This window comes from Hydrogenophaga sp. RWCD_12 (assembly GCF_046604225.1).
Lineage (GTDB): Bacteria > Pseudomonadota > Gammaproteobacteria > Burkholderiales > Burkholderiaceae_C > Hydrogenophaga.
On record NZ_JBKIXC010000006.1, the window covers coordinates 1 to 55,941 of the forward strand.

General features: G+C 65.9%; 49 protein-coding genes and 1 pseudogene (1 of these 50 only partly in view). 31 read left to right on the top strand and 19 right to left on the bottom strand.

Annotated elements, in window-relative coordinates; all coding sequences use genetic code 11:
* Nucleotides 1–66: 66 nt before the first annotated feature.
* The 7 genes from ACLIJ1_RS21210 to ACLIJ1_RS21240 all read left to right on the top strand — a co-directional run bounded on the left by ACLIJ1_RS21210 (nucleotide 67) and on the right by ACLIJ1_RS21240 (nucleotide 9,419).
* Nucleotides 67–525 (top strand): cache domain-containing protein, encoded by a 459-nt coding sequence (locus tag ACLIJ1_RS21210; protein WP_411367555.1) that lies wholly within the window; start codon nucleotides 67–69, stop codon nucleotides 523–525.
* A gap of 57 nt (nucleotides 526–582) precedes the next feature.
* The gene (locus ACLIJ1_RS21215; RefSeq protein ID WP_411367556.1) at nucleotides 583–2,334 is read left to right on the top strand and encodes a methyl-accepting chemotaxis protein; all 1,752 of its coding nucleotides are present in this window, start codon (nucleotides 583–585) and stop codon (nucleotides 2,332–2,334) included.
* Nucleotides 2,335–2,356: 22 nt separating this feature from the next.
* Nucleotides 2,357–3,784, top strand: a complete 1,428-nt coding sequence (locus ACLIJ1_RS21220) for a methyl-accepting chemotaxis protein (protein WP_411367557.1) — start codon at nucleotides 2,357–2,359, stop codon at nucleotides 3,782–3,784.
* A 42-nt stretch (nucleotides 3,785–3,826) separates the two neighbouring features.
* Nucleotides 3,827–5,395 carry a methyl-accepting chemotaxis protein gene (locus ACLIJ1_RS21225; protein ID WP_411367558.1) on the top strand — a complete coding sequence of 523 codons (1,569 nt, stop codon included), beginning with the start codon at nucleotides 3,827–3,829 and terminating at the stop codon, nucleotides 5,393–5,395.
* Nucleotides 5,396–5,408: 13 nt separating this feature from the next.
* Entirely contained in the window at nucleotides 5,409–6,971 is a 1,563-nt protein-coding gene (locus ACLIJ1_RS21230; RefSeq protein ID WP_411367559.1) for a methyl-accepting chemotaxis protein, read from the top strand.
* Between the two features lie 89 nt (nucleotides 6,972–7,060).
* Nucleotides 7,061–8,563, top strand: coding sequence for a M20/M25/M40 family metallo-hydrolase (locus tag ACLIJ1_RS21235; RefSeq protein ID WP_411367560.1), 1,503 nt, complete (start codon nucleotides 7,061–7,063; stop codon nucleotides 8,561–8,563).
* 4 nt (nucleotides 8,564–8,567) lie between these two features.
* Nucleotides 8,568–9,419, top strand: a complete 852-nt coding sequence (locus tag ACLIJ1_RS21240) for a lysophospholipase (RefSeq protein WP_411367561.1) — start codon at nucleotides 8,568–8,570, stop codon at nucleotides 9,417–9,419.
* 13 nt (nucleotides 9,420–9,432) lie between these two features.
* Here the strand turns inward: ACLIJ1_RS21240 and ACLIJ1_RS21245 are convergent, their stop codons facing one another.
* The gene (locus ACLIJ1_RS21245) at nucleotides 9,433–9,948 is read right to left on the bottom strand and encodes a YidB family protein (protein WP_411367562.1); all 516 of its coding nucleotides are present in this window, start codon (nucleotides 9,946–9,948) and stop codon (nucleotides 9,433–9,435) included.
* Between the two features lie 47 nt (nucleotides 9,949–9,995).
* Nucleotides 9,996–11,171 (bottom strand): MFS transporter, encoded by a 1,176-nt coding sequence (locus ACLIJ1_RS21250; RefSeq protein WP_411367563.1) that lies wholly within the window; start codon nucleotides 11,169–11,171, stop codon nucleotides 9,996–9,998.
* A gap of 145 nt (nucleotides 11,172–11,316) precedes the next feature.
* On the opposite strand from ACLIJ1_RS21250, the gene ACLIJ1_RS21255 reads away from it, so the two are divergent.
* Both ACLIJ1_RS21255 and ACLIJ1_RS21260 read left to right on the top strand, forming a co-directional pair.
* The gene (locus tag ACLIJ1_RS21255; protein WP_411367564.1) at nucleotides 11,317–11,832 is read left to right on the top strand and encodes a DUF4410 domain-containing protein; all 516 of its coding nucleotides are present in this window, start codon (nucleotides 11,317–11,319) and stop codon (nucleotides 11,830–11,832) included.
* Between the two features lie 24 nt (nucleotides 11,833–11,856).
* The gene (locus tag ACLIJ1_RS21260; protein WP_411367565.1) at nucleotides 11,857–12,771 is read left to right on the top strand and encodes an alpha/beta hydrolase family esterase; all 915 of its coding nucleotides are present in this window, start codon (nucleotides 11,857–11,859) and stop codon (nucleotides 12,769–12,771) included.
* Between the two features lie 9 nt (nucleotides 12,772–12,780).
* Here the strand turns inward: ACLIJ1_RS21260 and ACLIJ1_RS21265 are convergent, their stop codons facing one another.
* Together ACLIJ1_RS21265 and ACLIJ1_RS21270 are read right to left on the bottom strand one after the other, a co-directional pair.
* The gene (locus ACLIJ1_RS21265) at nucleotides 12,781–13,503 is read right to left on the bottom strand and encodes a 16S rRNA (uracil(1498)-N(3))-methyltransferase (protein ID WP_411367566.1); all 723 of its coding nucleotides are present in this window, start codon (nucleotides 13,501–13,503) and stop codon (nucleotides 12,781–12,783) included.
* A gap of 14 nt (nucleotides 13,504–13,517) precedes the next feature.
* On the bottom strand, nucleotides 13,518–14,609 hold the full coding sequence (locus ACLIJ1_RS21270; protein ID WP_411367567.1) for an aminoglycoside phosphotransferase family protein: 1,092 nt from the start codon (nucleotides 14,607–14,609) through the stop codon (nucleotides 13,518–13,520).
* Nucleotides 14,610–14,799: 190 nt separating this feature from the next.
* Between ACLIJ1_RS21270 and ACLIJ1_RS21275 the strand changes: the two genes are divergently transcribed.
* From ACLIJ1_RS21275 to rsmA, 3 genes are read left to right on the top strand one after another with little or no spacing between them, the layout of a single operon-like run.
* The gene (locus ACLIJ1_RS21275) at nucleotides 14,800–17,247 is read left to right on the top strand and encodes an LPS-assembly protein LptD (RefSeq protein ID WP_411367568.1); all 2,448 of its coding nucleotides are present in this window, start codon (nucleotides 14,800–14,802) and stop codon (nucleotides 17,245–17,247) included.
* Nucleotides 17,240–18,622, top strand: coding sequence for a peptidylprolyl isomerase (locus tag ACLIJ1_RS21280; protein WP_411367569.1), 1,383 nt, complete (start codon nucleotides 17,240–17,242; stop codon nucleotides 18,620–18,622). The genes ACLIJ1_RS21275 and ACLIJ1_RS21280 overlap by 8 nt, the downstream gene beginning before the upstream one ends.
* A 22-nt stretch (nucleotides 18,623–18,644) precedes the next feature.
* Nucleotides 18,645–19,406, top strand: a complete 762-nt coding sequence (gene rsmA / locus ACLIJ1_RS21285) for a 16S rRNA (adenine(1518)-N(6)/adenine(1519)-N(6))-dimethyltransferase RsmA (RefSeq protein WP_411367570.1) — start codon at nucleotides 18,645–18,647, stop codon at nucleotides 19,404–19,406.
* 211 nt (nucleotides 19,407–19,617) lie between these two features.
* On the opposite strand, the pseudogene ACLIJ1_RS21290 reads toward rsmA, so the two are convergent.
* The 4 genes and pseudogenes from ACLIJ1_RS21290 to ACLIJ1_RS21305 form a co-directional block, all read right to left on the bottom strand.
* Nucleotides 19,618–20,013: pseudogene (locus tag ACLIJ1_RS21290) on the bottom strand (barstar family protein); the annotation flags it as partial.
* 59 nt (nucleotides 20,014–20,072) lie between these two features.
* On the bottom strand, nucleotides 20,073–20,507 hold the full coding sequence (locus ACLIJ1_RS21295; RefSeq protein ID WP_411367571.1) for a ribonuclease domain-containing protein: 435 nt from the start codon (nucleotides 20,505–20,507) through the stop codon (nucleotides 20,073–20,075).
* A gap of 193 nt (nucleotides 20,508–20,700) precedes the next feature.
* Nucleotides 20,701–23,016 carry an NADP-dependent malic enzyme gene (locus ACLIJ1_RS21300; protein ID WP_411367572.1) on the bottom strand — a complete coding sequence of 772 codons (2,316 nt, stop codon included), beginning with the start codon at nucleotides 23,014–23,016 and terminating at the stop codon, nucleotides 20,701–20,703.
* Between the two features lie 213 nt (nucleotides 23,017–23,229).
* The gene (locus tag ACLIJ1_RS21305; protein WP_411367573.1) at nucleotides 23,230–24,192 is read right to left on the bottom strand and encodes a 1-phosphofructokinase family hexose kinase; all 963 of its coding nucleotides are present in this window, start codon (nucleotides 24,190–24,192) and stop codon (nucleotides 23,230–23,232) included.
* Between the two features lie 110 nt (nucleotides 24,193–24,302).
* Between ACLIJ1_RS21305 and ACLIJ1_RS21310 the strand changes: the two genes are divergently transcribed.
* Nucleotides 24,303–25,712, top strand: a complete 1,410-nt coding sequence (locus ACLIJ1_RS21310) for a UDP-N-acetylglucosamine-peptide N-acetylglucosaminyltransferase (protein WP_411367574.1) — start codon at nucleotides 24,303–24,305, stop codon at nucleotides 25,710–25,712.
* Between the two features lie 46 nt (nucleotides 25,713–25,758).
* Here the strand turns inward: ACLIJ1_RS21310 and ACLIJ1_RS21315 are convergent, their stop codons facing one another.
* Together ACLIJ1_RS21315 and ACLIJ1_RS21320 are read right to left on the bottom strand one after the other, a co-directional pair.
* Complete coding sequence (locus ACLIJ1_RS21315; protein WP_411367575.1) at nucleotides 25,759–27,156, bottom strand: aminopeptidase P N-terminal domain-containing protein; 1,398 nt, start codon at nucleotides 27,154–27,156, stop codon at nucleotides 25,759–25,761.
* A gap of 58 nt (nucleotides 27,157–27,214) precedes the next feature.
* Nucleotides 27,215–28,156, bottom strand: a complete 942-nt coding sequence (locus ACLIJ1_RS21320) for a hypothetical protein (RefSeq protein WP_411367576.1) — start codon at nucleotides 28,154–28,156, stop codon at nucleotides 27,215–27,217.
* A 264-nt stretch (nucleotides 28,157–28,420) separates the two neighbouring features.
* Here ACLIJ1_RS21320 and ACLIJ1_RS21325 point away from each other — a divergent pair, with 264 nt between their 5' ends.
* Nucleotides 28,421–28,633, top strand: a complete 213-nt coding sequence (locus ACLIJ1_RS21325; protein WP_411367577.1) for a hypothetical protein — start codon at nucleotides 28,421–28,423, stop codon at nucleotides 28,631–28,633.
* Between the two features lie 75 nt (nucleotides 28,634–28,708).
* Here the strand turns inward: ACLIJ1_RS21325 and ACLIJ1_RS21330 are convergent, their stop codons facing one another.
* The gene (locus ACLIJ1_RS21330) at nucleotides 28,709–29,410 is read right to left on the bottom strand and encodes an NDP-sugar synthase (RefSeq protein WP_411367900.1); all 702 of its coding nucleotides are present in this window, start codon (nucleotides 29,408–29,410) and stop codon (nucleotides 28,709–28,711) included.
* Nucleotides 29,411–29,592: 182 nt separating this feature from the next.
* Here ACLIJ1_RS21330 and tkt point away from each other — a divergent pair, with 182 nt between their 5' ends.
* Both tkt and gap read left to right on the top strand, forming a co-directional pair.
* Complete coding sequence (gene tkt / locus ACLIJ1_RS21335; RefSeq protein WP_411367578.1) at nucleotides 29,593–31,668, top strand: transketolase; 2,076 nt, start codon at nucleotides 29,593–29,595, stop codon at nucleotides 31,666–31,668.
* 43 nt (nucleotides 31,669–31,711) lie between these two features.
* Nucleotides 31,712–32,710 (top strand): type I glyceraldehyde-3-phosphate dehydrogenase, encoded by a 999-nt coding sequence (gene gap / locus ACLIJ1_RS21340; RefSeq protein ID WP_411367579.1) that lies wholly within the window; start codon nucleotides 31,712–31,714, stop codon nucleotides 32,708–32,710.
* Between the two features lie 164 nt (nucleotides 32,711–32,874).
* Here gap and ACLIJ1_RS21345 read toward each other — a convergent pair whose 3' ends face one another.
* From ACLIJ1_RS21345 to ACLIJ1_RS21355, 3 genes are read right to left on the bottom strand one after another with little or no spacing between them, the layout of a single operon-like run.
* The gene (locus ACLIJ1_RS21345) at nucleotides 32,875–33,567 is read right to left on the bottom strand and encodes an SPOR domain-containing protein (protein ID WP_411367580.1); all 693 of its coding nucleotides are present in this window, start codon (nucleotides 33,565–33,567) and stop codon (nucleotides 32,875–32,877) included.
* Nucleotides 33,561–34,358, bottom strand: a complete 798-nt coding sequence (locus tag ACLIJ1_RS21350) for a biotin--[acetyl-CoA-carboxylase] ligase (protein ID WP_411367581.1) — start codon at nucleotides 34,356–34,358, stop codon at nucleotides 33,561–33,563. Before ACLIJ1_RS21350 ends, ACLIJ1_RS21345 begins: the two co-directional genes overlap by 7 nt.
* A complete protein-coding gene (locus ACLIJ1_RS21355; RefSeq protein WP_411367582.1) occupies nucleotides 34,355–34,852 on the bottom strand; it encodes an SET domain-containing protein in 498 nt (165 codons plus the stop codon). The genes ACLIJ1_RS21350 and ACLIJ1_RS21355 overlap by 4 nt, the downstream gene beginning before the upstream one ends.
* A 101-nt stretch (nucleotides 34,853–34,953) precedes the next feature.
* On the opposite strand from ACLIJ1_RS21355, the gene ACLIJ1_RS21360 reads away from it, so the two are divergent.
* Complete coding sequence (locus ACLIJ1_RS21360; RefSeq protein WP_411367583.1) at nucleotides 34,954–37,893, top strand: DNA topoisomerase III; 2,940 nt, start codon at nucleotides 34,954–34,956, stop codon at nucleotides 37,891–37,893.
* A gap of 31 nt (nucleotides 37,894–37,924) precedes the next feature.
* Complete coding sequence (locus ACLIJ1_RS21365) at nucleotides 37,925–38,575, top strand: glutathione S-transferase family protein (RefSeq protein ID WP_411367584.1); 651 nt, start codon at nucleotides 37,925–37,927, stop codon at nucleotides 38,573–38,575.
* A gap of 121 nt (nucleotides 38,576–38,696) precedes the next feature.
* Here the strand turns inward: ACLIJ1_RS21365 and ACLIJ1_RS21370 are convergent, their stop codons facing one another.
* The 3 genes from ACLIJ1_RS21370 to ACLIJ1_RS21380 are packed head-to-tail and all read right to left on the bottom strand — an operon-like array spanning nucleotide 38,697 to nucleotide 41,386.
* Entirely contained in the window at nucleotides 38,697–40,166 is a 1,470-nt protein-coding gene (locus ACLIJ1_RS21370) for a sensor histidine kinase N-terminal domain-containing protein (RefSeq protein WP_411367585.1), read from the bottom strand.
* A gap of 18 nt (nucleotides 40,167–40,184) precedes the next feature.
* A complete protein-coding gene (locus tag ACLIJ1_RS21375) occupies nucleotides 40,185–40,853 on the bottom strand; it encodes a response regulator (protein ID WP_411367586.1) in 669 nt (222 codons plus the stop codon).
* A gap of 44 nt (nucleotides 40,854–40,897) precedes the next feature.
* Nucleotides 40,898–41,386 (bottom strand): MarR family transcriptional regulator, encoded by a 489-nt coding sequence (locus ACLIJ1_RS21380; protein WP_411367587.1) that lies wholly within the window; start codon nucleotides 41,384–41,386, stop codon nucleotides 40,898–40,900.
* 140 nt (nucleotides 41,387–41,526) lie between these two features.
* On the opposite strand from ACLIJ1_RS21380, the gene recA reads away from it, so the two are divergent.
* On the top strand, nucleotides 41,527–42,624 hold the full coding sequence (gene recA, locus ACLIJ1_RS21385) for a recombinase RecA (RefSeq protein WP_411367588.1): 1,098 nt from the start codon (nucleotides 41,527–41,529) through the stop codon (nucleotides 42,622–42,624).
* An 8-nt stretch (nucleotides 42,625–42,632) separates the two neighbouring features.
* Nucleotides 42,633–43,082, top strand: coding sequence for a recombination regulator RecX (gene recX, locus ACLIJ1_RS21390; RefSeq protein WP_411367589.1), 450 nt, complete (start codon nucleotides 42,633–42,635; stop codon nucleotides 43,080–43,082).
* Nucleotides 43,083–43,092: 10 nt separating this feature from the next.
* Here recX and argC read toward each other — a convergent pair whose 3' ends face one another.
* Nucleotides 43,093–44,016, bottom strand: a complete 924-nt coding sequence (gene argC / locus ACLIJ1_RS21395) for an N-acetyl-gamma-glutamyl-phosphate reductase (protein WP_411367590.1) — start codon at nucleotides 44,014–44,016, stop codon at nucleotides 43,093–43,095.
* 186 nt (nucleotides 44,017–44,202) lie between these two features.
* Between argC and sucC the strand changes: the two genes are divergently transcribed.
* The 10 genes from sucC to ACLIJ1_RS21445 all read left to right on the top strand — a co-directional run bounded on the left by sucC (nucleotide 44,203) and on the right by ACLIJ1_RS21445 (nucleotide 54,187).
* Nucleotides 44,203–45,363: an ADP-forming succinate--CoA ligase subunit beta gene (sucC, locus tag ACLIJ1_RS21400; RefSeq protein ID WP_411367591.1), complete on the top strand. Its 1,161-nt coding sequence runs from the start codon at nucleotides 44,203–44,205 to the stop codon at nucleotides 45,361–45,363.
* Between the two features lie 16 nt (nucleotides 45,364–45,379).
* A complete protein-coding gene (gene sucD, locus ACLIJ1_RS21405; RefSeq protein ID WP_411367592.1) occupies nucleotides 45,380–46,273 on the top strand; it encodes a succinate--CoA ligase subunit alpha in 894 nt (297 codons plus the stop codon).
* Nucleotides 46,274–46,464: 191 nt separating this feature from the next.
* On the top strand, nucleotides 46,465–47,253 hold the full coding sequence (locus tag ACLIJ1_RS21410; RefSeq protein WP_411367593.1) for a Stp1/IreP family PP2C-type Ser/Thr phosphatase: 789 nt from the start codon (nucleotides 46,465–46,467) through the stop codon (nucleotides 47,251–47,253).
* Between the two features lie 39 nt (nucleotides 47,254–47,292).
* A complete protein-coding gene (locus ACLIJ1_RS21415) occupies nucleotides 47,293–47,913 on the top strand; it encodes an FHA domain-containing protein (protein WP_411367594.1) in 621 nt (206 codons plus the stop codon).
* A 55-nt stretch (nucleotides 47,914–47,968) separates the two neighbouring features.
* Nucleotides 47,969–50,200: a CHASE2 domain-containing protein gene (locus ACLIJ1_RS21420; protein ID WP_411367595.1), complete on the top strand. Its 2,232-nt coding sequence runs from the start codon at nucleotides 47,969–47,971 to the stop codon at nucleotides 50,198–50,200.
* A gap of 40 nt (nucleotides 50,201–50,240) precedes the next feature.
* Nucleotides 50,241–51,044: a 3',5'-cyclic-nucleotide phosphodiesterase gene (locus ACLIJ1_RS21425; protein WP_411367901.1), complete on the top strand. Its 804-nt coding sequence runs from the start codon at nucleotides 50,241–50,243 to the stop codon at nucleotides 51,042–51,044.
* A 185-nt stretch (nucleotides 51,045–51,229) separates the two neighbouring features.
* The gene (locus tag ACLIJ1_RS21430) at nucleotides 51,230–51,832 is read left to right on the top strand and encodes a pilin (protein WP_411367596.1); all 603 of its coding nucleotides are present in this window, start codon (nucleotides 51,230–51,232) and stop codon (nucleotides 51,830–51,832) included.
* Between the two features lie 276 nt (nucleotides 51,833–52,108).
* Nucleotides 52,109–52,711 carry a pilin gene (locus ACLIJ1_RS21435; protein ID WP_411367597.1) on the top strand — a complete coding sequence of 201 codons (603 nt, stop codon included), beginning with the start codon at nucleotides 52,109–52,111 and terminating at the stop codon, nucleotides 52,709–52,711.
* 90 nt (nucleotides 52,712–52,801) lie between these two features.
* Entirely contained in the window at nucleotides 52,802–53,569 is a 768-nt protein-coding gene (tfpZ, locus tag ACLIJ1_RS21440) for a TfpX/TfpZ family type IV pilin accessory protein (RefSeq protein ID WP_411367598.1), read from the top strand.
* A gap of 51 nt (nucleotides 53,570–53,620) precedes the next feature.
* Nucleotides 53,621–54,187, top strand: coding sequence for a pilin (locus ACLIJ1_RS21445; RefSeq protein WP_411367902.1), 567 nt, complete (start codon nucleotides 53,621–53,623; stop codon nucleotides 54,185–54,187).
* A 13-nt stretch (nucleotides 54,188–54,200) separates the two neighbouring features.
* Here ACLIJ1_RS21445 and moaC read toward each other — a convergent pair whose 3' ends face one another.
* Nucleotides 54,201–54,704 carry a cyclic pyranopterin monophosphate synthase MoaC gene (gene moaC, locus ACLIJ1_RS21450; RefSeq protein WP_411367599.1) on the bottom strand — a complete coding sequence of 168 codons (504 nt, stop codon included), beginning with the start codon at nucleotides 54,702–54,704 and terminating at the stop codon, nucleotides 54,201–54,203.
* Between the two features lie 61 nt (nucleotides 54,705–54,765).
* Here moaC and ACLIJ1_RS21455 point away from each other — a divergent pair, with 61 nt between their 5' ends.
* Nucleotides 54,766–55,941 carry the 5' portion of a M48 family metalloprotease gene (locus ACLIJ1_RS21455; protein ID WP_411367600.1) on the top strand. Its footprint extends 387 nt past the window's final position, so 1,176 of the gene's 1,563 nt are visible here — the first part of the coding sequence; its start codon is at nucleotides 54,766–54,768; the stop codon falls past the right edge of the window.

Consider the following 55,941-nt stretch of genomic DNA (forward strand, 5'->3'; position numbering starts at 1 on the left):
CCAGAGCCTGCAGTGACCCTGCACTCCCTTTTCCCTCAACCCCCTCTTTGTCCACGGAGACATCCCATGAAACCGACCCGCCAACTGATCTCTTTCTGCGCCGCTGCTGCCATGCTGGGCGCTTCGTTCAATGCCCTGGCCGACGCCAAACCAGACGACGCGACCGCAATGGTGAAAAAGGGTGTGGCCTTCATCAAGGCCAACGGCAAGGACAAGGGCTACGCCGAAATCAGCAGCAAGACCAGCCAGTTCAAGAAGGAAGACCTCTACCTGGTGGTCTACGGCCTGGATGGCACGGTGCACGCCCACGGCGCCAATGAAAAGATGATCGGCAAGAACCTGATCGACCTCAAGGACATCGACGGCAAGCCCTTCGTCAAGGAGCGCGTGGAGATGGCCAAGACCAAGGCCAGCTTCTGGCAGGACTACAAGTTCACCAACCCCGAGAGCAAGAAGGTCGAACCCAAGTCGATGTACTGCGAAAAGCTGGACGAGACCGTGGTCTGCGGCGGCATCTACAAGTAACCGGCGATCGCCCCCTCACCGCCCTGTCCGTATTTCTCTCTGTCGTTGGGATTCCCCATGAAACTGGGTCACAAGCTCCTTCTCGCCCCCGTGATCACCGCTCTGGCCGTGCTGGCCGTGGGTCAGGTGGATTCCTTCGTGCTGAGCCGCGCCAGCCAGTCGGCCAGCGACGCGTTTCGCGAACACATGGGAGAAGTGGGGACGCTCAATGCGCTTCAGGGAGATGTCAACGGCGTGCACGTGGACGTGTACCGCATGATGACCATCATCGGTTCCCTCGACGAGGCGGCCATCCAGGGGCGGCGCAAGGACCTGCAGTCCCGGATCGCCACCATGAAGGGCACGCTGGACAAACAGATCAACAAGGAGCCGGAAGGCACGGACATCCGCAAGGCCCTGACGGATTCGCGTGCCCAGCTCGACCAGTACGTCAAGAGTGCCGACTCCGCCGTCGACCTGGCCTCCGTCGATCCCAACACCGGGGTTGCCGCGATGCAAGGTGCGGACGAGGCCTACAAGCGGCTGACCGAGACGATGAACAAGACCAGCGCCGCGCTGATCGTGCACGCTTCCGCGGATGCGGAGGAACAAGGCGCCGCTGCGCAGCGCAACCACTGGCTGTTCAGCCTGCTGTCTGTGCTGTCCGCGGCCGTGGTGGTGGGGCTGGCCTGGCTGGTGCTGCGCAAGGTCGCAGCGTCGCTGGACCAGGCGGCGAAGGTGGCGCGCAGCGTGGCCGCCGGCGACCTCACGCAGCGGGTCGACACCGACCGCAACGACGAACTGGGCGAACTGCTCAAGGCGCTCGCCGCCATGAAAGACTCGCTGCTCAAGACCGTGGCGCAGGTGCGCAGCGCCAGCGACAACATCGGCACCGCCAGCGCCCAGATCGCCTCGGGCAACCAGGACCTCTCCGCCCGCACCGAGCAGACGGCGAGCAGCCTGCAGCAGACGGCCGCGAGCATGGAAGAGCTGACCAGCACCGTGCGCCAGAGCGCCGACGCCGCGCGCCAGGCCAATCAGCTGGCCGCCAGCGCCTCGGAAATTGCGGTGCGCGGTGGCCAGGTCGTGAACCAGGTCGTCCACACGATGGAAGAGATCAACCACTCCTCCAAGAAGATCAGCGACATCATCGGCACCATCGATGGCATCGCTTTCCAGACCAACATCCTGGCGCTGAACGCCGCGGTGGAAGCCGCACGCGCCGGTGAGCAGGGCCGAGGTTTTGCCGTGGTGGCCGCCGAAGTGCGCAACCTGGCCCAGCGCAGCGCCGAAGCCGCGCGCGAGATCAAGGGCCTGATCGGCAGCAGTGTCGACAAGGTCGAGGAAGGCACCCGCCTGGTCGGGGATGCCGGTCAGACCATGGGCGAGATCGTGGCCAGCGTGCAGCGGGTCACCGACATCATTGGTGAGATCACCGCGGCCGCCGGCGAACAGAGCGACGGCATCGGCCAGGTCAACGTGGCCGTGACGCAGCTGGACCAGATGACGCAGCAGAACGCCGCGCTGGTCGAAGAAAGCGCGGCCGCGGCCGAGAGCCTGAAAGACCAGGCCACGCGCCTGTCGCAGGTGGTCCAGGTGTTCCGCATCGACGGCACGACTCCGGTCGTCCAGTTGAAGCCCGAACCCGCCCCGGTGCGTGCTGCCCCGGCCAAGGTGGCCAGCGCTCCCCTGGCGGCGCCGCGCCCAGCTCCGTCCAAGCCGGTGGCCAGCGCACCCCGTGCGCTGCCGGCTGCGCCGGCACCCACCCCCAAACCCCAGGCCGTGGCCGTGGCCAGCGGCACCGCCGAAGGCGACTGGGAAAGCTTCTGAACACCGTCTGCCGGAGCCCCGCATGAACACATTGAATTCCCGACAACCGGCCGCCGGCACCAGCTCGTCCGCCCTGCTGGGCGACCAGGTGATGCTCGCCGCCGTCCTGCTGAGCGCCGTGGCCGCCGTGGCGATCGGCTTTGTCTACTACGAGCCGGTGCTGGCGATGGTCGGTGCGGCCGTGGCGGCCGGGCTTGGCGTGGGCGTGTACCTGACCCTGCGCGGCACGCTGGCCTCGCGCATGCTGCTGGCGATGACCCAGGTCGCGCTGGTGGCGCTGCACATCCAGCTGGCCCACGGCGAGGTGGAGTTCCACTTCGGGGTCTTCGTGACACTCGCGCTGCTGATGGTCTATCTCGACTGGCGCCCGATCGTGTTCGCCGCCGCGCTGTTCGCGGTGCACCACGTGCTGTTCGACCGCCTGCAGGCCGCCGGTTTCGGCTTCTACTGCACGACCGAGGCCAACTTTGCGCGCATCGTGCTGCACGCCACGTACGTGGTGATCCAGACCGGCCTTGAAGTGGTGCTGGCCGTCAGTCTGGGCCGCACGGCCCGCGAAGGCGTGGAGCTCTCGCGCCTGGTCGCTGCGGTGGACCAGCCCGACGGCATCGCGCTGGACACCAGCGCCCTGGCCGTGAAGACGCCGCGCGCCCTGGCGCTGCAATCGACCCTGCAGCGCATGCAGGTGGTGGTCGCTTCGGTGCAAGGCTCAGCGGTGCAGGTCGAGGCCGCCAGCCGCGAAATTGCCTCGGGCAACCATGACCTGTCCGGCCGCACCGAGCAGGCCGCCAGCAGCCTGCAGGAAACCGCGGCCAGCATGGAAGAGATCAACAGCACCATCCGCCAGAGCGCCGACGCCGCGCGCCAGGCCAGCCAGATGGCGCAGGCCAACGCCGAGGTCGCCGCCCGCGGTGGCGAGGTGGTCGGGCAGGTGGTGGCGACGATGCAGGAGATTCACCACAGCAGCCAGAAGATCAACGACATCATTGGCGTGATCGACGGCATCGCCTTCCAGACCAACATCCTCGCACTGAACGCGGCTGTGGAAGCCGCACGGGCCGGTGAACAGGGCCGCGGTTTTGCGGTGGTGGCCGCCGAAGTGCGCAACCTGGCCCAGCGCAGCGCCGAAGCCGCGCGCGAGATCAAGGGCCTGATCGGCAGCAGTGTCGACAAGGTCGAGGCGGGCACCCGCCTGGTCGGCGAAGCCGGCAGCACCATCGGCGAAGTGGTGGCCAATGCCCAGCGCGTGGCCGACATCATTGCCGAGATCACCGCCGCCACCAGCGAGCAGTCCGGTGGCGTCGGTCAGGTGCACACCGCGATCAACCAGCTGGACCAGATGACGCAGCAGAACGCCGCGCTGGTCGAACAGAGCAGTGCTGCCGCGCAGTCGCTGCAGGACCAGGCGCTGCGTCTTTCCCAGGCCGTGCAGGTGTTCCGGGCCTCCTGATCGCTTCATTCCTCGGCGATCCAACTTTCATCGGACTTCATCATGTGGATCGGATCCTTGATGCGTCGGTTCTCCATCCGCTTCCGGATGATCAGTGCCATCGCCGTCGTGCTCAGTCTGCTGTTCATGGTCGGCGGTGCCGGCTTCTGGGGCATGCAGCAACTGCAGCGACTCAACCACGAGCTGTCTGATCACGCGTTCCACGAGACCGTGACGCTCTCGAAGCTGCGGCAGGCCATGGCCGACCTCAGCCGCCATGAAAAGGACATGGTGATCCAGTACGAGTCACCCGAGCAGCTCTCGCTGGCCAGCATGTACTGGGAAAAGACCCGCACCGAAATCACCCGCCTGTCGACCGAATTGCAGCAGGGCGACGACGACGAGGACAACGCCGTGCTGCGTGGCATGGAAGCCAAGCTCAAGGAGTATTCGGCGGCGGTCGAGCCGGTGGTGGAAAACATCAAGAAGGGCAGCTACGACAGCGCCACGGTGGCCAACCGCATGCTCGAACGCGCCCATGAGCGCTACGGTTCCATGCAGGCCGACCTCAAGAAAGTCGAAGAAATCATTGCGGGTGAAGCCGCGTCGGTGATCACCGAAGAGGGTGAAACCAGCCGGCAGACCATGTTGTGGTTCGGTCTGGCGGTGGCCCTGTCGGTGCTGATCGTGATCCCCACCACGCTGGCGAACATGCAGAGCATCTGCAAGCCGCTGGACCAGGCCCAGCAGGTCGCGATGGCGATCGCACAGGGGGACCTGACCCGCAACATTCCGGTTCAGGGCCAGGACGAGCTGACCCGTCTGATGCATGCGCTCGGAGGCATGCAGGATGCGCTCGCCCGCATCGTCAGCGAGGTGCGCCATTCCACCGACCGCATCAGCCTGTCCAGTGCAGAGATCGCCTCGGGCAACCAGGACCTCTCGCTGCGCACCGAACAGACCGCCGGCAACCTGCAGCAGACCGCCAGCAGCATCGAGCAGATCAACAGCACGGTGCAGCAGAGCGCCGAGTCGGCCCGCCAGGCCAGTGCGATGGCGCAGGCCAACGCAGCGGTCGCCGCGCGCGGCGGCCAGGTGGTCAGCGAGGTCGTCGCGACGATGGAAGAGATCAACCACCGCAGCCAGAAGATCAGCGACATCATCGGCGTGATCGACGGCATTGCGTTCCAGACCAACATCCTGGCGCTCAACGCTGCCGTGGAAGCCGCGCGCGCTGGCGAGCAGGGCCGCGGCTTTGCCGTGGTGGCCGGCGAAGTGCGCAGCCTGGCGCAGCGCAGTGCCGAGGCGGCCAAGGAAATCAAGGGCCTGATCGGCGCCAGCGTCGAAAAGGTCGAAGCCGGCACCCGCCAGGTGGCCGAGGCCGGCTCCACCATCGGCGAGATCGTGGCGAATGCCCAGAAGATCTCGGCGCTGATCAACGACATCACCTCGGCCGCCAACGAGCAGAGCCAGGGCATCGGACAGGTCAATGGCGCCGTGGGCCAGCTCGACCAGATGACGCAGCAGAACGCGGCCCTGGTGGAAGAAAGCGCGGCGGCGGCGCAGAGCCTGAAGGACCAGGCCGAGAAGCTGGCCGGTGTGGTCGCTACGTTCCGGCTCAGCGTCGGCTGACCAGGAAACAAGCATGGCGACCCATCTGAGCTTTCGCGGACGCATCGTCCTTCTGGTGATCACCGCGGTGCTGGGGATCGCGATCATGGGCACGCTGTCGGTGGTGCAGGCCCGGCGGCTGCTCACCGAGGCGCGCGAGGGGCAGCTGGTCACGGCCGTGGAATCGGCCTACGGCATCGTGGAGGGCTTTCGCGCCCAGGCGGCCGCGGGCAAGCTCAGCACCGAAGCAGCCCAGCAGGCCGCGAAGGCCGCGGTGGCCCATGCGCGCTACGGCAAGACCGGCAAGGAATATCTCTACATCTGGTCCACCGACGGCGTCGGTGTGATGCACCCGATCAAGCCCGAGTGGGACGGCAAGAACATGGTCGGCAAGATCAAGGACGGCCAGGGCGTGGACATCATCGTGTCGCTGCAGGAGGGCCTGCGCCAGAGCCCGGACGGCCGGGCCTTCGTGCAGACCAACTTTCCGCGGCCCGGGGAAACCAAGCCGGTACCCAAGCTGCAGTACATCATCAAGGTCGAGGGCTGGAACTGGATGGTCGGCTCCGGTCTGTACACCGACGACCTGAACGCCATGGTGCTGCGTGCCCTGTGGGTGAACGTGGCGCTGGTGCTGGTGGCCCTGCTGGTGATCGGCGGAATCGGCTGGCGCACGCTGCGCAGCGTGATGCGCCAGATTGGCGGCGAGCCAGCGGTGGCGGTGTCGGCGATGCGCTCGGTGGCGGCCGGTGACCTGACGGTGTCGCTGCCGCGCGTGCCCGAAGGCAGCCTGCTGTCGGCGCTGGCCGAGATGATCGGCTCGCTGCGCAGCACCGTGGGCCAGGTGCGTTCCGCGACCGACAACATCGGCACCGCCAGCTCCGAGATCGCGACCGGCAACCAGGATCTGTCGACCCGCACCGAACACACGGCCAGCAACCTGCAGGAAACCGCAGCCAGCATGGAAGAGCTGACCGGCACCGTGCGCCAGAGCGCGGAGGCCGCCCGCACGGCCACGCAGCTGGCCGAGGCCGCCGCCAGTACCGCCCGTCGCGGAGGCACCGTGGTCGGCGAGGTGGTGCACACCATGCGCGAGATCAACGAGAGCAGCCGCCGCATCAGCGACATCATCGGCACCATCGACGGCATTGCGTTCCAGACCAACATCCTGGCGCTGAACGCCGCGGTGGAAGCCGCGCGTGCCGGTGAGCAGGGCCGCGGCTTTGCGGTGGTGGCCGGCGAGGTGCGCAACCTGGCGCAGCGCAGCGCCGAAGCGGCCAAGGAAATCAAGGGCCTGATCGGCACCAGCGTGGACCGCGTGGACGCCGGCACCCGCCTGGTCAGCGAAGCGGGCCAGACCATGGACGAGATCGTCTCCAGCGTGCAGCGGGTCACCGACGTGATCAGCGAGATCGGCGCGGCCACGGGTGAGCAGAGCCAGGGCATTGCCCAGGTGGGTGCCGCCGTCTCGCAGCTCGACCAGATGACACAGCAGAACGCGGCCCTGGTGGAGCAGAGCGCGGCCGCGGCACAAAGCCTGCGGGACCAGGCCGAAAAGCTGGCCGGCGTGGTGGCGACCTTCCGCCTGTCGGCCTGAGGTTTTCGCGGCGGCGACGGGCCGTCCTGACCACATCGGTCTGCCTATACTGGCTGCCTTTCGCGCTCTTTTGCGCGTCGAGGACCGCCATGAACGCCCGTCTTCCCGCTGCTGCCCTGCCACTGGAACCCCAGGCTCTCCAGTCCCATGTCGATGTCGCCTGGCGCGACCGCATCGTGCCCGAGCTGGTGCGTTACATCGAAGTGCCGGCCAAATCGCCGATGTTCGATCCCGACTGGGCCGCGCACGGTCTGCTGGACCGCGTATTGACCTCTGCCGCCGACTGGGTCCGCGCCCAGCAGGTGCCCGGCCTGCAGCTGGAGATCGTGCGCCTGAACGATGCCCAGGGCCGTCCGCGCACCCCGGTGATGTTCTTCGAGCTGCCCGCGAGCGAAGGCAGGGACGGTTCGCCCGCGCCATCGTCGGGCCAGACCGTGCTGATGTACGGCCACATGGACAAGCAGCCCGAGTTCAGCGGCTGGCGCAGCGACCTCGGCCCCTGGACGCCCAAGATCGACGACGGTAAGCTCTACGGGCGCGGCGGCGCCGACGACGGTTACGCGGTCTACGCCAGCATCGCCGCGATCCAGGCGCTCAAGGCCCAAGGCGTCGCCCATCCGCGCATCGTCGGCCTGATCGAAACCTCGGAAGAAAGCGGTTCGGCCGACCTGCTGCCCTATGTCGACGCGCTGCGCACGCGGCTGGGCGACGTGGGCCTGGTGATCTGCCTGGACAGCGGCGCCGGCAACTACGACCAGCTCTGGCTGACCACCAGCCTGCGCGGCATGGCCAGCGGCGTGCTCAAGGTCGAAATCCTCACCGAAGGCATCCATTCGGGCGACGCCTCCGGGCTGGTGCCGTCGAGCTTTCGCATCATGCGGCAGGTGCTGGACCGGCTTGAAGACAGCGGCACCGGCCGCCTGTTGCCCGCCAGCTTCCATTGCGAAGTACCGGCCGAGCGGCTGGCGCAGGCGCAAGCCACGGCAGGCATCCTCGGCGACGAGCTGTACAAGCGCTTCCCCTGGGCGCACCACGACTGCGGCGGCTCGACCGTGTTCGCGCTGCCGACCACCACCGATCCCGTCGAGGCGCTGCTGGCCCGCACCTGGCGGCCCACGCTGTCGGTCACCGGCGCCGAAGGCTTCCCAGACATCGCCAACGCCGGCAACGTGCTGCGGCCTTACACCGCGTTCAAACTGAGCCTGCGCCTGCCGCCGCTGGTCGAGGCCGCTCCGGCCGTCCAGCAACTCAAGGCCCTGCTCGAAGACAACGCGCCCTACCAGGCCAAGGTCACCTTCGAGGGCCTGAGTTCTGCGACCGGCTGGAATGCACCGGCCACCACGCCGTGGTTCGAGGGCGCCCTGCAGGACGCTTCGCAGGCCCACTTCGGCGCGGCCTGCGCCACCATCGGCCAGGGCGGCACCATCCCGCTGATGAACATGCTCAGCCAGGGCTTCCCGACCGCGCAGATGATGGTCTGCGGCGTGCTTGGCCCGCGCAGCAATGCGCACGGTCCCAACGAATTCCTGCACCTGGACTACGCCCGCCGCCTGACGGCCTCGGTGGCCCAGGTCATCGCCCGCATGCCCTGAGTTCATGTCCGATTCCACGCAAGCTCCCTACACCCTGCGCGACGGACTCAACGTCGCGATCTACGACTGGCCGCTGCCGATGCGCCAGCGGCCGCGCGCCGCGGTGCTGATCGTGCACGGCCTGGGCGAACACGCCTGGCGCTACGACACGGTGGCGCAACGGCTCAACGAGTGGGGGTTTTTTGTGCGGGCCTACGACCAGCGCGGCCACGGCGAATCGGGGGGCGCGCGCGGGGTGCTGCCCGACGAAGACACCCTGCTGGACGATCTGGAGGAGATGGTCGACGACACGCGCCGCCACATCTGTCAGGCCTGGGCCTGCCCGCTGGTCCTGCTGGGACACAGCATGGGTGGTCTGGTGGCCGCGACCTTCGTGCAGCGCCATGTCGCACCAGTCGATGCGCTGGTGCTTTCTTCGCCGGCGCTCGACACGGGCATGACGGCGTTCCAGAAGCGCCTGACGCGCCTGCTCTACCGCTGGGCGCCCGATCTGACGGTGTCCAACGGGCTGGACGCCAATGGCATTTCACACGACCCGGCGCAGGTGGCCGCCTACCGCAGCGACAAGCTGGTGCACGACCGCATCTCGGCGCGGCTGGCGCAGTTCATCGACAGCAACGGCCCCCGCGTGGTGGCCGCCGCGCCGACCTGGGCGGTACCGACCCTGCTGATGTACGCAGGCGCCGACCGGCTGGTGCGGCCCGAAGGCAGTCGGGCCTTTGCTGCGGTGGCGCCTTCGGCCCTGGTGCACAGCCGCTGTTTCGACGGCCTGTTCCACGAAATCTTCAACGAAACCGACCCGTCGCCGGTCTACGCCGAGCTGCGCGCCTGGCTCGACGACCGGGCGCCTGCCTGACGCCCGGGCTGGTTCAGCGTTTGCCCAGCATGCCGCCGAGCATGCCCACGATGTCACCGGCGTCCAGGCCCGGCTGGCCGCCGCCCTGACCGCCACCGAGCAAGGCACCGAGTGCGCCCATGCCGTTGTCGGCCGGCAGCTGGCCCTGCGGCGTGAGCTGGTCGATCAGGCCGGGCAACAGATCGGCCATGGTGCCGGCGGCCTGCTGGTGGTTGCCGCCGAGCTGGCCGGCGATCATGCCCATCAGGTCCGGGCCGAGCGCGCTGCCCAGCGCATCAGCCGACACCGGGTGGTTGGCACCGGTACCGACCCACGACGCCGCGGCATCACCGAGACCGCCCTGCTGCAGCTTGCCCAGGATGCCGGAGAGGCCACCGCCCTGGTTCATCAGCATGCCGACGATGCTCATCAGGATCTGCGGGTCGATGCCGCCCAGTCCGCCCTGTCCGCCTTGGGCCTGTGCCTGGTTCGACTGACCCCCGAACGCCGCGTTCGCGGCCGCGCCCACCAGTGAATCCAACAGTCCCATGTGCCTACTCCTTGAAATGCATGTGTCCGGCGCCGACCGGCGCCGGTTCAGGCGGGATTGTGGGTGCGGCGACGCACCGCGGCAAGCCACAGCAGGGCCAGGCCGGTGAGGGCAACGGGCACCAAAGAGCCCACATTGAGCATGGCCCAGCCCTGGGTTGTCACGAGGGCGCCGGAGGCAAACGAGGTGACCGCCATGGTGGCAAAGACGCAGAAATTGATGGCGGCCTGCGCCCGGTCTTTTTCCTCAGGCCTGTAGGCTTGCAGCGACAGTGTGGTGCTGCCGGTGAACAGGAAATTCCAGCCGACCCCCAGCAGGAACAGCGCGATCAGGAACTGGTGCAGGTCCACGCCGGTCAGCGCGATCGCGATGCAGGCGGCGTTCAGCACGACGCCCACGCCCATGATCGGCAGCACGCCGAAGCGCTTGATCAGGTGGCCGGTGAAGAAGCCGGGCGCGAACATGCCGATCACGTGCCACTCCAGCACGAGTGCCGCGTCGTCGAAGCCGAAGCCGCAGACCTGCATCGCCAGCGGCGTCGCCGCCATCAGCAGGTTCATCACGCCATAGCCCAGCGCGGCACCTGCGGTGGCGACGATGAAGGCCGGCTGCTTCATGATCTGCGCCAGCGGCCGGCCTTGGTCGGCGTTGGCCTTTTTCGGTGGCAGGGGCGGAAACTGCATGAACGCGATCACCGCCAGCGACAGCAGGGCCACCACGGCCAGCGCAAGGTAGGCGCCTGCGAACGGCACCTCGGTCAGGTTGCGCGTGCGCGCCGCCAGGTTGGGCCCCAGCACAGCGCCCGCCAGACCACCCGCCAGCACCAGCGACACCGCCTTTTCGCGGAACTCCGGCGCGGCCAGTTCGGCGGCGGCAAAGCGGTAGAGCTGGCCGTTGGCGCTGTAGTAGCCGGCGATCACGGTCGCGCTCACCAGCAGCCAGAAGTTCTTGTCGAACGCGGCCCAGGCGCACAGCAGGGCCGAGCCCAGCGCCACCAGCAGGCCGATCTGGAACGAGCCTTTGCGGCCGAAGGCGCTCTGCGTGCGGGCAACGAGCGGCGTGGAGAGCGCGCCGCCGACCACATAGCCCATCACTGGCAGCGTGGCCATCCAGCCCAGCGGAGCCAGCGACAGACCGACCAGACCGTTGATGGCGATCAGGACCACGTTGTTGGTCAGGAAGAGGCCTTGCGCGGCGGCCAGCAGCCAGAGGTTCTTGTTCATGGGATGCCTTTTATACAGGGGCCGGTATCTGGGAAACCTGCCTGTACGATGTCGCCGCCCCGATCGGAGGGCTTTGTACAACCCAGGAGGAAATGTGATTGCAGCTTGTTCGCGCCTCACCGGCGCTTTGATTCTGTTGGCGTTCATGGCCGTTGGCACGTCGTTTTCCGCGATGGCGGCCGACGCCAAGAAGGAAGAGGCGCCCCGCAAGTACACCCAGGCCTTTGTGACCGACATTGCCGTCAAGCTGCTGGACAGCGCACCCGACGACAAACGTCTCGAAGACAAGAAGACCATGGAAATGAAGCTGCCGCTGTCGGTGCGCAAGAAATTGCAGGATGAAGGCCTGACGGTGGCCGACGCCGATCCGGGCAAACAGGCGGGCGGTGTGAGGCTGAAGATCGCGATGGACTACGACCCGGGCAACCGCGCGCTGCGCTGGGTGGGTGGCATGTTCGGCGCCGGCAAGGGCACCGTCTACGTCAAGGTCGAGGCTGTGGACGCGGTCTCCGGGGAGCCGGTGGCGACCGAGGAATACAGCGACTCCAAGCGCATGGGCGGCGGGGGCGGTGACTTCTACGGTTTCGCAGTGGATGCGGTCGACGAGGCGCTGGAGAAACTGGCCGAAAAGCTCGCGGCGATCCCGAAGCCGGCCAGCTGAGGCCAAGGCGCCGGGGAGACACCGATGCCCAAACGCTGTCTTGCTGCCTGGTTTCTGGTGCTGCTGGGGTGGCTGGCCCTGCCGGTGTCGGCGCAGCCTCTCGCACCAGGCAGCCACGAACTCTCCCTGGTGCACGCCGGGCAGGAGCGCGGTTTCGTCGTGCATGTGCCGGCCTCGTACCGGGCCGGAACGCCAGTGCCGCTGGTGCTCGCACTGCACGGCGGTGGCGGCAGCATGCACAACATGTCGCGCGACGGGCTCTACGGCCTGGTGTCGCAATCCGAGCAGAGCGGCTGGATCGTGGTCTTTCCCAATGGCGACAGCCGATGGCCCGGCGGGCGGCTGGCGACCTGGAACGCGGGCCTGTGTTGCGGCCTGGCGCGCGACCGCCGCAGCGACGACGTGGGCTTCCTGCGCGCCGTGGTGGCACAGGTGCAGCGGCGCTTAGACATCGACGCCCAGCGTGTGTTCGCGACCGGCATGTCCAACGGCGGCATGATGAGCTACCGCCTCGCCTGCGAGGCCTCCGACGTGTTCCGCGCGATCGCTGCGGTCGCGGGCACCGACGGCGCGGAACCCTGCCAGCCGGGACGTCCGGTGCCGGTGTTCCACATCCACGCGAAAGACGATGACCGGGTGCTGTTCTCGGGCGGCTCCGGCAGCGCCTCGGAAACCCACGCCGATTTCGTGTCGGTGGGGGCGACGCTGGACAAATGGGCGCGGCTGGACCGCTGCACTGGTCCAGCCAAGACCGTGCTCGAACGACCGGGCGTGCGTTGCGAGGTCCGCACCGGGTGCCAGGACGGCGTGGAGGTCCGGGTCTGCGTCACCGACACCGGCGGGCATTCCTGGCCGGGCGGGCGCAAGGCCCTGGGCGGCAAGGGCTCGACCGCGCTGGACGCGACGGCGGAGATCTGGGCGTTTTTCGGCCGGCAGTGACCGACAGGCTCAGGCCAGCGCCTGCACCAGGGCGGCCAGCGCGGCGGTCTCTGCACGCAGCACGCGCGGGCCGAGGGTCACCGGCAGGAAACCGGCGGACCGGGCGGCGGCGTCTTCCTGCGGCGAAAGGCCTCCCTCCGGGCCGCTGAGGAACAGCACGGGCCTGTCGGCCGGTGCCTCACGCAGCACCTCACCCAGCGGGCGCGAGCCTTCGGCCAGCGAGAGCACGCATCGCAGCGCGGCACCGTCAGCAGCTTCACGCAGCCACGAGGCCAGGTCGCCCACCGGCAGGACCGCCGGCACCCGGTTGCCGCCGCACTGCTCGCAGGCCGCGACCGCGACCGATTGCCAGTGGTCCCGCTTCTTCTGCGCGCGCTCGCCATTCAGGCGCAACACGCTGTGGGCGGTGTGCAGCGGCTGCAGGCTGGCCACGCCCAGTTCGGCGGCCTTCTCCACCAGCCAGTCCATGCGCTCGTTGGCCGGCATGCCGACGGCCAGATGCACTGGCCGTTGCGGCTCGCGTTCGACCGCTTCAAAGGCGTCCACCCGCACCGCCACGTCGCTGCGGCCCATGCGCAGCACGGTGGCCTGCCACTGCCCGCCGTCGCCGTTGAACAGCGTGATCGCATCGCCCGGCTGGTGGCGCAGCACCTGCACATGGCGCGCGGCGGCGGACGGCAACTCCAGCTCGGCACCGGCGGCCAGGGGAACAGGGCAGTGAAAGCGGGGCATCGGCGGCGCGACCGTCAGACGCGGCCGAAGGCGTAACCCGAGGCCGCCTCGAGGCCTTCGATCTTGTCGATGACCTGCAGCAGCGGGCCCAGTTCGCGGTAGCGGTGGGCGGTGTTGCGGATGTAGTGGATGAATCGCGGTGCGTCGGCCAGGTACCTGGGCTTGCCATCGCGCAGGGTCAGTCGCGCGAAGATGCCGGCGACCTTGAGGTGACGCTGCAGGCCCATCCATTCGACGGCGCGATAGAAGGCGCCGAAGTCGCTGTGCCAGTCCTCGAAGTCCATCAGGCCGGCCTTGCGCGCCTTTTCCCAGTAACGGACGGTGATGTCGATGACGAAGTCTTCGTCCCAGGTCAGGAAGGCGTCGCGCATCAGGCTGGCGATGTCGTAGGTGATCGGGCCGTGCACCGCGTCCTGGAAGTCCAGAACGCCCAGTTGCTGGGCTGGCGTGGCGCCGGGCCGGGACGGGATCATCAGGTTGCGCGGCATGAAGTCGCGGTGCACATGCACCGTGGGCGCGGCCAGGCAGCGTTTCACGATGCTGTCAAACGCCTTGCCCAGCGTCTCGGCGTCCTTGCCCTGCAGCGTCGTCTGCCGGTGTTGCGCGAGGTACCAGTCGGGGAACAGCTGCAGCTCGCGGCGCAACAGGGCGTCGTCGTAGGGCGGCAGTTCGCCCGCTTTCGAGGCCAGCTGCCAGGCCAGCAGAGTGTCGACCGCCTGCAGGTAACGCGCATGGTTGGCCTGCGGGTTCTCGGGGTCGATCTGCTCCATCATGGTCTGCGTGCCCAGGTCGGGCAGCAGCATGAAGCCCTGGGGTTCGTCCCAGGCCAGGATGTCGGGCACCAGCAGGCCGGCGTCCTTCATCAGGCCGGCGACATGCACGAAGGGGCGGCAGTTTTCCTTGTCCGGCGGCGCGTCCATCACGATGCGGCTGTCGCCGCCCTCCGTGTCGACCCGCAGATAGCGGCGAAAGCTCGCATCGGCCGAGGCCGGGCGCAGGGTGTCCGTGCGCAGACCGTGCGTGGCGGACAGGCCCTGCAGCCATTGGTGGAACGCGGTTTCTCGCGCGGGATCGGCCCAGGAGACGGAAGGGGTGGTGGAAGTCATGGCGCGGGGGTTCGGGAGGCTCACATGCGCGCTGGCGGGCCGGGCAGGAGGCATAGGATAATGGCCGCAGATTCTACAAATCCACTGTTCGCGGGCCGCTGTGCGCGAACAGTCCGTGACCTGCCGACGCTCCGTGGGCATGGTCGAGTGCCAACAGCAAACAGAGACGGCCGCCTTGCACCACACCGCCTTGAACCCTGCCCACGACGCCCCGCAAACTCCCGCCCGCAGGCACCGGGCGGCGCGTGCTCCGGAATTGCAGCCCACGCCGATGACCCACGCGGTGCGTGCTGCGCTGGCCGTGTTCGCTCTCGGGGCCGGCGCTGCGCCCGTCTGGGCCCAGTCCGGCGCCACAGCCGACGCGGCCGGCATCCGGCTCAAACCCGGCACTTCTCTGGAACAGCAGTTGCCGCCCAACGCCGACAAGGTGCTGCCGGTGTTTGTCCAGGGCAACAGCGTGCAAGGCGAGCTCGATGGCGTCACCGTGATCCAGGGTGGCGCCGAGCTGCGCCAGAACGGCACCGTACTCAGGGCCGATCGCATCGAACACAACCGCAAGACCTCCGACACCAAGGCGTCCGGCAGCGTGTTGCTCAACCGCCAGGGAGACCGTTTCACCGGTCCCGAGATGCAGATCAACCTGGACTCGTCCAAAGGCTATTTCGACAAGCCGCAATACGAGCTGCTCAACCAGGGCAAGGGCGATGCTGCCCGCATCAATTTCGTCGATCGCGATCATGCGGTGGTCGAGGACGGCCGCTATTCGACCTGCCCTCGGGTGCCAGGACAGGACTGGATGCCCGCCTGGCTGGTGCGGGCGGCCTCGATCGACATCGACCGCGCAGAAGACGTCGGCACCGCCCGCTGGGGCGTGCTCGAGTTCCAGGGGGTGCCGATCCTGACCGCACCGTACCTGAGCTTCCCGCTGTCCGACAAGCGCAAGTCCGGGGCACTGGCGCCCACGATCGGCCTGAGCACCCAGGACGGCTTCGAGCTGACCACGCCCTACTACTTCAATCTGGCGCCCAACTACGACGCGACCTTCACCCCGACGATCATGACCAAGCGGGGTGTCGATCTGGGTGGCGAGTTCCGCTACATGCAACCCACCCACTCGGGCGAACTGAAGGTCGGCTACATGCCAAACGACAAGTTGCGCGACCGGGACCGCTGGGCCTACTCGCTGGGCTACAACCAGAGCCTGATCCAGGGCTTTGCCGGGGGCGGTGACCTGGGCCTGTCCGTCGGGCTCAACCGCGTGGGAGACAACAACTACTGGCGCGACTTCCCGCGCAGCGTCACCTCGCTGACTTCGCGGCTGCTGGCCAGTGGAGCCGGGCTGAGCTGGTCGCACAGTGGCTGGAATTTCGGTGCTGGAGCCAACCGCTGGCAGACCCTGCAGGATGTCGATTCGGTGATCACACCGCCCTACGATCAGTCCGGGCTTGGCGCCAGTTTCGCGCGCGAAAACATGACCTGGTTCGGCGTGCCGGGCTGGGACCTCGGGTTCGAAAGCAGCGTGACGCGCTTCCAGCGTTCGGCGCTGGCCAGCGCCAAGCTGGACAAGTCGGCCGGCAACCGGGCTCTGGTCGTGGCCGACCTGTCCCGCCGCTGGCAGACGCCTGGCTGGTACGTGCAGCCGCGAGCCCGCCTGAATCTGGCCCAGTACCGCACCGACTCGGCCATCGCCGGCGGGCCCACGGTGACCGCCTCGCGCAGCATTCCGACGCTCAGCGTCGACAGTGGCCTGGTGTTTGAGCGCGACACGTCGTGGTTCGGCCGCGACTACGTGCAGACCCTGGAGCCGCGTGCATTTGCGACCTGGACGCCCTACCGCGACCAGAGCGCACTGCCCAACTACGACGCGGGTGCGCCCGACTTCAGCCTGTCGAGCCTGTTCTCCGAAAACGCATTCACCGGCTACGACCGTGTCAGCGACACGCGCGCCATCACCCTGGGCCTGAGTTCGCGCCTGATCAACCCCGCCACGGGTGCCGAGGTGGTGCGGGTCGGCGTGGCGCAGCGCGCGCTGCTGGCCGACCAGAAGGTGACCTTGCCCGGCGGCACGGCGGTGACCGAGCGCATGGGAGACATGCTGGTCTCGGCGCGGGTGCAATGGGACCCGCTGTGGTCGATCGACAGCAACGTCCAGTACAACTTCAAGAGCAAGGAATCCTCGCGCACCACCATCGGCGGGCGATACACTCCCGGCCCGTACAAGGCACTGAGCGCCGCATACCGCATCCAGAAGGGTGTGAGCGAGCAGCTGGACCTGGGCTGGCAGTGGCCTCTGGCGGCGGTGTTCGGATCGACGCCGGCCTACCAGCGCGGACAGGCGCTCGGCCCTGGCCGCTGGTACAGCGTCGGCCGTCTCAACTACGACCTGCCCAACCGCAAGGTCATCGACCTGATTGCCGGCTTCGAATACGACGCCGGATGCTGGATCGGCCGCGTCGTGGCCGAGCAGCTGGCGGTCAACACCTCCAATGCCAACAAGCGCATCCTGTTCCAGCTCGAACTCAACGGTTTCGGGCGTTTGGGTGCCAGCTCGTTGCGCAGCCTCCAGAGCCATGTGCCCAAGTACCAGTACCTGCGTGAAGAAGTCGTCAAGCCCAACCGGTTTCAGCAATATGACTGATCGCTCCAGCCAATTCCGGCGTGCCATGCCGGTCGCGCTGGCGGTTGCCCTGCTGATGGCGGGGTCCAGCCTGTCGGTGCAGGCGCAGGCGCAGTCGCTCAAGCCGGCCGCTGGCCTGCAACGCGCCGCAGCGCCGGCCTCGACCCGCACCGTCGACTACATCGTGGCTCTGGTCAATTCCGAGCCGGTCACCAACTTCGACGTGCGTCAGCGCCTGCTGCGCATGGAGCAGCAGGCTTCAGCCCAGGGCAAGGCGTTGCCGCCGCGTGATGAGCTGGTCAAGCAGGTGCTGGAACAGCTCATCGTCGAGCGGGCGCTGATCCAGCAGGCCACCGAGCAGGGCATCAAGGTGGACGAGGCCACGGTGGGGCAGGCCGAGCAGAACATTGCCGCCCAGAACCAGCTTTCCGTCGAGGAGTTCCGCCGGCGCGTGGTGGCCGAAGGGCTCGACCCCAACAAGCTGCGCAACGAGCTGCGCAACCAGGTGCTGCTGCAGCGCCTGCGCGACCGCGAAATCAATGCGCGGGTCGCTGTCAGCGAGGCCGAGATCGATGCCTACATCCGCGAGCGTCAGAACGCCAGCGTGGATGCGCTTGAACTCAATCTGGGGCACGTGCTGATCCAGGTGCCCGAGAACTCCAGCGCCGACCAGGTGCGCGAGCTGCAGGCCAAAGCCGAGGGTGTGGCACAACGCCTGCGCTCCGGCGCCGATCTGGCGGAGCAGGCGCGCGAGTTCTCCCAGGGAACCGAAGCCAAGAGTGGTGGCCTGATGGGCATGCGTCCCATCGCGCGGTTGCCCGAGTTGTTCGTGCAGGCCACGCGGTCCCTGCCGGTCGGCGGTGTGGCCGGTCCGGTGCGCAGTGCTGCCGGCTTTCATGTGCTCAAGGTGGTCGCCAAACAGCAGGCGCCAGTGCCCGAGCTGAGCGTGACGCAAAGCCGTGCCCGCCACATACTGTTGCGCCCTGGCGTGCGCCTGAGCCAGGAAGAAGCGATTGCGCGCCTGACGGGTTATCGCCAGCAGATCGCCAGCGGTCAGGCGACCTTCGAGGCGCTGGCCACCCAGTTCAGCAACGACGGTTCGGCGCGCCAGGGTGGCGACCTGGGCTGGGTATCGCCCGGGCAGTTCGTGCCCGAGTTTGAGCAGGTGATGAACGCGCTCAAGCCTGGTGAAATGTCGCAGCCGGTGGTGTCGCGTTTCGGTGTCCACCTGATTCGGCTGGAAGAGCGCCGGCAGGCCGTGCTCAGCGAGCGGGAGCAGCGCGAGATCGCGCGCGACCTGGTGCGCGAGCAAAAGGCCGAAGACGCCGTGAGCGCGTGGACCGACGAAGTGCGCGGCCGCGCGTTCGTCGAGTACCGCGAGGCGCCGCAGCCTTGAGCGGGCAGCGGCGGTCCGGCGCATGAAGCACATCGCGCGCAAGCGCTTCGGTCAGCATTTCCTGAGCGATGCGTCGATCATCGACGCCATCGTGGGCGCGATCGCCCCGCTGCCGGGGCAGCCGATGGTCGAGATCGGTCCGGGCCTGGCGGCGCTCACGCAACCACTGGTTGAGCGTGTGGGCCGGCTGTGTGTCATCGAGCTCGACCGCGACCTCGCGGCCCGCCTGCGTGGGCATGGACAGCTCGACGTGGTCGAGTCCGACGTGCTGCGGGTGGATTTTTCAGAATTGGCGACGCGGTGGCCGGGCCAGAAGATTCGCGTGGTCGGCAACCTGCCCTACAACATCTCCAGCCCGATCCTGTTCCACCTGCTCGACCATGTGGCCGTGGTTCAGGACCAGCACTTCATGCTGCAGAAGGAAGTGATCGACCGCATGGTCGCCGCTCCGGCGACCTCGGACTATGGCAGGCTGTCGGTGATGCTGCAGTGGCGCTATGCGATGGAAGACGTGCTGTTCGTGCCGCCGGAGAGCTTCGATCCGCCGCCCCGTGTCGACAGTGCGGTGGTGCGCATGGTGCCGCTGGCGCAACCTCCGGCGATCGACTTCAGGACCTACAGCGATCTGGTGCAGACGGCCTTCAGCCAGCGCCGAAAGATCCTGCGCAACACCTTGGGCAAGTGGCTGGAGGCGCGCAGCTTTTCCGGCGAGTTCGACCTGCAGCGTCGTGCCGAGGAAGTGCCGGTGCACGAGTACGTGGCGCTGGCCCAGGCTGTGCAGTGACCAAACTGAGGGCATGAAAAAAGCCGCTGCGGGTGCAGCGGCTTTTCTGTTCCGGAACGCCTAATCAGGCGGCGGCCAGCCAGTAACCCGCGTTGAACGGGCTGCTCATGCGCAGTGCCATCGGGCTCACGTCCAGGATCTTGTCGGTCGGCATCGGCTCTTCGTTCTCGACTTCGATCGGCTCCTCGCCCTTGGGGGCGCGGGCGACAGAGAACGAGTAGAAGCAGCGGAACGGAATCTTGCGGTCGCTCCAGTAGTCGGCGGTGTCGCGGAAGATGTCCAGCAACTGCTCGCGCGCTTCCTTGTCGAACTTGGAGTGCGCAGGGATGTGCTCGAGCACAACGATGAAGCCGGTCTGCGGGCCCGACTTGTGCACGAGGTCGGTCATGCAGTCGTAGAGCGCGTCGAAGTTCTTGCCGAAATGCGGCGGCAGCGTGTACTGCGCAGCGATCAGTTCGAGCACGTCCTGCTTGCTCTGGGCCTTGGCCAGATTGGCGTACAGGAAGTGGTGACCCAGCTGCTCGGCCGCGGCCTGCAGGTCTTTCACGCCAAAGGCGCGGATCGACTGAACGATGTTGGTACGAACGTTACGAAGTGGCGTATCCATCTCCGCGTCTCTTTCTAAGGTCAAAGTTGAAAACCCAAATTCATCTACACCACCGCGGTTCACTGCACGATCAGCCGGAAGCTGGTGTAGTGATCCTCGGTGTAATAACAGGCGTCTGGTGAACGGGGGCGCTGGCCACCGCACACGATCCGCTTGCCGCCCCGGTGGCTCAGTCCCGGCGTCGGCACTGTGTATTCCCGGTAATAACCCCGTCGCTGGTTCGGCAGCCGCCGCTCATAGTTGCCAAACACCGTGCCGTCTTTTTCGAACCGGAACGGACCGCCCTGGCGGATCTGTTCCATGACTTCCTGGCCTTGCGGCGGCAACCCGTTCAAGGCCACGGATGCGACCGCAGAACCGGGCAGGGAAGAGGGCGAAGGGGTTCGGGCTTGCACCAGTATGGTGCTTAGAGAAGCCGCCAGGACCGCCGCAGCGGCCAGTCCGGAGACCAGCCCGAAGCGACGGGTTGTTGCCCGGATCGGTTGCAGACCCATCTGAATCCCTGTTTTCCTCAAGCATCCACCCCGTCCAGAGCGCCGCAGAACTGTTCTGAGGCACCATCAATCGGGTGGGTTTACCCTGAATATCAAGCCGCGTAGTGTGCCTGATGCGCTGCAAAAAAGCAAGTTGCTGCTGATTAATTAAGCAGGGGAATTCAGGGCAATTGTGAGGAATAGTTAGTGCTTGCTAAGCGCCGGGCGCCTGACGGTGCACGTTGGCTTCCGCGACGGTCAGGGCTGTCATGTTCACGATGCGGCGCACGGTGGCGCTGGCCGTGAGAATATGCACAGGTTTTCCCACACCCAGCAGCATCGGGCCGATGGCGATGTTGCCACCGGCGGCGGTCTTGAGCAGGTTGTAGGCGATGTTGGCCGCGTCGATGTTGGGGCAGACCAGCAGGTTGGCGTCACCATGCAGCGTGGTGCGCGGCATCATGGCCACCCGGGCTTCGGCGTCCAGCGCCACATCCCCGTGCATTTCGCCGTCGACTTCCAGCCACGGTGCATTCGTTTGCAAGAGGGCCAGCGTCTGGCGCATCTTGACCGCGCTGGGCTGCTCGGACGAGCCGAAGTTGGAATGGGACAGCAGGGCAGCCTTGGGCGTGATGCCGAAACGCATCATCTTGCGCGCCGCCATCACGGTGATCTCGGCCAGTTGCTCGGCGGTCGGGTCGTAATTGACGTGGGTGTCGACCAGGAACACCTGGCGGCCCGGCAGCATCAGCGCGTTCATGGCGGCGTAGCAGGTGGCGCCCTCACGCTTGCCGATCACCTGGTCGATGTAGGTGAGGTGCAGCGGGTTGGTGCCCCAGGTGCCGCAGATCATGCCGTCGACGTCGCCGCGGCGCACCAGCATCGCGCCGATCAGCGACAGGCGCCGGCGCATCTCGATCTTTGCCAGCTGCTCGGTCACGCCCTTGCGCTCCATCAGCTGGTGGTAGGTCTGCCAGAGCTCGCGGTAGCGCTCGTCCTGCTCGACGTTGACCACGTCGTAGTCCAGCCCTTCCTTCAGGCGCAGGCCGAACTTCTCGATGCGCTGCGCGATCACCGGCGGGCGGCCGATCAGCGTCGGACGCGCCAGGCCTTCGTCGACCACGATCTGGCAGGCGCGCAGCACGCGCTCTTCTTCGCCCTCGGCGTAGGCGATGCGCTTCTTCAGTGCCGTGCGCGCGGCCGCGTAGATCGGCTTCATGATGGTGCCGGAGGCGAACACGAAGCTTTGCAGGCGCTGGCGGTAGGCCTCCATGTCGGTCACCGGACGCAGCGCCACGCCGCTGTCGGCCGCCGCCTGGGCCACGGCCGGCGCGATCTTCATCATCAGCCGCGGATCAAACGGCTTGGGAATCAGGTACTCGGGGCCGAAGGCCAGCTTCTCGCCCGCATAGGCAGCCGCCACGACCTCGCTCTGTTCGGCCTGTGCCAGTTCAGCGATGGCGTGCACCGCAGCGATTTCCATCTCGTCGGTGATGGTCGACGCGCCGGCGTCCAGCGCACCGCGGAAGATGTAGGGGAAACACAGGACGTTGTTGACCTGGTTGGGGTAGTCGGTGCGACCCGTCGCCATGATCGCGTCGTCGCGCACGGCCTTCACGTCTTCGGGTGCGATCTCGGGGTTCGGATTCGCCAGCGCAAAGATCAGCGGATTCGCCGCCATCTTGGCGACCATGTCTTTTTTCAACACGCCGCCAGCCGACAGCCCCAGGAACACGTCGGCGCCGGCAATCGCCTCGCTCAGCGTGCGCTGGTCGGTTTTCTGCGCGAACTGGATCTTGTCCTCGTCCATCAGCTCGGTGCGGCCTTCATAGACCAGCCCTGCGAGGTCGGTCACCCAGATGTTCTCGCGCGGCAGGCCCAGCTTGACCAGCAGGCCCAGGCAGGCCAGCGCGGCCGCACCAGCGCCCGAGGTCACCAGCTTGACTTTCTTGATGTCCTTGCCGACCACCTTCAGCCCGTTGAGCAGGGCGGCGCCAACCACGATGGCGGTGCCGTGCTGGTCGTCGTGGAAGACCGGAATCTTCATGCGCTCGCGCAGCTTTCGCTCGACGTAGAAGCAGTCGGGTGCCTTGATGTCTTCGAGGTTGATTCCGCCGAAGGTGGGCTCCAGCGAGGCGATGATCTCGACCAGCTTGTCCGGGTCTTTTTCGTTGATCTCGATGTCGAACACATCAATGCCCGAGAACTTCTTGAACAACACGCCCTTGCCTTCCATCACCGGCTTGGCCGCCAGCGGGCCGATGTCGCCCAGGCCCAGCACGGCGGTGCCGTTGGTGATGACGGCCACCAGGTTGCCGCGGCTGGTGTACTTGAAGGCGTTGTTGGGGTCGGCGACGATTTCTTCGCAGGGGGCGGCCACGCCGGGCGAGTAAGCCAGCGCCAGGTCGCGCTGGTTGGTCAGCTGCTTGGTGGCCGCGATGGCGACTTTGCCGGGAGTGGGTTTCTCGTGGTATTCGAGGGCGGCGGCGCGCAGTTCGGCGCGCTTGTTCTGGGCTTGTTCGGTGCTCATTCGGCTGTCTCCGGCTTATGGATTCTGTAATGCGAAAAGCGATTGCGCATTCTAAATCGTGACGTGCGGCATTTCCATCGCTTTTTCCGAACCGACGGTTCGGGTGCTTTTGACATTCTGGGCAGGAATGCGCGCCGCGCAAGCTCGGTTTTCCACAGTCGAAAGCCGCCCATTGGCAGCCTCGGTGGGGTGGACGGCGGCTGCAGCGCCCGCTCAGACGACCGGGCGGATCTGCACCTGTACGCGCAGGCGCTGCATGTCTTCCGGATGCGCCAGGCTGGTGCCAGCGTTCAGCAGCGCGGCCGAACCGGCCGCCACGCCCCATGCGAAGGCCTGGTCCAGAGGCATGCCTTGCTGCCAGGCCCAGACCAGGCCGCCGACGAAGCTGTCGCCGGCGCCCACCGCGCTGGCCACGGGCATGTCCAGTGGTGGCGCAAACCACATGGCGTCGCGCGTCACCAGCAGCGCCCCCTGATGGCCCAGCGTCAGTGCCACGATCTCGGCCTTGCCCTCGTTCACGAGGCGGCGCGCGCCAGCCTGCCATTTCGCCGGTGTTTCCAGCGTCTCGCCGGTCAACTCACCCAGTTCCTTCAGGTTGGGCTTGAACAGAAACACGCCCTCGACCAATGCGGCCGAGAGCGCCGGCCCGGAAGCGTCGACGATCAGCTTGGCGCCACGCTGGCGGCACAGCCGCGCCACGCGCGCATAGAAATCGGTTGGCACGCCGGGTGGCAGGCTGCCGCTGGCGACCACCAGGGCGGGGAACTCGGCCAGGCCTTCGAGGTACGCCAGGCAACCGGTCCATTCGGCCTCGGTGAGGTGCGGGCCTGGCATCACGAAGCGGAACTCGGCGCCCGTGCTGTGCTCGTGCACGGTGAAGCTCACCCGCGTTTCGTCGGCGATCGGCAGGAACACGCTGTCCAGCCCCTCGTCGCGCATGCGCTGCTCCAGCCAGTGGCCCGAGGAGCCCCCCGTGGGGCAGAGCGCCACGCAGCGCCCGCCCAGTCGCGTCAGCACGCGCGCCACGTTGATGCCGCCGCCGCCCGCGTCGTGCAGCGTGTCGCCGCAGCGCAGCTTGTGGGTCGGCACGACGCTTTCTGTTTCGGTCGCGAGGTCGACCGAGGGGTTCATGGTCAGGCAGAGGACCGAGTGCCGGGGTGTCGAATCGGATGTCATGGTGCCTTTTGTACCGCAAGCGGGTGACGAACCGGCTGAGGCAGCGCAAGGTTGGTGCCGGATGTCTCCGCGCGTCCGAAGACATGGCCCGGCTCTTGCCGTGCCCTTGCATGAGCTCTCCCCCTGCGCCGCTGCCTCCATCCCGCGCCATGCGCCACTACGCCCGTGGCCGCGCCTGGTGCGAGTGGCAGGACTTCGGGCGCTGGCAGCCGCAGGCCTTGTCGGACCTGGCCGATCCGGCCGTGGCGGCTTTGTCGCCTTTCCAACTGCTGTCGCTGCCAGGGATCAGCGCTGCACACCAGCGGTCTTTCGCCGTCCGCTGGATGGCCGAGCGGCTGCGGGTCAGCACTGGCGCACGCGGCAAACTCGCGCTCGAGTTCGCCGCTGCGCCGGTGAAAAGAGCGATCAGAGGACCCTTGCGCCTGGGCTATCTCAGCAACGATTTCCAGCAGCACGCCACAGCGAGACTGATGGTCGAAATGCTCGAAGCGCACGACCGCGACCGTTTCGAGTGCCATGCCTACAGCTACGGCGCCGACGATGGCCTCGGCATGCGCCAACGCCTGCAGGCCAGCGTCGCACATTTCCACGACATCACCGCGCTGGACGACGTGCAGGCCGCGCGCGCCATCCACGCCGACGGCATCGACATCCTGGTGGACCTCAAGGGCTACACGGCCGGCACCCGCACGTCCCTGCTCACCTACCGGCCGGCGCCGGTGCAGGTGAGCTTCCTGGGCTACCCCGGCACGCTGGGAGGCAGCTTCTGCGACTACCTCGTGAGCGACCGCTTCATCACCCCGGCCCATGCCGCCGCCGACTACAGCGAGGCGCTGGCCTGCATGCCGCACAGCTACCAGCCGCACGGGCGGCACGCCGACATCGGCGAGCGGCCCACCCGCGCGTCGCAGGGGCTGCCCGACAAGGCGTTGGTGCTGTGCTGCTTCAACCAGGCCTACAAGTTCACCCCGGAGGTGTTCGACATCTGGTGCCGCCTGCTGGATGCTGCGCCGGGCAGTGTGCTTTGGCTTCTGCAGGACGAGCGGGCCGAGGGCAACCTGCGGCGCGAAGCCCTGCAGCGCGGGGTGTCGCCCCAGCGGCTGGTGTTCGCCAAGTCGCTGCCCCAGGCGACGCACCTGGCCCGTCTGCCGCTGGCCGACCTGGTGCTCGACACCCTGCCCTACAACGCTCACACCACCGCCAGCGACGCGCTCTGGGCGGGCGTGCCCGTGCTCACCTGCGCCGGCGACACCTTTGCCTCGCGCGTGGCTGGCAGCCTGCTGCATGCGGTGGGGCTGCCGGCACTGGTGACCGATTCGCTGGATGCCTATCTGGCGTTGGGCCTGGCCCTGGTGAGCGAGCCACAGCGGCTGGATGCACTGCGGGCGCAACTGGCGGCCCAACGCCTGACCGCACCGCTGTTCGATGTGCAGGGCTACACCCGAAGTCTCGAAGCGCTCTATCTCGGCATGTGGGCCCGCCACGCCGCGGGATTGCCGCCGCAAGCGATCGACGCCTGACAGATGGCGTGACCGATTCCCTGGACGGGGTTGCGGTGGTGGTGGATCAGCCGCGCATCAGTGCTTCGATCTCGTCGGCCTTGACCGGCACGTCGCGCGTGATGAGCTCGCAGCCGGTTTCGGTGACGATGGCGTCGTCCTCGATGCGGATGCCGATGTTCCAGAACGCTTCCGGCACGCCTTCGCCGGGCCGCACGTACAGGCCGGGCTCGATGGTCAGCGCCATGCCGGGGCGCAGGATGCGGCTGGGCCGGTCCTTGATGACTTCGCCCGACAGCGGATCCTTGCGCTCGTTCACGGTGCCGACTTCACTCGGCTCGACGTAGCTGCCGCAGTCGTGCACGTCCATGCCCAGCCAGTGCCCGGTGCGGTGCATGTAGAACGGGAAGTAGCTGCGGTTGGCGATCACGTCCTGCGCACTGCCCACCTTGTTCTTGTCGAGCAGGCCGACATCGAGCAGGCCCTGCGCCAGCACGGCCACGGTGGCCTCATGCGGGTCGGTGAAGCGCGCGCCGGCTTTCGTGGCCGCGACGGCCGCGTCCTGCGAGGTCAGCACCAGGTCGTAGAGCGTGCGCTGCGGGCCGGTGAAGGTGCCGTTGGCCGGGAAGGTGCGGGTGATGTCGCTGGCGTAGCCGTCGAGCTCGCAGCCGGCATCGATCAGGACCAGCTCACCGCTGCGGATGGGTGCGGCGTCGGCGCGGTAGTGCAGCACGCAGGCGTTGGCACCGGCGGCGACGATGCTGCCGTAGGCCGGGTATTGCGAACCCTGCTGACGGAATTCGTGCAGCAGCTCGGCGTCCAGGTGGTATTCGCGCACGTCCTGCCCGGCGCGCAGCATGGCGGCGCTGCGCTGCATGGCGCGGATGTGGGCGCGGGCGCTGATCTGCGAGGCGCGGCGCATCACGTCCTGTTCGTGCACGTCCTTGATCAGGCGCATTTCGTCCAGCGGGCCGCACAGGTCGCGCTGCTGCTCGGGGCACAACGCGCCGTAGCGAACGCGGGCGCGCACCGGCTGCAGCCAGCCGTTGATCCTTCCGTCCAGACCCTGGTGGGTGGCAAACGGGTACCAGACCACGTTGCGGTTCTCCAGCAGCTTGGGCAGACGCTGGTCCAGCTCGGTCACCGGGTGCGCGGCCTGCACGCCCAGCGCGTCGGGCGCGGCGGCCGGACCCAGGCGAATGCCGTCCCAGATCTCGCGCTCGGCGTCCTTGGGGTTGCAGAACAGCGTGCTCTCGCCCTCGGCCGTGACCACCAGCCAGGCGTTGGGCTCGGTGAAGCCGGTCAGGTAGTAGAAGTAGCTGTCGTGCCGGAACAGGAAGTCGCTGTCGCGGTTGCGCTGCTGCTCGGGCGCGGTGGGCACGATGGCGATGCCGCCGGGCGTGAGCTGTGCGGCCAGGCGGGCGCGGCGTTGTGCGTGGAGCGAGGAGGTCGGAGCGGTGGTCATGGGGGCATTGTCGGGCGGTCCGGCCCGTCCGTGGTTGGCTGGGGATTTTTCGCCGGCTTCACAGTGCCATCAGTTGCCGCTGCACATCGATCCGCAGCGTGAGGACGCGGCGCATGCGTGGCGCCTGGACTGACAGCGTCAGCTTCGGATTGTCGAAATCGCGCAGCAACGGGGGACGCGGCGCGTGGAAATAGAGGTCGACGTTGTCGCAGAGCTCGCGCGTGGCGGCCTGGCCGAGGTCGTCTTCCGAGGCACAGGGCTGGATCAGGCAGGGCGCGTGGGTGAATCCCATCTTCCGCAGCGCCAGTGCGCGGTGGTGGCCGTTGTTGATGGCAACCCGGCCGTTGTAGCGGACGCCGTTGAGCAGGTTGGCGCTGAAGCCCACGCTGAGCGCGACCACCGCCTGGGGATGGCCCATCACCTCCGCCTGCCGCACGTCCACCGGGTCGAGCACCTGCGCGTCGAGAAAGCGCATGTCGTGCGCGTCGGCGACGAAGGTGAATTCGCGCCCGCTGCGGCTGGCGAGCCGGAAACTGGCGGCCGGCGGCTTCAGGGGCAGGCAGAGTTCGGCCAGCGCCTTGGGGCTCAGCGGCAGGGGATGGTTGGTGATGATGCGCTCGACCACCGCCTGTGTCATGGAGTGCTGCGAGACCACCAGCTTGTCGAGTTCGACCAGGCCGAAAGCGACCGGCACGGTGTCAAAGGTGCGGCGCACACCCGGCAGCTCGACCAGCTGGGCCAGATGCCGGTTCATGGCCTTGGGCAAGGGGCGGATGTCGGCCCTGTCGGCCGCGCCGGCCTCCGAGACGGCCATTCGCTGGTATTCGCGGGAGGCGCTTCTCCAGCGATCGGAGAGTCGCGCGCGACTGGGCGGCCGGCCCAGACCCTCCAGCGAAGAGGCCAGGTTCAACAGATCCGACAACGGCTGCGCGCCAAGCAGCAGCCGTTCCTCGGTGGCGTCGGACGAAAGCGGTGCGGGTCGTTTGCGCAGGGTGGCCATGGTGTGTGGGGCGTGGAATCACCCGATTCTCGGAGATCGGGGCACCGTGGCGGATGCCCCTCATGTAACCCGTGCTTACATTTGATTCGAACGGGCCGTGAACAAAGTCGCGAGAAGGCTCCGCGGCTGCGTCGAAATGCCTACACCGCTTCCTACACTGCAGGTCCGGAGTCTTCTGGTGCATGGGATGGATGAATCCTTTTGCTTTCTCCAGACGATTCTTTTTCGCGACAACAAAGTCGCCTACTCGAACGGAGAAGCACCATGCGCGTCCTGAATCTGGAAGAAATGTTGAATGTCAGCGGCGGTTGCGGCCATCGCAAGTCGGGCAAGAAGAGTGGCTGCGGCGGCAAGTCCAGCGGCAAGAGCTCTGGCAAGGGCTGCCACAAGTCCAGCGGCAAGGATTCGGGCAAGGGTTCCGGCTGCACGCCGACGCCAGTGCCGGTGCCGACCCCTACGCCGAATCCGGTCCCCTGAAGTCCCAGAGTCTTGGCGGTTCAAGGAAAGAAAAGGCCCTTGCGGGCCTTTTCTTTTTTGTCGATCGAGCAGGCTTCAGTCCACTTGCAGCTCGGCCAGCCGTTCGGGCGTGCCCACATCGGTCCAAGGCCCTGTGTACAGCTCGGCGCTCACCAGCCCGGCGTCCATTGCCTTGCGCAACAGGGGCGCCAGAGGCACCGCAGTGCCCTGGGGATTGCCTGGCACCACGTCGCACCAGGGCTGCTCGAACAGCGCGCGGTGGTACAGCCCGATGGTGCTGTAGGTGTATTTCTGCTCGGCCTGGTTCAGTGCCAGGCCGTCGGCGGTGATGCCAAAGTCGCCCCGGGGGTTGTGCGGAGGATTGGGCACCAGCCACAGGTGGGCCAGCCGGTCACTGGCCACGAAGCGCTCCACGCTCTCCCGGCTGAACAAGAAATCCGGCGCGTACACATCGCCGGCCAGCACCCAGAACACCTCGCCCAAGAGCGGCAGCGCGCGCGAAATGCCGCCAGCGGTTTCCAGCGCATAGCCGAAGTCCTGGCCCTCGTGGGAAAACCGCAGATCCGCGCCCGGGTGTTGTTGCGGCCAGTCCGCGAAGCGCTCGCCGATCTGTTCGCCGAGCCAGGCGGTGTTGATCACCAGCCGGTCGAAGCCGCCGCGCGCCAGCGCTTCCAGCGACCATTGCATCAGCGGCTTGCCGCGCAGCTGCAGCAGCGGCTTGGGCGTGGTGTCCGTCAGCGGACGCATGCGCATGCCCCGGCCGGCGGCCAGGATCATGGCGGGAATCGGAATGGTGGTGTGGGAGACCATGTGGGTTGGGCGAACGTGCAGGGCGCCGCGCGCATTATGGTCCGCTGCGCCCGGGCCCACATGGTCTGGCCCGGGTGGCCGGACCGGGGCCGATAAAATCCGGGGTTTCGGCCCGCGCCGTCCCTCCCGCCCTCCCCCTCCCCTCCGCCATGTCCGACGCCACTCCCAGCACCGCCCCCGCCCCTGTCTCCACCGTGAGCGCCCAGACCCAGGCCAACGCCATCCGCGCGCTCGCCATGGACGCGGTGCAGGCCGCCAACTCCGGCCACCCCGGCGCGCCCATGGGCATGGCCGACATGGCCGTCGCGCTGTGGGGCCGCCACCTGCGCCACAACCCCACCAACCCCGCTTGGGCCAACCGCGACCGCTTCGTGCTGTCCAACGGCCACGGCTCCATGCTCATCTACGCGCTGCTGCACCTGACGGGCTACAAGCTGCCGATCGGTGAACTCAAGAACTTCCGCCAGCTGCACAGCAAGACCGCCGGCCACCCCGAAGTGGGCGTGACCCCGGGTGTGGAAACCACCACCGGCCCGCTGGGCCAGGGCATCACCAACGCGGTTGGCATGGCGCTGGCCGAGAAGCTGCTGGCGTCCGAGTTCAACCGCGAAGGCCACACGGTCGTCGACCACCACACCTACGTGTTCCTGGGCGACGGCTGCCTGATGGAGGGCATCAGCCACGAGGCCGTGGCCCTGGCCGGCGCCTGGAAGCTCAACAAGCTGGTCGCCCTGTACGACGACAACGGCATCTCCATCGACGGCCAGGTCGCACCCTGGTTCATCGACGACACCCCCAAGCGTTTTGAAGCCTGCGGCTGGAACGTGATCCGCGCCGTGGACGGCCACGATGCCGACGCCGTGAGCGCCGCCATCGCTGCCGCCAAGAACAGTGCCGACAAGCCGACCCTGATCTGCTGCAAGACCAGCATCGGCAAAGGCAGCCCGAACCGCGCCAACACCGCCAAGGCCCACGGCGAGCCGCTGGGCGCCGAAGAAATCAAGCTCACCCGCGAAGCCCTGGGCTGGAACCACGCGCCCTTCGTGATTCCCAAGGACGTGTACGCCGCCTGGGACGCCAAGGCCGCCGGCAAGGCCGCAGAAGCCGCCTGGAACGCCCAGTTCGCCGCCTACAAGGCCGCCTTCCCCGAACTGGCCAAGGAATTCACCCGCCGCATGAAGGGCGACCTGCCCAAGTCCTTTAACCAGGTGGCGGTCAACGCCGCCGTGGAAGCCCACACCAAGGCCGAGACCGTGGCCAGCCGCAAGGCCAGCCAGATCGCGCTGGAGCACTTCACCGCAGCCCTGCCCGAACTGCTCGGTGGCAGCGCCGACTTGACCGGCTCCAACCTGACCAACACCAAGTCCACGCCGAATCTCCGTTTCGACCTGGCCGGCAACGTCGTGAAGAACGAAGCCGGTGTGGGCGGCCGCCACATCAACTACGGTGTGCGCGAATTCGGCATGGCCGCGATCATGAACGGCGTCGCCCTGCACGGTGGCTACATCCCCTACGGTGGCACCTTCCTCACCTTCAGTGACTACAGCCGCAACGCCATCCGCATGGCCGCGCTGATGAAGCAGCGCGTGATCCACGTGTTCACGCACGACTCCATCGGCCTGGGCGAAGACGGCCCGACCCACCAGTCGGTCGAGCACGTCGCCAGCCTGCGTCTGATCCCGGGCCTGGACGTCTGGCGTCCGGGCGACACGGCCGAAACCGCCGTGGCCTGGGCCGTGGCCCTGCAGACCGCCAATCGTCCGTCGGCCCTGTGCCTGTCGCGCCAGAACCTGCCCTACGCGCCCAAGGCCGATCTGGCCGACATCAGCAAGGGCGGCTACGTGCTGTCCGAGCCGGCCGACGTGGGCCTCAAGAAGAAGGCGCAGGCGGTGATCATCGCCACCGGTTCCGAGGTGCAGCTGGCGCTCAAGGCGCAGGAACTGCTGGCCAAGGAACACAAGATCGCCGTGCGCGTGGTCTCGGTGCCCAGCACCAATGTGTTCGACCGCCAGAGCGCCGACTACAAGGCCGCCGTGCTGCCCAAGGGCCTGCCGCGCGTGGTGGTGGAGATGGGTTCCACCGACGGCTGGTGGAAGTACGGCGTGTCGGCCGTGGTCGGCATCGACACCTACGGCGAGTCGGCCCCCGCGCCGGTGCTGTTCAAGCATTTCGGTTTCACCCCCGAGAACGTGGCCGACACCGTGCGGTCCGTGCTGGCGAAGTAATCAGGTTTCGGTTTTTTTTCATCCATCCACAGGAGCAGAAGACATGGCTATCAAAGTCGGTATCAACGGTTTTGGCCGCATCGGCCGCAACGTGCTGCGCAGCGCGATCCAGAACTTCCCGGACATCGAGATCGTTGCCATCAACGACCTGCTCGAGCCCGACTACCTGGCCTACATGCTGCAGTACGACAGCGTGCACGGCCGCTTCAAGGGCACGGTTTCGGTTGAAGGCAACACCCTGGTCGTCAACGGCAAGAAGATCCGCCTGACGGCCGAGAAGGACCCGGCGGCCCTGAAATGGAACGAAGTCGGCGCCGACGTCGTGATCGAATCCACCGGCATCTTCCTGGACAAGGCCGGCGGCGAGAAGCACCTGGCCGCGGGCGCCAGGAAGGTCATCTTCTCCGCTCCGTCCAAGGACGACACCCCGATGTTCGTCTTCGGCGTGAACGACAAGACCTACGCTGGCCAGGCCATCATCTCCAACGCTTCCTGCACCACCAACTGCCTGGCCCCCGTGGCCAAGGTGCTGCACGACAAATGGGGCATCAAGCGCGGCCTGATGACGACGGTGCACGCAGCAACTGCCACGCAGAAGACCGTGGACGGCCCGTCCAACAAGGACTGGCGCGGCGGCCGCGGTATCCTGGAAAACATCATCCCGTCCTCCACCGGTGCCGCCAAGGCCGTGGGCGTGGTGATCCCCGAGCTCAACAAGAAGCTGACCGGCATGAGCTTCCGCGTGCCGACCTCCGATGTGTCGGTGGTCGACCTCACCGTGGAGCTGAACAGCGAAGCGACCTATGAAGAGATCAAGGCCGAGATGAAGGCGCAGAGCCAGGGCGCACTCAAGGGCGTGCTGGGCTACACGGAAGACAAGGTGGTGGCCACCGACTTCCGCGGCGAGACCTGCACCTCGGTGTTCGACGCCGACGCCGGCATCGCGCTGGACAAGACCTTCGTGAAGGTCGTGAGCTGGTACGACAACGAGTGGGGCTACTCGAACAAGTGCCTGGAAATGGTCCGCGTCGTCGCCAAATAAGGCCCACCCCCGCGCCGCGCCTGCGGCGCGTCACCCCCTCCAGGGGGCATCACGTGCGGCCCGGCGAAGCCGGTTCCGCCGTGATTGCTGGATCGGGCACTTCGCGCCGGTTCAAGGGGCTTCTGGAAGGGGAAAAAAAGCCGCTGTTTTCACAGCGGCTTTTTTTATTCGCAGGGCTGGAGCTTCTTGCCGGCGAGGGCGTCGCCCAGGCCTTCGACGCTGCTGCGCTGTTCGTCGGTGATGGCGGGCAGGCGCAGGGTCATCGACACGACTTCGGGGCGCTCGACGGCGGCGCGGGCGCTGCGCACGCCCTTTTTCGCCACGTCCTTGAGCGCCTGCTGCACGGCCTCTTCGCTGGAGAAGGTGCCCAGCGCCAGCCCCGGGCCGATCGAGGGCAGGTTGACTTCGCGGAACTCGATCTTGAGGTCGCGCAACTCGCTCTTCTTCTTCTGCATCTGTTCGTCGTTGTAGCGGCCCATGTAGACCACCCAGCGTCCGGCGCTGTGGGCTTCGTTGAGCTGCCACTGGTCGGGCGCCAGACCGGTACCGGCCAGGGCGACGCGCAGGGCATCGGTCTGGGGCTGGGTGAAGCCGCCCACCTGCCAGCAGGCCTGTGCCGGCGCAGCGGCGGCTGCCTGCGCCTGGGGCGCTGCGGCTGCCTCCGCTGGTGCAGGGCCGGCCTTGTCTTCCCGCGCGCCATTGAGCAGGCGCAGCGACTGTGGTTCGATCTGCGCCTTCAGCCGCTCGGGTTCGCGCTGCTGTACCGGCGCCAGCCCCAGATCCGCCAGCGAACCCCGGCTCCAGGCGAAATAGGCCAGATTGGCCACGACCAGAAGGATGGCCAGGATTCTCAGCATGGGCGCACGCTCACTTCCGCACTGTGGACGGTCCGCAGCCCCTGGGCGGTCTGCACCCGCAGCGCACCCTGCGCGTCGACGCCTTCGGCTTGGCCGTCGGTGCCATCGGACAGCCGCACAGGGCGGCCCCGCAGCGCATCGCGCCCGCCGAAGCGGTCTGCAAACGGTGCGAAACCGCCGACACCGAAGTGCAGCACGTCGCGCACCAGGGCGGGCGCCACGAGCGCCAGCGCCTCGCCGGCGGTGACGCCCATCCGCACTTCCGACAGGCCGGCGGGCGGCATGGGCGCCATCGCGCCCGCCGTGGCGCTGGCGGTGACCACGCTGGCGTCCGGCCGGGCGATGTTGATGCCCACGCCGATCACCACGGTGCGTGGCGCCGCGGCGCCCTCGCCGCTGCCGGCCGTCTCGACCAGGATGCCGCCGAGCTTGCGCTCCTGCAGCCACAGGTCGTTGGGCCACTTCAGGCGCACGTCGGGGTGCAGGCTCTCGGCCAGGCTCACACCGACCGCCAGCGACAGGCCCGACCAGTCGGCCGGCGCCAGCGGCAGCGCCAATGAGAAGGTCAGCGACTGGCCCGGCTTGCTGTGCCAGCCCTTGCCCATGCGGCCGCGGCCGGCGGTCTGCTCCTCGGTGACCAGCAGCACCGGGTCGGCCAGCCCGTCGCGGGCGCGGCGCATCAGCTCGCTGCTGGTCGAATCGATGCTGGGCACCACCTCGACCGTGAAGGTCGGCAGCGCCGGCACGACTGCCTGCCAGATGGATTCGACGTGGGCGAGCAGGTCGGTCATCCGAGTTTCGTGGCTTTGCCACCGCGCTTGGGCGCCAGCAGCGTGCCACGGCAGTTCTTCGACCCGCACCAGCAGGGGTACTGGGCCTTGAGCTTGGGCGTGTAGGGCTCGTCGATCACCAGTCCGTAGTCGTAGAACAGCTCTTCGCCCGCGGCGATGTTGCGCAGCGTGCGGATGAAGACGCGGCCGTCGTCGGTCTCGGCCTCGCAGTTCGGCTCGCAGCTGTGGTTGATCCAGCGCGAGGAGTTGCCGCCGTACTTGGCGTCGATCACGTGTTCTTCGTCGATGTGGAAATAGAAGGTGTGGTTCGGGTCGGTGGGGTCGTGCGGGTGGCGGCGCAGCGCCTCGTCCCAGGTGATGACCTCACCCACGTACTCGATCACGGCTTCACCCTCGGCCAGATCGACCAGGGCGTACACGCCCTTGCCATGGACGCCCGAGCGGCGGGTCTGGATGCGGCGGGCAGGAGCAGTCTGGCGGGGTGTTTTCGACACGGGTGGAAATTTTGGTAAGGTTGTTTCATGCAGGTGCGCGCGTGTGTGTGCGTACCCATGCATGTGCGCGTGTACACGCGCGTGAAGCCCAAATTGTAGAGATGAACAAAACACTGGTCATTGCCGAGAAGCCATCCGTGGCCCAAGACATCGTGCGCGCGCTTACTCCTGTGGCGGGCAAGTTCGAGAAACACGATGACCACTTCGAGAACGACAGCTATGTCGTGACCTCTGCCGTGGGCCACCTGGTCGAGATCGCCGCGCCCGAGCAGTTCGACGTCAAGCGTGGCAAGTGGAGCTTCGCCCACCTGCCGGTGCTGCCGCCCTATTTCGAGCTCAAGCCCATCGACAAGACCAAGTCGCGCCTGTCGGCGGTGGTCAAGCTGGCCAAGCGCAAGGACGTGACGAAACTGATCAACGCCTGTGACGCGGGCCGCGAGGGGGAGCTGATCTTCCGCCTGATCGAGCAGTACGCCGGAGGCCTCAAGGGCGGCCAGTACCAGAGCCTGGGCAAGCCGGTGCAGCGCCTGTGGCTGCAGTCCATGACGCCAGCCGCCATCCGCGACGGCTTTGAGCACCTGCGCACCAATGAACAGATGCAGGGCCTGGCCGACGCGGCCCGCAGCCGCTCCGAGGCCGACTGGATGGTCGGGATCAACGGCACGCGCGCCATGACGGCCTTCAACTCACGCGACGGTGGTTTCTTCCTGACCACTGTGGGCCGGGTGCAGACGCCCACGCTGTCCATCGTGGTCGAGCGCGAAGAACAGATCCGTGCCCACCGCAGCCGCGACTACTGGGAAATCCACGCGTCATTCCTGGCCGAGGCCGGCGAGTACCCTGGCAAGTGGTTCGATCCGGCGTTCAAGAAGCCCACGGGCGACGATGCCGACGCCGACCTGCGCGCCGACCGCCTCTGGAACCACCGCGAGGCGCTGGCCATTGTCGAGGCGGTGCGTGGAAAGGCCGCCAGCGTCACCGAAGAGAGCAAGCCCACCACGCAGGCCAGCGGCCTGCTGTACGACCTGACCAGCCTGCAGCGCGAAGCCAACGGCCGCTTCGGCTTCTCGGCCAAGACCACGCTGCAGCTGGCGCAGAGCCTGTACGAGCGCCACAAGGCCCTGACCTACCCCCGTACCGATTCGCGCGCCCTGCCCGAGGACTACCTGGGCACGGTGAAGCAAACGTTTGAAATGCTGGCAGAAAGCGGCATGAAGCACCTGGCGCCGCACGCGCTGACGGCGCTCAACAACGGCTACATCAAGCCCAGCAAGCGCGTCTTCGACAACAGCAAGGTCTCGGACCACTTTGCCATCATCCCGACCCTGCAGGCGCCCAGCGGCCTGTCCGAAGCGGAGCAGAAGCTGTACGACCTGGTGGTGCGCCGCTTCCTGGCGGTTTTCTTCCCCAGCGCCGAGTTCATGGTGACCACCCGCATCAGCAAGGTGCTCAACCACCACTTCAAGACCGAAGGCAAGGTGCTCGTGAAGCCGGGCTGGATGGCGGTGTATGGCAAGGAAGCGGCCGAAGACGTCGAGGGCGCGAAAGAGGGCGACAAGGGCCAGAACCTGGTGCCGGTGCGCGAGGGCGAAACCGTGCGCACCGAGACCGTCGAGGCCAAGGGCCTGAAGACCAAGCCGCCGGCGCGTTACTCTGAAGCGACGCTGCTGGGCGCCATGGAAGGCGCGGGCAAGCTGATCGACGACGACGAGCTGCGCGAGGCCATGCAGGAGAAAGGCCTGGGCACGCCAGCGACGCGCGCGGCCACCATCGAAGGTCTGCTGACCGAGAAGTACATGCTGCGCGAAGGCCGCGAGATCATCCCCACGGCCAAGGCGTTCCAGCTCATGACGCTGCTGCGCGGGCTGGAGGTGGAAGAACTCTCCAAGGCCGAGCTGACCGGTGAATGGGAATACAAGCTGGCCCAGATGGAACACGGCAAGCTCAGCCGCAGCGCCTTCATGGCCGAGATCGCGCAGATGACCGAGCGCATGGTCAAGAAGGCCAAGGAATACGATCGCGACACGATTCCCGGCAACTACGCGACGCTGGAAACGCCCTGCCCGAACTGCGGCGGCGTGGTGAAGGAAAACTACCGCCGCTACGGCTGCACCGGCGCCGACGGCAACAGCGAGGGCTGCGGCTTCTCGTTCGGCAAGTCGCCGGCCGGTCGCACCTTCGAGCCGGAAGAGGCCGAACAGCTGCTGATGACCAAGAAGATCGGGCCGCTGGAAGGCTTCCGTTCCAAGGCAGGATGGCCTTTCGTGGCGGAGATCGTCATCAAGTTCAGCGAGGAAGACCAGAACTGGAAGCTTGAGTTCGACTTCGGCGACGACAAGAAGAACGAAGAGACCGGCGAGATCGTCGACTTCAGCGGCAGCGAGTCGCTGGGCGCCTGCCCCAAGTGCGGCGGCGCGGTGCACGAACATGGCGCCAACTATGTCTGCGAGAAGTCGGTGCCGACCATGGCACAGGCCACGCCGACGTGCGACTTCAAGAGCGGCAAGATCATCCTGCAGCAGCCGGTGGCGCGCGAGCAAATGAGCAAGCTGCTGGAGACCGGCAAGACCGACCTGCTCGACAAGTTCGTGTCGATGCGCACGCGCCGCGCGTTCAAGGCCTTCCTGGCCTGGGACAAGGAAGCGGGCAAGGTGAATTTCGAGTTCGAGCCGCGCACCAGCAAGTTCCCGCCGCGCAAGACCGCCGCCGGCGCGCCCGCCAAGGCGGCTCCCGTGAAGAAGGCCGCTGCCACCAGGAAGGCGCCCGCTGCGAAGAAAACCGCCGCACCCAAGGCGCCACGCAAGACCACCGCCGCCAGCGGCAAGCAGCCCAGCGCCGCGCTGGCCGCGGTGATCGGCAGCGAGGCCGTGTCGCGCCCGGAGGCGACGAAAAAGCTGTGGGACTACATCAAGGCCAACGGCCTGCAGGACGCGGCCGACAAGCGCAAGGTCAACGCCGACGCCAAGCTCGAACCCGTGTTTGGCAAGCCGCAGGTGACGATGTTCGAGATTGCCGGCGTCCTTGGAAAGCACCTGAGCTGAAGACAACAATCCAAGACAGGAGACACGCTCCATGAGCCTCAAACTCTTCTTCGCCCCCGGCGCCTGTTCCTTCGTGCCGCACGCCATGCTGGAGCTGTCCGGTGTGGCGTTCGAGCCGACGCTGGTGAAGCTGCACAAGGGCGAGCAGCGCAGTCCCGAATACCTGGCCATGAACCCGCGAGGCCAGGTGCCGGTGCTGGTGGACGATGGCGAAGTCATCACGCAGATCGTCGCCATCCTGCTGCACCTGGACGCCAGGCTGCCGCAGGCCGGCATCCTGCCCGCGTCTGGTCTGGCGCGCACGCGGGCGCTGTCCACGCTGGCCTGGATGAACAACACGGTGCACCCGACCTTCACGCACGTGTTCATGCCGCAGAAGTTCACGGACGACGAGGCCGCACAGAAGGCCATTCGCGCGTTCGCCGCGAGCAGCTACCGCGGTCTGCTGGGTGAGATCGAAGCGATGGCGGAGAAGGCCGCCCCCTGGCTGTGTGGAGACCAGCCGACCGTGCTGGACGCCTACGCCCTGACGCTGCTGCGCTGGGGCGGTATTGCCGGTGTCGACCCGACCTCGATGCCCGCGACCTGGGACCTGGCTCAGCGCTTTGCCGCCCTGCCGGCGGTGGCCCGCGTCATCGAACGCGAACGCCTGCAACTCAACGTTTACCAGCCGTCCGCCTGAGCGCGACCCGCGCCGCGGCAGAGCGCCGGGGGCAACGGGCCAGCCGCCGGGCCGCTCCCAAGGCAGGCCCAGCCCCTTCGGGGGCAGCGAGCCGCGCAGCGGCGCAGCGTGGGGGCAGGATCTATTCGTTGGTGGGCCGGCGCGGGGCGAAGCGGATCGACACCTGCAGGCCGCGCCGCGGGCTCTCCGGGTGGGCATCTTCCATCATCACCACCGCCCCGTGCTGCTGGGCGATCTCGTGCACGATCGCCAGTCCCAGACCTGAGCCGTCGACGTTGGTGCCCAGCGCACGGTAGAACGGCTGCAGCACCAACTCGCGCTCGTTCTCGGGGATGCCCGGGCCGTTGTCTTCGACCTGGAGGATCTGCACGCCACTGAAACGGTCGAACAGCACCCGGGCCGTCACCACACCACCCTGTCCGCTGTAGTTGATCGCGTTGTCGACCAGGTTGCGCGTCATCTCCTGCAGCAGCGTCGGGTTGCCGTCCATCAGGCAGATGGCCGGCATCTCGTCCGGGCCTTCGTAACCCAGGTCGGTGCCGTGTTCGAGTGCCCTCGGCACCGAGTCCCGTACCACCCCGGTCACCAGCTGCGCCAGATCGATCTGAGCGGTCGGCAAGGCACGGCCCGTGGTTTCGGCGCGGGCCAGCGCCAGCAGCTGGTTGACGGTGTGGGTGGCACGCTTGCTCGATCGTGCGATCTGCTGCAGCGAACTGCGGATGTCCTGCGGGTTCGACTCGCGCTGTGCGAGTTCGGCCTGCATGCGCAGTCCCGCCAGCGGGGTCTTGAGCTGGTGCGCCGCGTCGGCCAGGAAGCGCTTCTGCGTCGTCAGCGACACCTTCAGCCGCGTGAGCAGGTCGTTGATCGAAGACACCAGCGGCGCCACCTCCTGCGGAATGAACGATTCCTCGATCGGACTCAGGTCGTCGGGCTTGCGGGCGCGGATCTTCTGCTCCAGTTCCGACAGCGGCCGGATGCCGCGCACCAGCGCCAGCCAGACCAGCAGCACCGCCAGCGGCAGGATGACGAACTGCGGCACCATCACGCCCTTGATGATTTCGGTCGCCAGCGTCGAGCGCTTGCCCTTGGTCTCGGCCACCTGCATCAGCACCAGATGGCTCGGGTCGCGGTGCCGCTCCAGCCAGGTATAGGCCACGCGCACCGCATCACCGTGCACGACATCGTCGCGCAGCATGACGCGGCCAGCGGTCGGCACGTCGCTGTCCGAGGGGGTGGGGAACTCGGGTTCGCCGCTGAGCACGCCCTGGCGCGGGTCCATCAGCTGGTAGAACACCAGATCGCTGTCGTCGGCGCGCAGCAGGTCGCGCGCCTGTGGTGTGAGATTGAAACTGACCTTGTCGTCCTTGGTGACGACGAACTGGGTCAGGGCCTGGAGGTTGAACTCCAGTGCGCGGTCAAACGGCTTGCTGGCGATGCCCTGCGCGACGAACCAGGTCAGGGCCAGCGACAGCGGCCACAGCAGCAGCAGTGGCGTGAGCATCCAGTCCAGGATCTCGCCGAACAGGCTGCGCTGTTCGCGCTGGAACAGGCCGAAGGTGATGCGCTCGCTGTCGTGCTTCTCGTCGGCCATGTCGGTGGCGGAGGGGCCTCAGATCTTTTCGAGGCAGTAGCCCAGGCCGCGCACGGTGGCGATGCGGATCGGCCCCTTCTCGATCTTCTTGCGCAGGCGGTGGATGTAGACCTCGATGGCGTTGTTGCTCACCTCTTCGCCCCACTCGCACAGCCGCTCGACCAGCTGGTCTTTGCTGACCAGCCGTCCGGCGCGCTGCAGCAGCACTTCGAGCAGGCCCAGTTCGCGCGCCGAGAGTTCGACCATCTTGCCGTCGATGGTGGCCACGCGGCCGGCCTGGTCGTAGACCAGCGGGCCATGCTTGATGGTGGAACTGGCGCCGCCCATGCCGCGGCGGGTCAGGGCGCGCACGCGCGCTTCGAGTTCCTGCAGCGAGAACGGCTTGGCCATGTAGTCGTCGGCGCCGTAGTCCAGGCCCTTGACGCGCTCTTCGATGCTGTCGGCGGCGGTCAGGATCAGCACCGGCAGTGTGGAGCCGCGCGAACGCAGACGCTTGAGCACCTCCAGCCCGTGCAGCTTGGGCAGGCCCAGGTCGAGGATCAGCAGGTCGAACTCGTTGTTGGTCATCAGGGCCGCGTCGGCTTCGCTGCCGGTGGCCACATGGTCGACCGCGGCGCCGGCCGCCCGCAGACTGCGCAACAGGCCATCGGCGAGGACCTGGTCGTCTTCGGCAATCAGGATGCGCATGCTTGTCTCCTAGCGTGTTCTTGGTTCATTGTAGGTGGCGCGTCTCATCTTGAAGCATACGCTTCCAGGCCCAGCGCCACGACGGTGGCAACGTCATCCCCGACCAGGCCGCGGAACTCCGATTCCGCCCGTGCCACCGCCAGCCGGAACGCCTCCAGCCACAGCAGGCCGTTGTCGGTGAACACGATACGGCGCGCCCGCGCATCCAGCGGATCGGGCTCTCGCCGCACCAGGTCCCAGGCTTCGCACTGCGTCACGAGTTCGCCCATCGCCTGCTTGCTCATGCCCGCGCTGGCCGCCAGGTCGGTCAGGCGCGAGCCTTTGACGGCGAGGTGGCGCGTGATGTGGATGTGGGCCGCGCCGATCTGCTCGCGCGCCGCCAGGTTGGACAGCGCCAGCGGCACATTGGCGTCGTGTGCCATCAGGAACAGCACGCGCTCGTCGAAGCGGCGCAGCGCCTGGCCCAGAACGCGCCCGAGATGGGTGGCGCGCCAGCGGTCGTCGGCGGTGGCGGAGGGCGATGGTTCGGTCATGCCAAATGGTAAGGCAAACTGACCATATTTTGGCTTGTATGAAATCAATCCGACGATAAACTCCTGTTCAAGCATCCAGCCTGTACATAAATCCACAGACTGAAAGCCAGTACCCACTTTCACACTCAGGAGCACCCAACATGGACGCAGTCGTCAACACCGAAAAAGCCAAGGCCCTGCAGGCCGCCCTCGCCCAGATCGAAAAGCAGTTCGGCAAGGGCACGATCATGCGGCTGGGCGAAGGCGAGGTCATCGAAGACATCCAGGTCGTCTCCACCGGCTCGCTGGGGCTGGACATCGCGCTGGGCGTCGGCGGCCTGCCGCGCGGCCGGGTGATCGAGATCTACGGTCCGGAGTCCTCGGGCAAGACCACGCTGACGCTGCAGGTCATCGCCGAGATGCAGCGCCTGGCCGGCACCTGTGCCTTCGTCGACGCCGAACACGCGCTGGACACCGCCTACGCGCAGAAACTGGGCGTGAACCTGCAGGAGCTGCTGATCAGCCAGCCCGACACCGGTGAGCAGGCGCTGGAGATCGTGGACTCGCTGGTGCGCTCCGGCGCGGTCGACCTGGTGGTCGTGGACTCGGTGGCGGCGCTCACGCCCAAGGCGGAAATCGAGGGCGAAATGGGCGACTCGCTGCCCGGCCTGCAGGCCCGCCTGATGAGCCAGGCCCTGCGCAAGCTCACCGCGACCATCAAGAAGACCAACTGCACAGTCATCTTCATCAACCAGATCCGCATGAAGATCGGCGTGATGTTCGGCAGCCCCGAAACCACGACCGGCGGCAATGCGCTGAAGTTCTATGCCTCGGTCCGTCTGGACATCCGCCGCACCGGCACCATCAAGAAGGGCGAGGAGGCGATCGGCAACGAAACCAAGGTCAAGGTGGTGAAGAACAAGGTGGCGCCGCCGTTCAAGACGGCCGAGTTCGACATCCTGTTCGGTGAAGGCATCAGCCGCGAAGGCGAGATCCTGGACCTGGGTGTGGTGCACCGGGTGATCGAGAAGTCGGGCGCCTGGTACGCCTACAACGGCGAGAAGATCGGCCAGGGCCGCGACAACGCGCGCGAGTTCCTCAAGGAGAACCCCGAGTTGCGCGTCGAGATCGAGAACAAGGTGCGCGACGAGCTGGGTGTCCCGCTGCTGCCGGTCGACGCGTCGGCCCAGGAAGCCGCTGCACCGGCCGCCAAGGGCAAGAAGGCCAAGGCCGCCGCCGAAGCCGAGGCCGCTGAATAAGCCCGGCGGTGGGGTTCGACAAGATCTCGCTCAAGGGTCGCGCGCTGCGGCTGCTGGCCGGGCGGGAGCACTCCCGCGCCGAGCTGGAGAAGAAGCTGGCGCCCCACGAAGAGGAGCCTGGCGAACTGCAGCGCGCTCTCGACGAATTGCAGGCCAAGGGGTTCATCAGCGACCGGCGGGTGGTCGAGTCGGTGATCCACCGCCGCGGCGCCCGGCTGGGCGCCAGCCGTGTCAAGCAGGAACTGCAGGCCAAGGGCATCAGCCTCGACTGCATGGCGGACGCGCTGGAGAGTCTGCGCGGTACCGAGTTGCAGCGTGCCCGCGAGGTCTGGCGCAAGAAGTTTGGCGAGCCGGCCGCCGACCCGGCAGGGCGCGCCAGGCAGATGCGCTTTCTCGCTTCGCGCGGCTTTGGCGCCGAAGCGATTCGGCGCGTCGTGGCCGGGAACGAGGACGACTGAGTCGGTGGGGTTAAACCCCCAGCATGAGCTGCAGGTTCTGCACGGCGGCGCCGCTGGCGCCCTTGCCCAGGTTGTCCAGACGCGCGATCACGACGGCTTGGCGGTGTGCTTCATTGGCGAACACGCGCAACTCCAGCTTGTTGGTGTCGTTCAGCGCGGTGGCATCCAGCTTGCCGTCGGCGGTCGCCGGCAACACACTGACCCAGCCGCCAGCAGCGACGCTGGCCGCGTAGTGCGCCACCAGCGCATCGTGCAGCTCGCTGGCCTTGGGGCTTCCCGGCAATTCGTCCAGATGCAGCGGCAACTGCACCAGCATGCCCTGGCGGAAATTGCCCACGGCCGGGATGAAGACGGGACGGCGGGCCAGGCCGGTGTAGCGCTGGATTTCGGGAATGTGCTTGTGCGCCAGACCCAGCGCGTAGGCTTCGTGCAGCGGTGCGGTGCCGGCTTCATATGCCTCGATCATGCTGCGGCCGCCGCCCGAGTAGCCGCTGACCGAAGGCAGCGACATCGGGAAGTCCTTGGGCAGCAGGCCGGCGTCCACCAGCGGGCGCAGGATTGCGATGGCACCGGTGGCGTAACACCCTGGATTGGCGACGCGGTCGGCCTTTTGCACAGCCTCGCGCTGGCCAGCACTCAGTTCGGGAAAGCCGTAGGCCCAGCCGTCGTTGCAGCGGTGGGCGGTCGACGCGTCGATGATGCGCGGCTTGTGGCCGGGCAGACTGTCGATCATGGCCACCGACTCGATCGCCGCATCGTCGTGCAGACACAGGATCACCAGGTCCGCTTCTGCCATCAGGGCCTTCTTGGCTTCGGGGTCCTTGCGGCGCTCGGGAGCGATGCTCAGCAATTCGACGGCGGGCATCTGCTGCAGCCGTTCGCGGATCTGCAGGCCCGTGGTGCCGGCTTCGCCGTCGATGAAGATCTTGGCCATGGCGGGGTCCTCTTTTGTCAGTTGGGATTCAGCGACCGGATCCTATAATTATGCATTATGTGAGCGGCCACTCACCTGTTTGGTGCGTCGCAACATGATACAGTCGTCGGTTGCCGTGTCCACAAGCCCGCGCACCGGCTGTGCCATTTGGCCGGATCGAACAACCCCCAGTCCGAGAGAGACCTCATGAAGATTCACGAGTACCAAGGCAAGGAAATCTTGCGTCAGTTTGGTGTGCCGGTTCCGCGCGGAATTCCCGCGTTCACGGTGCAGGAAGCCGTTGAAGCCGCACAAAAGCTTGGTGGCCCGGTCTGGGTGGTGAAGGCCCAGATTCACGCGGGTGGCCGTGGCAAGGGTGGCGGTGTGAAGGTCGCCAAGTCGATCGACGATGTGAAGGCGCGCGCTTCGGAAATCCTGGGCATGCAGCTCAAGACCCACCAGACTGGTCCTGAAGGCCAGAAGGTCCGCCGCCTGTACATCGAAGACGGCGCCGACATCAAGAACGAACTGTACGTCTCGCTGGTCACCGACCGCGCGACGCAGAAGGTGGCCCTGATCGCATCCAGCGAAGGCGGCATGGACATCGAGGAAGTGGCGCACTCCACGCCCGAGAAGATCATCACCGAGATGATCGACCCGCTGACCGGCATCACCGAAGCACAGTCGCGCAAGGTCGCAGCCGCCATCGGCCTGACCGGCGCTTCCATTGATCAGGCGGTCGACATCTTCGCCAAGATCTACAAGTGCTACATGGACACCGACGCGTCCCTGGTCGAGATCAACCCCCTGAACTGCGACTCCAAGGGCAACCTGATGGCCCTGGACGCGAAGTTCAACTTCGATTCCAACGCGCTGTTCCGCCACCCCGAGATCGTGGCGTTCCGCGATCTGGACGAAGAAGATCCGGCAGAAATCGAAGCCTCCAAGTTCGACCTGGCCTACATCTCCCTGGACGGCAACATCGGCTGTCTGGTGAACGGCGCCGGCCTGGCCATGGCCACCATGGACACCATCAAGCTGTTCGGCGGCGAGCCGGCCAACTTCCTGGACGTGGGCGGCGGCGCCACCGCCGAGAAGGTCACCGAAGCCTTCAAGATCATGCTCAAGAACACCAAGGTCAAGGGCATCCTGGTCAACATCTTCGGCGGCATCATGAAGTGCGACACCATCGCCACCGGCGTGATCACCGCCTGCAAGGCGACCAACCTCAGCGTGCCGCTGGTGGTGCGCATGAAGGGCACCAACGAAGAGCTGGGCAAGAAGCTGCTGGCCGAATCCGGCCTGCCAATCATCGCCGCCGACACCATGGCCGAAGCCGCGACCAAGATCGTCGCCGCCGTCAAATAAGCCCGGAGAAGAAACCATGTCGATCTACATCAACAAAGACACCAAGGTCATCACCCAGGGCATCACGGGCAAGACCGGTCAGTTCCACACCGAGAAGTGCCAGGAATACGCGAACGGCAAGAACTGCTTCGTGGCCGGCGTGAACCCGAAGAAGGCCGGCGAGTCGATCTTCAACATCCCGATCTACTCAACCGTCAAGGAAGCCGCCCAACAGACCGGCGCCACCGTGTCGGTGATCTACGTGCCGCCGGCCGGCGCCGCCGCCGCCATCTGGGAAGCCGTTGAGGCCGATCTGGACCTGGCCGTCTGCATCACCGAAGGCATTCCGGTCAAGGACATGCTGGAAGTGCGCAACAAGATGAAGGCCAAGGAAGCCGCCGGTGGGAAGAAGACCCTGCTGCTGGGCCCCAACTGCCCCGGCCTGATCACGCCCGACGAGATCAAGATCGGCATCATGCCCGGCCACATCCACCGCAAGGGCCGCATCGGCGTCGTGTCCCGTTCGGGCACGCTGACCTATGAAGCCGTTGCGATGCTGACCGAAGTCGGCCTGGGCCAGTCCAGCGCCGTCGGCATCGGTGGCGACCCGATCAACGGTCTCAAGCACATCGACGTGATGAAGGCCTTCAACGACGATCCTGACACCGACGCCGTCATCATGATCGGCGAAATTGGTGGCCCGGACGAAGCCGAAGCCGCCCAGTGGTGCAAGGCCAACATGAAGAAGCCGATCGTCGGCTTCATCGCTGGCGTGACCGCGCCTCCCGGCAAGCGCATGGGCCATGCCGGCGCGCTGATCTCCGGCGGTGCCGACACGGCCGATGCCAAACTGGCCATCATGGAAGAGTGTGGTTTCATCATCACGCGCAACCCTTCCGAGCTGGGCAAGCTGCTCAAAGCACAGCTCTGAGGCTGGCTTCCTCTCTGAAGAGAATGAACAAAGGCAACGCTCGCGTTGCCTTTGTTTTTTGAGGAAGGTGCTACTTGTGCACAGCCTGGTGCGAATATCCGCAGGCAACGGTCGGGACTGTCCCGATTCGTGACAAATGTCGCGACGGACAGGCACCTCAAGCCCCGTTTCAGGCTATAAAACCGATCTACATGATTTTTGAGTACTACAGCCAGACCGACCCCGGGTTGATTCGTGAAAACAACGAAGACTCGGTTTCGCTCGACACCGCCAATCAAGTGGTGGTGTTGGCCGACGGCATGGGTGGGTACAACGCCGGCGAGGTGGCCAGCGCCATGGCCACCAGCTTCATCCACACCGAGCTGGGGCGTTGGATCGGCGAGGGGGGGCAGGAAGCACCGGTGCGCGAACTCAAGCGCGCGATGGAAATCTGCGTCGACAACGCCAACCGCTCCATTTTCAACGCAGCCAATTCCAACCCGCTGTATGCGGGCATGGGAACCACCCTGGTGATGGGTGTCTTTCAGGGAACGCGGGCGATGATTGGCCACGTCGGCGATTCGCGCTGCTACCGATTGCGCGGCAATACCCTGCAGCAAATCACCCGGGACCATTCCCTGTTGCAGGAGCAGATCGACGCGGGACTGATTTCGCTCGAGCAGGCGCAGTTCGCCACGCACAAGAATCTCGTGACCCGCGCATTGGGTGTGGAAGACACCGTGTTGCTCGAAGTGAACGAATTCCGGGTGGAAGACGGCGACCTGTACCTGTTCTGTTCCGACGGGTTGAGCGACATGGTTCCGGATCCCCGGATTGCCGCGATCCTCATGGAAGACGCACCACTGGATCAGATCGGGCGGACGCTGGTCGAGGACGCCAATGGCTGTGGTGGGCGCGATAATATTTCGGTGATACTGGCACTGGCCCGGGCCAAGCCGGTCCGCAGGGGTTTGTTGTCGCGTATGCTCGGACAGCAGTAATCAATTAGTTTCGTTTCCAAGGTTCCACAGGAGTCGGCCATGCCGAAAATGATCGTTTCCATCGATGGCGTTGTCATCAAGGAGGTGCAGCTCACGAAAGACCGCACCACCCTGGGCCGTCGTCCATACAACGACATCGTCATCGACAACCTGGCGGTCAGTGGTGAGCATGCCGTGATGCAGATGTCTGGCGCCGAGGTGTTCCTCGAAGACCTCAACAGCACCAATGGCACTTACGTCAACGGCAAGGCGATCAAGAAACAGCAGCTGCAGAACGGCGACACGGTCGAGATCGGCAAGTACAAAATCAAGTTCGTGCACGACGGTGCGTCCGACGGTCACGAAAAGACGACGGTGATCAATTCCGGCGCCGTGGTAGGGGCTGAACCCGCCATGGTGGGCAACGCGGCCATCCGAGTGATGTCTGGCGCGGCTGCAGGCCGCGAGGTGCCTCTGGTCAAGGTGGTCACCACCATCGGCAAGCCTGGGGTGGCGGTGGCGGCCATCACGCGCCGGCCGCACGGCTATGTGGTGGCGCTGGTCGAGGGTGCGGTCAAACCGACCATCAACGGCACCGCCCTGACCACCGAAGCGGTGAACCTGCACAACGGCGACCTGATCGAGCTGGCCGGCACGCAGATGCAGTTCGTGCAGTCCTGACCGGATGTACCCGCAGGCGCGCTGAACGGGTGCCTGCCTCTTCCCGCGACGTTTCATGCAGGCGCTGAGCAGACACGGCCCCCGTGTGGCCGTCACGCTGCTGCCCTTGCTGTTCGCTTTGTTGCACGTGGTCGGCGTGCTGCCTCTGGGCATCCTGCAGCGCCTGGACCACATCATTTACGACGCGCGTCTGCGCTGGACCATGCCGGGGACGCTGGATCCACGGATCGTGATCGTTGATGTGGACGAGAAAAGCCTTGCCGAAATCGGTCAATGGCCCTGGCCGAGGGACCGCATGGCCGAGCTGGTTGACCAGCTGTTCGTGCAGCAAAGCGTGGCGCTGGTGGGCTTCGACACGGTGTTTGCCGAAGCGGATCGCAGCACGGGGCTGCCCCAGCTGGAGCGGCTGGTCCGGCAGGAACTTCGCGACCAGCCGGGATTTGCCGATCAGCTGAACCGGCTGCGGCCCCAGCTGGATCACGACCAGCGTTTGGCCAATGCCTTGCGCGGGCGGCCAGTGGTCATGGGCTACTACTTCTCCAGTGAGGCACAGGCGCGTGCGTCCGGGCAGTTGCCGGCGCCGGCCTGGCGCAAGGAGAGCCAGGCCGGTGGTCATATCCAGGCCCTTCACTGGACCGGCTATGGCGCCAACATCGCGCCGTTGGCCGAGGCGGCTCCGGCGGCGGGCTTCTTCAACACCGTGCCGGGCAACGATGGCGTGGTCCGTTCCCTGCCCCTGATGGCCGAATACCAGGGTGCCTACTACGAGTCACTGGCCCTGGCCATGTACCGGTTGTGGTTGGGACAGCCGGCCATTGAACCCGGGTCTCTGGTCAGTGGTGAACCGGCACCGGGCAGTCTGGTGCTGCGCTCCGACAAGGGGAGCCAGAAGATCCCGGTCGACGACCACCTGACGGCGCTGCTGCCGTTTCGGGGGAATGGTGGGCCGCAGGGCGGATCGTTCCGCTATGTCTCGGCTGGGGATGTGCTTTCCGGCCGTTTGGCCAAGGGAGAACTGGGGGGGCGAATGGTGCTGATTGGCACCACCGCGCCCGGCCTGCTTGATCTGCGGGCGACGCCGGTGGGAGAGGCCTACCCGGGCGTGGAGACGCATGCCAACCTGATTTCCGGCCTGCTGGACCGGCGCCTGATCAGCAAACCCGATTACGCCGCTGGCTACGAAGCCGTGCTGATGTTGCTGGCCGGACTGTTGCTCGCGCTCGGGTTGCCGCTGCTCAGTGCAACCCGGGCCGTCGTACTGAGCATCGGGGTGATCGGTGCGGTGGTTGGCCTGAACACCTGGCTGTATGTGGCCCACGGGCTGGCTCTGCCCATGGCCACCACGCTGGTCATGGCGGGCTTGGCCTTCGTGGTGAACATGAGCTACGGCTACCTGGTCGAGAGCCGGGCCAAGCGCGAGCTGGCGCAGCTGTTTGGCACCTACGTGCCGCCCGAGTTGGTCGACGAGATGGTCAAGGATCCGGACCGCTACAGCATGACCGCCACCACCCGGGAGATGACGGTCATGTTCTGCGACATGCGTGGATTCACCGCCAGCGCGGAGACGATGTCGCCCACGCAGTTGCAGGAACTGCTCAACATGGTGTTCAGCCGCCTGACCCACGTCATCCGCAGCCACCGCGGCACGATCGACAAGTACATGGGCGACTGCGTGATGGCGTTCTGGGGGGCGCCGGTCGACACGGCCGAGCACGCCACGCTGGCTGTGCGGGCGGCGTTGGGCATGTCGCAGGAAATCGAGCGCATCAATGCCGATCGCCAGAATGCCGGGTTGCCGGACATTGCAGTCGGCATCGGTCTGAACACCGGCGAAATGTGCGTCGGTGACATGGGGTCCGACGTGCGCCGCAGTTACACCGTCGTCGGCGATGCGGTCAATCTGGGGTCGCGACTGGAAGGTCTGTCCAAGCACTACGGTGTGTCGATCGTTGCCAGCGAAACCACCCGCCGCAAGGCACCCGGCTTCGTCTGGCAGGAACTGGATCTGGTGCGGGTCAAGGGCAAGGCGCAGGCGGTGGCGATCCACACGCCGCTGGCGGCTGGCGTGCCCGACACGGCCCTGGCCGAAGAGCTGCACCAGTGGCAACTGGTGCGCAAAGCCTGGAGGACACGAGACTGGGGTGCGTGCGAAACCCATCTGGGGGAACTGCGCGCGAGAAATGCCAAAAAAGTCCTTTACCGGCTCTATACCGAACGGGTAGGCTCCATGAAGCAGTCTCCGCTGCCCCAGGACTGGGATGGTGCGAGTTCGTTCGATACCAAATAACGGGCAGACCGCCTTCTCAGACCAACCGACGGGAATATCGATGCGGGTACGTGTGCTGGGTTGCTCAGGTGCCATTGCCCATGGCTGCCGGACCACCTCCTTTTTGCTGGACGACGACGTCCTGGTCGATGCCGGCACGGGCGTCGGAGACCTCAGCCTGGAGGAAATGGCCCGCATCGACCATGTCCTGCTGACCCATTCCCATCTCGACCATGTGGCCAGCTTGCCGCTGATGCTGGATGCCGTTGCGGCCCAGCGTCTGGCGGCCGGCGCTCCGCCACTGACGGTTCATGCGCTGCCCGGCACCATTTCCGCCCTGCAGATCCATGTCTTCAACAACCTGATCTGGCCCGACTTCGCGGCCATTCCCAGTGTGGAAACCCCGCTGATGCGCTTTGTGCCGATCACCGTCGGGGAGCAGCTTCTGGTGGGTGGCAAGCGGGTGGAGGTGCTGCCGGCGGTACATACCGTCCCGGCGGTGGGCTATGCGGTGGACAGCCCGAGCGGGCACTGGGTATTCAGCGGCGACACCGAGCGCAATCCTGCCTTCTGGAAACGCATCAACCGCCTTGATGTCGCGCTGCTCATCATCGAGACGGCGTTCAGCGACCGGGAAAAGGCCCTGGCCCAGCGCAGCCTGCATCTGTCCCCCAGCACGCTGGCCGAGGAGTTGGATCAGATCGATCGCGAGCGGCGCTTTCCGATCTACATCACCCACACCAAGCCGGCCGAAACCGGCCTGATCATGGATGAGATCCGGCGCTTCGACGAGACGCCCAACCGCGCCTCGGATGTCCGCCACGACATCCGCTGGCTGAGTGCCGGACAGACCTTTGACCTTTGACAATTTTTGCTCATCGAACTGTCGATGACAAAAATTGTCAGTAGCCGCTGGTCACGCGGGACACAAATCGTCACTGGCCACCAGCTAAGCGTGAAAAAGCGCTCGAAAACGCAGCCAGTTCTGCCTGGCACGCTCTCTGCTGAGGTGTAGTCGTTCCAACCCACAAACCCCTCAAGGAGTTTTCAATGAAGCGTTCCCTGCAAAAAGGTTTCACCCTGATCGAACTGATGATCGTGGTGGCCATCATCGGTATTCTGGCTGCGGTCGCTCTGCCCGCTTACCAGGACTACACGGTTCGTGCAAAGATCTCTGAAGGCGTGATCGCCGGTTCAGCCGCCAAGGGTGTGCTGAGCGAAGCGTTCCAGTCCGACGGTGTTACAGGCCTCGATGGTGCAGCCACTGCCATCAACGCCACGCCGTTTGCCCAGAAGCAGTCCAAGTACGTCATGAACTATTGCGTTTACAACAACGCGCAAGGCGGCGCTCCCACGGCAGCCAACTGCCCGGCATTCGCTCCGGGCGCCGCCAACTGGGTTGTTTCGGTGGCTTTGGCTGCTACTGCCGGTAACGGTATTCCCACCAACCTGAACGGATTCACGTTCAATCTGGCTCCGAACGTGCAAAACGCCGGCGTGTTTGGTGTGCCGGTCGCCGCCTCACAAGGTGCAGTGGACTGGGCTTGCACCTCCGCCACGAACGTGGCCTCCACTGGGCGCGCGCTGACCAACAACCAGGTTCCTGCAGCCAATCCAGTTCCGGCCAAGTTCATGCCTTCTGAGTGCCGTTGATCTGCCACGTATTTCAATCATCAGAAAGAGCGCTTCGGCGCTCTTTTTTGGTTTAGTGCTTCGATGGCTTTATCAACGGTTTGTATCTTGGCTAAGGTCGTGAGTGACAGTTCAGCACATGGTGACAAGAGTTGTCACTCGTCGAGGGCGATAGTGCCGGAAATAGTCACCTTCTGGTCGGAAAGAATCGAAAATTCTCTAATATGAGTCTCATTTGACTGGCACGCTCTGTGCATTGATCTCGTACCGTTCAACTAAGCCGTCTTGGAGAGTGTTATGAATCGTTCCCTGCAAAAAGGTTTCACCTTGATCGAACTGATGATCGTGGTGGCCATCATCGGTATTCTGGCTGCTGTGGCTCTGCCCGCTTACCAGGACTACACGGTGCGTGCAAAGATCTCTGAAGGCGTGATCGCCGGTTCGGCCGCTAAGGGTGTGCTGAGCGAAGCGTTCCAGTCCGACGGTGTTACAGGCCTCGATGGTGCTGCCGCTGCCATCAACGCCATCCCGTTTGCCCAGAAGCAGTCCAAGTACGTCATGAACTATTGCGTTTACAACAACGCGCAAGGCGGCGCTCCCACGGCAGCTAACTGCCCGGCATTCGCTCCGGGCGCTGCCAACTGGGTAGTCTCTGTTGCGTTGGCAGCAACTGCTGGCAATGGCATTCCCACTAACCTGAACGGCTTTACGTTCAATCTGGCTCCGAACGTGCAAAACGCTGGTGTGTTTGGCGTGCCGGTCGCCAGCGCACAAGGCGCAGTGGACTGGGCTTGCACATCCGCCACGAATGTGGCCTCCACTGGGCGCGCGCTGACCAACAACCAGGTTCCTGCAGCCAATCCTGTTCCAGCGAAGTTTATGCCTTCAGAATGCCGTTGAATATTGGGTCATCGTGAAGAGTTCCAAAAGAGCGCTTGGGTGATTTTGGGTGTAATAACTTACTTGCTTTTGCGTTGTTTAGATTAATTCATGAAATTTGACTCGAGATACCGGGTGGCATCAAAGGCGGCGAGTGTTCATTTGCTCGGCAGCATCGCCCTGGCAGTCATTGCGGCAGCAATCGTGTTTGGGCTCTGGTATCCCTATCCGTACCGTGAGCTATCAGGAGGGCGAGAGCTCTTTATGTTGGTCATCGCCGTGGATGTGGTGTGTGGGCCATTGCTGACCTTTGTGTTGTTCAACCCTGCCAAACCAAGGCAAGAGCTCTGGATCGATTTGAGTCTTGTGGTGGTTGTGCAACTACTGGCTCTGAGCTATGGCGTCTGGACCACTTGGCAAGCTCGACCTCTCTATTTGGCACTGGAAGTGGATCGGTTCAAAGTTGTGATGTCGGCGGACATCGACCACGAAGCTCTTAAGTTGCTGCCCACCGACCTACGTCCCTTTGCCTTTGGTGGCGTCAGGACTGTGGCTTTGCGCTCGCCGAATAGTGTGCATGAGAAGAACAAGGTTCTTTTTGAGTCTATCGTTGGGGGTCGGGATTATGCCGAACGCCCGGAGTTCTATGTTCCATACGAGGGGGGCGCTGCAAAGGCCTCTCTTATTCGTGCTAGACCATTAGAGCCATTTTTGCAAAAGTTTCCCGACCAAAGGGAGTCGGTGGAAAAACTGGCAAGTGTTAACAAGATTGCGCTGAGCGACCTGACTCTTTTGCCTGTTGTGGGTCGCCAAGACTGGGTTGCCTTGTTGGATAGGAATGGGGGAATTCAGGGCTTCGCCAAAGGAGATGGATTTTAAAGGGGTTTTATTGTGCGTACAACACAGAAAGGTTTTACACTCATCGAATTGATGATTGTGGTTGCAATTATCGGCATATTGGCAGCCGTGGCGCTCCCAGCTTATCAGGACTACACTGTTCGGTCTAAGATTTCTGAGGCAATAGTGGCCGGGGTGGCGGCCAAGACACTGCTGAGCGAGGCCTTTCAGTCCAACGGAACCAACGGCTTGCAGGCTGGGTCTCAGGCAATAAACGACATTCCGTTTTCCGAAAAGCAATCCAAGTACGTCCACAACTATTGTGTATATAACGCAGCGGGAGGCGGCGTTCCTCCAATTGGGGCGAATTGCCCAGCATTTCCAGCGGGAGCAGGCAACTGGATTGTCTCGATTGCTTTGGCAGGAACTGCTGGAAATGGCATCCCCATTGGGTTGAACGGGCACACATTCAACCTTGCGCCGAATGCGTCCAATGGAGGGGTAGTGGGGATCCCATCCGCGACTTCTCAGGGTGCCATTGACTGGGCATGTGTCTCAACGACAAACGGCGCATCCACCGGACGGGGCCTTGGCAACAATACGGTCGTGCCTGCGGCAAATGCCATCCCTGCGAAATACATGCCGTCGGAATGCCGCTGACCGGCAATGGCGGTCAAGTGGCGGAATAGACCCCACTCTTCCCGCCCTTCTTCTCCAACAGCCTGACCCCGCCGATGGTCATGCCCCGGTCGACCGCCTTGCACATGTCGTAGATGGTCAGCAGGGCCACGCTGCAGGCGGTCAGCGCCTCCATTTCCACGCCCGTCTGGCCGGTGCACTCTGCCGTCGCGCGGCACAGCACGCTGTTGCCGGATTCATCGACCTCGAATTCGACCGCGACCCGCGTGAGCGCAATCGGGTGGCACAGCGGGATCAGGTCGCTGGTCTTCTTGGCGCCCTGGATGCCGGCAATGCGGGCAATGCCGAGCACGTCACCTTTCTTGGCTGTTCCGCTCTGAATCAGCGCCAGTGTCGATGGCAGCATCGAAATCCGGCCTTCGGCGACCGCCACGCGGTGGGTGCTGGCCTTGGCCGAGACGTCGACCATGTGGGCCTGGCCCTGGGCGTCGAAATGGGTCAGCGGGCTGGACGCCGTGGTCTTGGGTGTGTCGGTCATGGCGGTACTACTTTGCGTGGGCTTTACAGAAACCACTGGGGCTTGGCGGCATCATACGGGGATGAATCTCCGCTTCCGTTCGGGCAGTGCTCCCTTCTGGCCGCGGCCCTTGGCATGGGTGGTGGCTGCTTCGGTCCTGCTGACACCTCTGCCGGCCTCCTGGGCCCAGAACGCCGCGCTCCCCTCGCTGGGCGATGTGAGCGGTATGTCGATCGCCGCCGAGCGGCGGCTGGGCGACAGCATTGCGCGCGACATTTTCCGTGACCCGGACTACCTCGACGATCCGGTGCTGGTCGATTACCTCAACGTGTTGTGGCAACCTCTGCTGGGCGCGGCGCGCGCTCGGGGCGACATCCCGCCGGAGTTGTCGGACCGGCTGGCCTGGCAGTTGCTGATTTCCAGGGACAAGCGCGTCAATGCGTTCGCACTGCCTGGGGGATACATGGGCGTGCAGCTGGGCCTGATCGCGGTCACCGAGACGGCGCCGGAGCTGGCCAGCGTCATGGCCCACGAGCTCAGCCACGTGTCTCAGCGCCACATTGCGCGTATGTTGTCGAAGCAGGACCAGATGGCGCCCTGGCTCATGGGCGCGATGATTCTGGGCGTGCTGGCTGCGCGCTCGAACGTCGATGTGGCCAACGCAGCGATCGCTGGCAGTCAGGCGGTCGCGATCCAGAACCAGCTCAATTTCTCGCGCGACATGGAACGCGAAGCCGACCGCGTCGGGTTCGGCGTGCTGACCGGCGCCGGCTTCGAGGGCCAGGGCTTCGTGAGCATGTTCGACAAGCTGCAGCAAGCCGCCCGCCTGAACGACGACGGCTCGTTCCCTTACCTGCGCAGCCATCCGCTGACCAGCGAACGTGTGGCCGACATGCATGCACGCATTCCCCTGGCCTCGGCGGCGCCCAGTGGCCCGCGGATCGGTGCCCCGGTGGTGCCGAATGTGTCACCACCCAAGGAGCAGCATCAGTTGATGGCCGCGCGTGCCCGCGTCCTGTCGGAAAACGGGCCGGACCGGCAGCGCGCGTGGGCGCAGGCGGCCCAGGCACCACAGGCCAGCGCAGCGGCGCTCTATGCGGCGGCCCTGTCGGCGCACCGTCTTGGCCAGTCGGCGCAGGCCCTTGCGCTGGCCAGGCGTGGACGCGCCGCTGCCCCGGTGTCGACACAGGTCACCTGGGATCTGTTGCAGCTGGAGATTCTGGTCGCACCCGGGGCCAAGGCGCTGGCCGACGTCGCT

Coding starts and splice junctions, on each gene's coding strand:
- ACLIJ1_RS21370 (WP_411367585.1), bottom strand. CDS start 40,166: ATGGCCGACGAGAAGCACGACAGCGAGCGCATCACCTTCGGCCTGTTC.
- ACLIJ1_RS21235 (WP_411367560.1), top strand. CDS start 7,061: ATGAACGCCCGTCTTCCCGCTGCTGCCCTGCCACTGGAACCCCAGGCT.
- ACLIJ1_RS21350 (WP_411367581.1), bottom strand. CDS start 34,358: ATGACCGACCTGCTCGCCCACGTCGAATCCATCTGGCAGGCAGTCGTG.
- ACLIJ1_RS21250 (WP_411367563.1), bottom strand. CDS start 11,171: ATGAACAAGAACCTCTGGCTGCTGGCCGCCGCGCAAGGCCTCTTCCTG.
- ACLIJ1_RS21215 (WP_411367556.1), top strand. CDS start 583: ATGAAACTGGGTCACAAGCTCCTTCTCGCCCCCGTGATCACCGCTCTG.
- ACLIJ1_RS21220 (WP_411367557.1), top strand. CDS start 2,357: ATGAACACATTGAATTCCCGACAACCGGCCGCCGGCACCAGCTCGTCC.
- ACLIJ1_RS21380 (WP_411367587.1), bottom strand. CDS start 41,386: ATGACCGAACCATCGCCCTCCGCCACCGCCGACGACCGCTGGCGCGCC.
- ACLIJ1_RS21300 (WP_411367572.1), bottom strand. CDS start 23,016: ATGAGCACCGAACAAGCCCAGAACAAGCGCGCCGAACTGCGCGCCGCC.
- ACLIJ1_RS21260 (WP_411367565.1), top strand. CDS start 11,857: ATGCCCAAACGCTGTCTTGCTGCCTGGTTTCTGGTGCTGCTGGGGTGG.
- ACLIJ1_RS21445 (WP_411367902.1), top strand. CDS start 53,621: ATGATTGTGGTTGCAATTATCGGCATATTGGCAGCCGTGGCGCTCCCA.
- ACLIJ1_RS21435 (WP_411367597.1), top strand. CDS start 52,109: ATGAATCGTTCCCTGCAAAAAGGTTTCACCTTGATCGAACTGATGATC.
- ACLIJ1_RS21315 (WP_411367575.1), bottom strand. CDS start 27,156: ATGACCACCGCTCCGACCTCCTCGCTCCACGCACAACGCCGCGCCCGC.
- sucC (WP_411367591.1), top strand. CDS start 44,203: ATGAAGATTCACGAGTACCAAGGCAAGGAAATCTTGCGTCAGTTTGGT.
- ACLIJ1_RS21330 (WP_411367900.1), bottom strand. CDS start 29,410: ATGATCCTGGCCGCCGGCCGGGGCATGCGCATGCGTCCGCTGACGGAC.
- ACLIJ1_RS21270 (WP_411367567.1), bottom strand. CDS start 14,609: ATGACTTCCACCACCCCTTCCGTCTCCTGGGCCGATCCCGCGCGAGAA.
- tfpZ (WP_411367598.1), top strand. CDS start 52,802: ATGAAATTTGACTCGAGATACCGGGTGGCATCAAAGGCGGCGAGTGTT.
- ACLIJ1_RS21415 (WP_411367594.1), top strand. CDS start 47,293: ATGCCGAAAATGATCGTTTCCATCGATGGCGTTGTCATCAAGGAGGTG.
- ACLIJ1_RS21345 (WP_411367580.1), bottom strand. CDS start 33,567: ATGCTGAGAATCCTGGCCATCCTTCTGGTCGTGGCCAATCTGGCCTAT.
- ACLIJ1_RS21265 (WP_411367566.1), bottom strand. CDS start 13,503: ATGCCCCGCTTTCACTGCCCTGTTCCCCTGGCCGCCGGTGCCGAGCTG.
- ACLIJ1_RS21255 (WP_411367564.1), top strand. CDS start 11,317: ATGGCCGTTGGCACGTCGTTTTCCGCGATGGCGGCCGACGCCAAGAAG.
- ACLIJ1_RS21225 (WP_411367558.1), top strand. CDS start 3,827: ATGTGGATCGGATCCTTGATGCGTCGGTTCTCCATCCGCTTCCGGATG.
- ACLIJ1_RS21245 (WP_411367562.1), bottom strand. CDS start 9,948: ATGGGACTGTTGGATTCACTGGTGGGCGCGGCCGCGAACGCGGCGTTC.
- ACLIJ1_RS21240 (WP_411367561.1), top strand. CDS start 8,568: ATGTCCGATTCCACGCAAGCTCCCTACACCCTGCGCGACGGACTCAAC.
- ACLIJ1_RS21325 (WP_411367577.1), top strand. CDS start 28,421: ATGCGCGTCCTGAATCTGGAAGAAATGTTGAATGTCAGCGGCGGTTGC.
- ACLIJ1_RS21360 (WP_411367583.1), top strand. CDS start 34,954: ATGAACAAAACACTGGTCATTGCCGAGAAGCCATCCGTGGCCCAAGAC.
- ACLIJ1_RS21280 (WP_411367569.1), top strand. CDS start 17,240: ATGACTGATCGCTCCAGCCAATTCCGGCGTGCCATGCCGGTCGCGCTG.
- ACLIJ1_RS21320 (WP_411367576.1), bottom strand. CDS start 28,156: ATGGCCACCCTGCGCAAACGACCCGCACCGCTTTCGTCCGACGCCACC.
- ACLIJ1_RS21420 (WP_411367595.1), top strand. CDS start 47,969: ATGCAGGCGCTGAGCAGACACGGCCCCCGTGTGGCCGTCACGCTGCTG.
- ACLIJ1_RS21430 (WP_411367596.1), top strand. CDS start 51,230: ATGAAGCGTTCCCTGCAAAAAGGTTTCACCCTGATCGAACTGATGATC.
- ACLIJ1_RS21295 (WP_411367571.1), bottom strand. CDS start 20,507: ATGGGTCTGCAACCGATCCGGGCAACAACCCGTCGCTTCGGGCTGGTC.
- argC (WP_411367590.1), bottom strand. CDS start 44,016: ATGGCCAAGATCTTCATCGACGGCGAAGCCGGCACCACGGGCCTGCAG.
- moaC (WP_411367599.1), bottom strand. CDS start 54,704: ATGACCGACACACCCAAGACCACGGCGTCCAGCCCGCTGACCCATTTC.
- rsmA (WP_411367570.1), top strand. CDS start 18,645: ATGAAGCACATCGCGCGCAAGCGCTTCGGTCAGCATTTCCTGAGCGAT.
- sucD (WP_411367592.1), top strand. CDS start 45,380: ATGTCGATCTACATCAACAAAGACACCAAGGTCATCACCCAGGGCATC.
- recA (WP_411367588.1), top strand. CDS start 41,527: ATGGACGCAGTCGTCAACACCGAAAAAGCCAAGGCCCTGCAGGCCGCC.
- ACLIJ1_RS21365 (WP_411367584.1), top strand. CDS start 37,925: ATGAGCCTCAAACTCTTCTTCGCCCCCGGCGCCTGTTCCTTCGTGCCG.
- ACLIJ1_RS21305 (WP_411367573.1), bottom strand. CDS start 24,192: ATGACATCCGATTCGACACCCCGGCACTCGGTCCTCTGCCTGACCATG.
- ACLIJ1_RS21375 (WP_411367586.1), bottom strand. CDS start 40,853: ATGCGCATCCTGATTGCCGAAGACGACCAGGTCCTCGCCGATGGCCTG.
- ACLIJ1_RS21410 (WP_411367593.1), top strand. CDS start 46,465: ATGATTTTTGAGTACTACAGCCAGACCGACCCCGGGTTGATTCGTGAA.
- tkt (WP_411367578.1), top strand. CDS start 29,593: ATGTCCGACGCCACTCCCAGCACCGCCCCCGCCCCTGTCTCCACCGTG.
- gap (WP_411367579.1), top strand. CDS start 31,712: ATGGCTATCAAAGTCGGTATCAACGGTTTTGGCCGCATCGGCCGCAAC.
- ACLIJ1_RS21310 (WP_411367574.1), top strand. CDS start 24,303: ATGAGCTCTCCCCCTGCGCCGCTGCCTCCATCCCGCGCCATGCGCCAC.
- ACLIJ1_RS21230 (WP_411367559.1), top strand. CDS start 5,409: ATGGCGACCCATCTGAGCTTTCGCGGACGCATCGTCCTTCTGGTGATC.
- ACLIJ1_RS21425 (WP_411367901.1), top strand. CDS start 50,241: ATGCGGGTACGTGTGCTGGGTTGCTCAGGTGCCATTGCCCATGGCTGC.
- ACLIJ1_RS21210 (WP_411367555.1), top strand. CDS start 67: ATGAAACCGACCCGCCAACTGATCTCTTTCTGCGCCGCTGCTGCCATG.